Origin of the sequence: Ktedonospora formicarum (genome assembly GCF_016587355.1) — a bacterium.
Classification (GTDB): Bacteria; Chloroflexota; Ktedonobacteria; order Ktedonobacterales; family Ktedonobacteraceae; genus Ktedonobacter; species Ktedonobacter formicarum.
This window is the reverse complement of sequence record NZ_BNJF01000001.1, coordinates 978073-1035743: the sequence shown is the minus strand read 5'-3', so window position 1 is coordinate 1035743 and position 57671 is coordinate 978073. Positions and strand designations below refer to the sequence as shown.

At 51.7% G+C, this 57671-nt stretch carries 42 protein-coding genes and 2 rRNA genes (2 of these 44 only partly in view); 28 read left to right on the top strand and 16 right to left on the bottom strand.

The genetic code is table 11. From position 1 onward, the window contains the following. The 5 genes from K3T82_RS04520 to K3T82_RS04500 all read left to right on the top strand — a co-directional run. Window positions 1-1217, top strand: partial view of an ATP-binding protein gene (locus K3T82_RS04520; protein WP_220192293.1) — the end only. 2140 nt of this gene lie to the left of the window's left edge; only the last 1217 of its 3357 coding nucleotides appear in the window; its start codon lies beyond the left edge, outside the window; it ends in the stop codon at window positions 1215-1217. Window positions 1218-1286: 69 nt separating this feature from the next. Further along, window positions 1287-6371 (top strand): hypothetical protein, encoded by a 5085-nt coding sequence (locus K3T82_RS04515; RefSeq protein WP_220192292.1) that lies wholly within the window; start codon window positions 1287-1289, stop codon window positions 6369-6371. 168 nt (window positions 6372-6539) lie between these two features. Continuing rightward, window positions 6540-7544 carry a hypothetical protein gene (locus K3T82_RS04510; protein WP_220192291.1) on the top strand — a complete coding sequence of 335 codons (1005 nt, stop codon included), beginning with the start codon at window positions 6540-6542 and terminating at the stop codon, window positions 7542-7544. Window positions 7545-7631: 87 nt separating this feature from the next. Then, window positions 7632-8612: a class I SAM-dependent methyltransferase gene (locus K3T82_RS04505; RefSeq protein ID WP_220192290.1), complete on the top strand. Its 981-nt coding sequence runs from the start codon at window positions 7632-7634 to the stop codon at window positions 8610-8612. A gap of 2 nt (window positions 8613-8614) precedes the next feature. After that, the gene (locus K3T82_RS04500) at window positions 8615-8830 is read left to right on the top strand and encodes a hypothetical protein (RefSeq protein ID WP_220192289.1); all 216 of its coding nucleotides are present in this window, start codon (window positions 8615-8617) and stop codon (window positions 8828-8830) included. A gap of 159 nt (window positions 8831-8989) precedes the next feature. Here the strand turns inward: K3T82_RS04500 and K3T82_RS04495 are convergent, their stop codons facing one another. Further along, window positions 8990-12313, bottom strand: coding sequence for a helicase HerA domain-containing protein (locus K3T82_RS04495; protein ID WP_220192288.1), 3324 nt, complete (start codon window positions 12311-12313; stop codon window positions 8990-8992). 297 nt (window positions 12314-12610) lie between these two features. Here K3T82_RS04495 and K3T82_RS04490 point away from each other — a divergent pair, with 297 nt between their 5' ends. The 3 genes from K3T82_RS04490 to K3T82_RS04480 all read left to right on the top strand — a co-directional run bounded on the left by K3T82_RS04490 (window position 12611) and on the right by K3T82_RS04480 (window position 16221). Beyond that, complete coding sequence (locus K3T82_RS04490; protein WP_220192287.1) at window positions 12611-13123, top strand: hypothetical protein; 513 nt, start codon at window positions 12611-12613, stop codon at window positions 13121-13123. 505 nt (window positions 13124-13628) lie between these two features. Further along, entirely contained in the window at window positions 13629-15059 is a 1431-nt protein-coding gene (locus K3T82_RS04485) for a serine/threonine protein kinase (protein WP_220192286.1), read from the top strand. 13 nt (window positions 15060-15072) lie between these two features. Then, complete coding sequence (locus tag K3T82_RS04480; protein ID WP_220192285.1) at window positions 15073-16221, top strand: methyl-accepting chemotaxis protein; 1149 nt, start codon at window positions 15073-15075, stop codon at window positions 16219-16221. 31 nt (window positions 16222-16252) lie between these two features. On the opposite strand, the gene K3T82_RS04475 is transcribed toward K3T82_RS04480, so the two are convergent. Next, complete coding sequence (locus K3T82_RS04475; protein WP_220192284.1) at window positions 16253-17980, bottom strand: serine/threonine-protein kinase; 1728 nt, start codon at window positions 17978-17980, stop codon at window positions 16253-16255. A gap of 227 nt (window positions 17981-18207) precedes the next feature. On the opposite strand from K3T82_RS04475, the gene K3T82_RS04470 reads away from it, so the two are divergent. The 3 genes from K3T82_RS04470 (at window position 18208) to K3T82_RS04460 (ending at window position 20478) form a co-directional block, all read left to right on the top strand. Further along, the gene (locus K3T82_RS04470; protein ID WP_220192283.1) at window positions 18208-18609 is read left to right on the top strand and encodes a hypothetical protein; all 402 of its coding nucleotides are present in this window, start codon (window positions 18208-18210) and stop codon (window positions 18607-18609) included. A gap of 115 nt (window positions 18610-18724) precedes the next feature. Continuing rightward, entirely contained in the window at window positions 18725-19075 is a 351-nt protein-coding gene (locus K3T82_RS04465) for an MmcQ/YjbR family DNA-binding protein (RefSeq protein WP_220192282.1), read from the top strand. A 170-nt stretch (window positions 19076-19245) separates the two neighbouring features. After that, window positions 19246-20478, top strand: a complete 1233-nt coding sequence (locus K3T82_RS04460) for a GDSL-type esterase/lipase family protein (protein ID WP_220192281.1) — start codon at window positions 19246-19248, stop codon at window positions 20476-20478. Window positions 20479-20583: 105 nt separating this feature from the next. Here K3T82_RS04460 and K3T82_RS04455 read toward each other — a convergent pair whose 3' ends face one another. After that, window positions 20584-21456, bottom strand: a complete 873-nt coding sequence (locus tag K3T82_RS04455) for a class I SAM-dependent methyltransferase (protein ID WP_220192280.1) — start codon at window positions 21454-21456, stop codon at window positions 20584-20586. A gap of 308 nt (window positions 21457-21764) precedes the next feature. On the opposite strand from K3T82_RS04455, the gene K3T82_RS04450 reads away from it, so the two are divergent. From K3T82_RS04450 to lacZ, 5 genes are all read left to right on the top strand, one after another. Then, window positions 21765-22751 carry a LacI family DNA-binding transcriptional regulator gene (locus K3T82_RS04450; protein WP_220192279.1) on the top strand — a complete coding sequence of 329 codons (987 nt, stop codon included), beginning with the start codon at window positions 21765-21767 and terminating at the stop codon, window positions 22749-22751. A gap of 128 nt (window positions 22752-22879) precedes the next feature. Next, window positions 22880-24172, top strand: a complete 1293-nt coding sequence (locus K3T82_RS04445; protein ID WP_220192278.1) for an extracellular solute-binding protein — start codon at window positions 22880-22882, stop codon at window positions 24170-24172. Between the two features lie 103 nt (window positions 24173-24275). Beyond that, window positions 24276-25220, top strand: a complete 945-nt coding sequence (locus K3T82_RS04440) for a carbohydrate ABC transporter permease (protein WP_236031004.1) — start codon at window positions 24276-24278, stop codon at window positions 25218-25220. Between the two features lie 22 nt (window positions 25221-25242). After that, window positions 25243-26082, top strand: a complete 840-nt coding sequence (locus K3T82_RS04435) for a carbohydrate ABC transporter permease (RefSeq protein WP_220192277.1) — start codon at window positions 25243-25245, stop codon at window positions 26080-26082. Between the two features lie 110 nt (window positions 26083-26192). Beyond that, window positions 26193-29435, top strand: a complete 3243-nt coding sequence (gene lacZ, locus K3T82_RS04430; protein ID WP_220192276.1) for a beta-galactosidase, LacZ type — start codon at window positions 26193-26195, stop codon at window positions 29433-29435. Window positions 29436-29505: 70 nt separating this feature from the next. Here lacZ and K3T82_RS04425 read toward each other — a convergent pair whose 3' ends face one another. The 4 genes from K3T82_RS04425 to K3T82_RS04410 form a co-directional block, all read right to left on the bottom strand. Then, a complete protein-coding gene (locus K3T82_RS04425; RefSeq protein WP_220192275.1) occupies window positions 29506-30690 on the bottom strand; it encodes a beta-galactosidase in 1185 nt (394 codons plus the stop codon). Beyond that, a complete protein-coding gene (locus K3T82_RS04420; RefSeq protein ID WP_220192274.1) occupies window positions 30687-31475 on the bottom strand; it encodes a PIG-L deacetylase family protein in 789 nt (262 codons plus the stop codon). Before K3T82_RS04420 ends, K3T82_RS04425 begins: the two co-directional genes overlap by 4 nt. Before the next feature lie 50 nt (window positions 31476-31525). After that, the gene (locus tag K3T82_RS04415; RefSeq protein ID WP_220192273.1) at window positions 31526-32359 is read right to left on the bottom strand and encodes a phytanoyl-CoA dioxygenase family protein; all 834 of its coding nucleotides are present in this window, start codon (window positions 32357-32359) and stop codon (window positions 31526-31528) included. Window positions 32360-32550: 191 nt separating this feature from the next. After that, window positions 32551-32808 (bottom strand): SHOCT domain-containing protein, encoded by a 258-nt coding sequence (locus K3T82_RS04410; protein WP_220192272.1) that lies wholly within the window; start codon window positions 32806-32808, stop codon window positions 32551-32553. A 351-nt stretch (window positions 32809-33159) separates the two neighbouring features. Here K3T82_RS04410 and K3T82_RS04405 point away from each other — a divergent pair, with 351 nt between their 5' ends. The 7 genes from K3T82_RS04405 (at window position 33160) to K3T82_RS04375 (ending at window position 44157) form a co-directional block, all read left to right on the top strand. After that, window positions 33160-33363, top strand: coding sequence for a hypothetical protein (locus tag K3T82_RS04405; RefSeq protein WP_220192271.1), 204 nt, complete (start codon window positions 33160-33162; stop codon window positions 33361-33363). A 134-nt stretch (window positions 33364-33497) separates the two neighbouring features. Next, window positions 33498-34972, top strand: a 16S ribosomal RNA gene (locus K3T82_RS04400). Between the two features lie 356 nt (window positions 34973-35328). Continuing rightward, window positions 35329-38309: ribosomal RNA gene (locus K3T82_RS04395) — 23S ribosomal RNA — on the top strand. Together the 16S and 23S rRNA genes form the textbook arrangement of a ribosomal RNA operon. Before the next feature lie 435 nt (window positions 38310-38744). Continuing rightward, window positions 38745-40751, top strand: coding sequence for a hydantoinase/oxoprolinase family protein (locus K3T82_RS04390; RefSeq protein WP_220192270.1), 2007 nt, complete (start codon window positions 38745-38747; stop codon window positions 40749-40751). Between the two features lie 4 nt (window positions 40752-40755). Further along, on the top strand, window positions 40756-42345 hold the full coding sequence (locus K3T82_RS04385) for a hydantoinase B/oxoprolinase family protein (protein WP_220192269.1): 1590 nt from the start codon (window positions 40756-40758) through the stop codon (window positions 42343-42345). Window positions 42346-42475: 130 nt separating this feature from the next. Beyond that, window positions 42476-42739 (top strand): glutaredoxin family protein, encoded by a 264-nt coding sequence (locus K3T82_RS04380; protein ID WP_236031002.1) that lies wholly within the window; start codon window positions 42476-42478, stop codon window positions 42737-42739. A gap of 224 nt (window positions 42740-42963) precedes the next feature. Then, entirely contained in the window at window positions 42964-44157 is a 1194-nt protein-coding gene (locus K3T82_RS04375) for an aminotransferase class V-fold PLP-dependent enzyme (RefSeq protein ID WP_220192268.1), read from the top strand. A 174-nt stretch (window positions 44158-44331) separates the two neighbouring features. On the opposite strand, the gene K3T82_RS04370 is transcribed toward K3T82_RS04375, so the two are convergent. Continuing rightward, the gene (locus K3T82_RS04370; RefSeq protein WP_220192267.1) at window positions 44332-44838 is read right to left on the bottom strand and encodes a hypothetical protein; all 507 of its coding nucleotides are present in this window, start codon (window positions 44836-44838) and stop codon (window positions 44332-44334) included. Between the two features lie 116 nt (window positions 44839-44954). After that, window positions 44955-46049, bottom strand: a complete 1095-nt coding sequence (locus tag K3T82_RS04365) for a ParM/StbA family protein (RefSeq protein WP_220192266.1) — start codon at window positions 46047-46049, stop codon at window positions 44955-44957. Window positions 46050-46254: 205 nt separating this feature from the next. Between K3T82_RS04365 and K3T82_RS04360 the strand changes: the two genes are divergently transcribed. From K3T82_RS04360 to K3T82_RS04345, 4 genes are all read left to right on the top strand, one after another. After that, entirely contained in the window at window positions 46255-48117 is a 1863-nt protein-coding gene (locus K3T82_RS04360; protein WP_236031000.1) for a glycoside hydrolase family 15 protein, read from the top strand. Window positions 48118-48427: 310 nt separating this feature from the next. Continuing rightward, on the top strand, window positions 48428-48814 hold the full coding sequence (locus K3T82_RS04355) for a hypothetical protein (RefSeq protein ID WP_220192265.1): 387 nt from the start codon (window positions 48428-48430) through the stop codon (window positions 48812-48814). A gap of 66 nt (window positions 48815-48880) precedes the next feature. Further along, window positions 48881-49849, top strand: a complete 969-nt coding sequence (locus tag K3T82_RS04350) for an ornithine cyclodeaminase family protein (RefSeq protein WP_220192264.1) — start codon at window positions 48881-48883, stop codon at window positions 49847-49849. 160 nt (window positions 49850-50009) lie between these two features. Beyond that, a complete protein-coding gene (locus K3T82_RS04345; RefSeq protein ID WP_220192263.1) occupies window positions 50010-51071 on the top strand; it encodes a WD40/YVTN/BNR-like repeat-containing protein in 1062 nt (353 codons plus the stop codon). Window positions 51072-51148: 77 nt separating this feature from the next. Here the strand turns inward: K3T82_RS04345 and K3T82_RS04340 are convergent, their stop codons facing one another. Continuing rightward, entirely contained in the window at window positions 51149-51607 is a 459-nt protein-coding gene (locus K3T82_RS04340; RefSeq protein ID WP_220192262.1) for a hypothetical protein, read from the bottom strand. A 280-nt stretch (window positions 51608-51887) separates the two neighbouring features. Between K3T82_RS04340 and K3T82_RS04335 the strand changes: the two genes are divergently transcribed. Beyond that, complete coding sequence (locus K3T82_RS04335; protein WP_220192261.1) at window positions 51888-52322, top strand: response regulator; 435 nt, start codon at window positions 51888-51890, stop codon at window positions 52320-52322. Between the two features lie 2 nt (window positions 52323-52324). Here the strand turns inward: K3T82_RS04335 and K3T82_RS04330 are convergent, their stop codons facing one another. The 6 genes from K3T82_RS04330 to K3T82_RS04305 form a co-directional block, all read right to left on the bottom strand. Continuing rightward, complete coding sequence (locus K3T82_RS04330) at window positions 52325-53230, bottom strand: LysR substrate-binding domain-containing protein (protein WP_220192260.1); 906 nt, start codon at window positions 53228-53230, stop codon at window positions 52325-52327. Window positions 53231-53340: 110 nt separating this feature from the next. Then, window positions 53341-55047 (bottom strand): phosphoenolpyruvate--protein phosphotransferase, encoded by a 1707-nt coding sequence (gene ptsP, locus K3T82_RS04325; protein WP_220192259.1) that lies wholly within the window; start codon window positions 55045-55047, stop codon window positions 53341-53343. Between the two features lie 7 nt (window positions 55048-55054). Beyond that, window positions 55055-55336: an HPr family phosphocarrier protein gene (locus K3T82_RS04320; RefSeq protein WP_220192258.1), complete on the bottom strand. Its 282-nt coding sequence runs from the start codon at window positions 55334-55336 to the stop codon at window positions 55055-55057. Between the two features lie 76 nt (window positions 55337-55412). Continuing rightward, entirely contained in the window at window positions 55413-55808 is a 396-nt protein-coding gene (locus K3T82_RS04315) for a PTS sugar transporter subunit IIA (protein ID WP_220192257.1), read from the bottom strand. Window positions 55809-55823: 15 nt separating this feature from the next. Continuing rightward, window positions 55824-56276, bottom strand: a complete 453-nt coding sequence (locus tag K3T82_RS04310) for a PTS sugar transporter subunit IIA (RefSeq protein ID WP_220192256.1) — start codon at window positions 56274-56276, stop codon at window positions 55824-55826. A gap of 109 nt (window positions 56277-56385) precedes the next feature. Beyond that, window positions 56386-57671 carry the 3' portion of a PTS transporter subunit EIIC gene (locus K3T82_RS04305; protein ID WP_420799289.1) on the bottom strand. It continues 277 nt past the right edge of the window, so 1286 of the gene's 1563 nt are visible here — the last part of the coding sequence; its start codon lies beyond the right edge, outside the window; it ends in the stop codon at window positions 56386-56388.

Below are 57671 nucleotides of genomic sequence, written 5' to 3'. Positions count from 1 at the left end.
TGGCGCCAGATGTATTGAAGAACACCAATCTCAAGATTGCTCATCGTTTGATCGCGCAGGATGATCGGATTAGTCTGGGGCAGACCATGAACCTGACTCAGGCTCAACTGGTCCACCTGGGTGTGCTTACTCCAGGTCAGGCTGTGGTGTATGCCGAGGGTGCGGACCATTCCTATCTAGTACGTATGGAGAATTATAAGCACAATCTTGCCCCCTTGCCCGATGGCGAACTCAAGCGCGTGAGTCGGACCTACGCCTCAGTGAAACCCTTCCAGTTCATTACAGATTATGAGGCTTACTATGTGCCTACGACTATCATGGGAGGCCCAAACGCGACTCTCTACCAGGCTGCTACAAAGCTCTTAGATACGGAGCAGAGCCAGTGGTTACTTGCCAACGCTATGCTTTGCCTGGTCTCGAATCCGGCGAAAACCCTTGAGGTACTGCTCCAATTTGCGGAGCGCATCGAAGCGGAGATGGCCTATTTCTCCCAGCCGCAGCAGGATGTGCTGCTGCGCATGATTCTTGTGTTAGGATGCGCACAGACGGTCCAGGCGCGTGGTGCACAGTTGGGCTGGCCTTATCCGCTCACAGAAGAATTGCGAGTGCACCTTACGCATGGCCTGGTTGGTCTGGTATACGCGCAGCAAATCGCGGATAGTCAGGACGACCAGCGCACGGCTGATGAGCGTGTCGCGCAGATTCAGGATATTCTGACCAAGGCGGAGACGCACATTGACCAGTTTGTCAAGCAGTATGTTGAATTAAGCGAGCGCAGACAGGGGCCTTTCCGGGGTTGCGTCAATTGCCAGGCCCGTTGCCTGTACCGCCATGATGTGAGAACGCTGCTGACGCCACGGGACAAGAAATGGATTTATGGCGAGCTATCGAATGAGTCGTATAAGAATAAAGGCCAGCGCTACGAGGCTGTCATGCGTACCGCCTCGAAACTCGCGCGTGGCTGGATTGGTGGCGATGAGACTCTCGCCACCACCGGCGTTGGCTACTGTGCTGTCCTGCATACCATTGCCAGTGCTGACATGAGCGAATACGAGCGCAGTGTCGCCAGCGATGACCTCCAAACCTACTTCGCGAATCAGAATGATGAGGAAGATGACACCTTTGACGAGCCAGGAGCGGGAACTGACGGCGACGATCCGAATTATAAAGATTACGATGATATTCCTAAAGAGATACGAGAAGGGTTTGCCAGATAAAGAGATCACATGACTCTAGCGTGATGAAGGTTAATATCTAGATGATAGCAGGCAGAAGGGAGCAAGCATATGGCTGGTAAACGCCCAAAAATGAGCACTGGAGGCCCACTAGAAGAAGGGGTTGCGCCTAAAGTTGGAGGCGTCGGTAATAGTGGTGCGCATTTGGGGGGTATGGAGGGAGAAGTGGAAGGAGGAGAAGGGACAGTTGCGCGCCCTGCTACTTCTGCCAACACACCTTCTGAGAGGAATGATGAGGACGGGTCTGCCCATGAGCATAAGCCAAAGCATCCTTCAAACTCTGACTACCTACATAATCCATTTGGCTCCAATGAGGTTGCCCAGAGAGGCATGGCCCATAAAGCTGGATCGGGTGCTGCCGCGACTAGCTCTGTCAAAATGGATAAGCCTGGGGCGAAAACCTCTAAGCCACCGAAGGGCGAGTCGCATGATAGTTCTCAGACATCGGGATCAGGCGACCGAGCTCCAAAAGGCCGAGGGCCACAGCGGGGACAGCGTGGCTCCGGTAATAAAGCAACCGCTCAGAGAGAAGATGGAGCACGTTCACAGCAGACACGTGGCTTTAAAGAAGCCAAATATGAAGGCAATGAAGCCTATATCACGGATAGACAAGACCGAATGTATATCGAGAAGGGTTCGCTAGAGAATGCTCTTCGTGAGCAGCAGAATGGTAACCCTGTGCCTTTGAACCAGTTGCGGGAAGATATAGCATCAACGAAACCGGGTGGTATGTCAAAGGCGCAAGCTGGAAGGCTATTTGATAACCTGACGCGCGAGTATGCGGGTGCTCATGGTCAGGATGTTTCTTCACTAACAACTGAGAATGCTGCCTCTCCTAGCACTGCCTCAACTGGAAATGGTTCTGTATCGACGTCCACAGGTGGAGGGGAGAGTGGGAATTCATCCGCAGTTGAGGAGGGGAGTGCGGCTGCTCCTCCTATTGAGGATAAGGGACAGAATCCACCAGTTGAGCCCGAGCGTGCGCCAGAAGTGAGTAATACCGAGGGCGGCTCGGTGGAAGGTCCTCATGCTGCTGTCTTGAAAGATTTTGCGGAGAAAACCGGTATACCCGAGAGTGAAGTGCAGTCAGCTTTTGGGCGACATTTAGAAGAGGGGACCATTACCCCTAAGGATCTCGATGCCATTGGCGAGGACTTTGCTCACCAGAACAAGCTGCTTCAAGACCAACCTTACGGAAAGCAGGACACTAGTGATATGCGTCAAGGTCTGCGAGATGACCTTGAGGATCTGGCATCAGGGGACTTAAAACCCGGGAATTTCCTGAGGAGAGAGAAGAATATACAAGGAGATACCTCTACTTTGCGGGGCTTCGCTGAGAAAACAGGCATATCCGAGGAGGAGGCGCAAGCTCTCAGGCCATATCTAGAAGATGGGTCTATTACCCCCAAGGACCTCGATGCTATTAGCCAACGCATCTCCTCAATGGAAGCTGACAGGAAAGGCGTAGAGGCTGAGGATTTACGCTCAGGTTTGGGGGAGTTGAGCCAAAGAGGGGCGACTGCCAATGAATTTCTGGAGCAGCAGGGCGTTATTGAGCCTTCAGCTAATCCAAACGATGGTATTGCCTTTAAAACCGATGAACCTGCACTATCACCCACCTTTTCGGGCCTGCCGGAAAATTCATCTACCTATAGGCCATACTCGGCGACCGTGGGCGATCCACAGCAACAAGCGTCTGCTACGTCGTCCGCGACTGCGCCTGCTTCTGCTTCTAACGCTGCCCCTTCAGCGTCTTCCGCGTCGGGGACACCGCCTTCGCCACCTCCTGGAGGAACACCCCCCGGAGGGACGCCACCTCCGTCCCCTCCCGGAGGAACAACCCCTCCAACAGGAAGTGGGCAGCCACAGCCCAATAATGTTACATTAAATCCCCCTCAGCGTGATAAGTATGGGAAAATATCTCCTATGCCAGATTCATTGCAGGGTAGGTTTAACCAGAGTGACTACAAAGGCGAATGGAAGGATAGTAATGGTGGCATCGGCGGGCCTAAATACCATCGGTTTGAGCAGTTTACGGTCATTGAGGAGAGCAATGGAGATCTGAAAGTCGCTCCACCTATCCAGGTGCAAAAGGATGGGTTGGGGCAAATAAAAGGTCAAATCAACGCTAGCAAGTCTGTCGATCTTAACAAGCTCGACGCAACCAAGGGCGATCTGCACCAGTATGTGGCCCTACGCAATGATCTTCAGGGACAGGGCTGGGATGTAAAGCAGGTTGACGCGATGGCGCAGGGCTATTTCTCTTCGCTCTCCCAGTCGGCACGGGGTGGCGTTAATACCCTGAAGCTGAAAGACTTACCCCTACATAAAGACTTACAGGGAACATTCCATCGAGATCACTGCAAAAGCGTTGAGCTGACTGATAATGGTACCATTCGCTATCATATGGGGAGCGGTCAGAACCGATTCTATATCGAGACAACGGTGGATTCGAGGGGCGGAGCCAGCCATGTCATCACGAATGGGAAAAGCGGGGCCCGCGCCGTCTCGATGAAGGTGGAAGAGTTCACTGCTGCTAAAGGCGATGTGTACGCGTTTGCCCAGGCTCGCGGTACGCGCACCAGGGTAGGGGCCAAGGAATTCGATGATCTGTACAAGAACGCTTATGAAGCGCTTGGGAGTAAAAATAACTCGCTAGTACACCCGGATAATTTGCACCAGCATCGGAGTCTAGCACTTCCTCAAGGGCTTGAGAATGTCAACCCAAAGAGCTATAAGAGCGCGACGATTAGCCATGATCCAGCGAATGGCAGTTATACGATTACGCGTACTATTGAGGGCAATGGTAAGAGCGCGCAAGTCGTCACTGTGCGTCAAGCAAATGGTAATGAAACTACCAATATCCATGACGCGAATGGCAAATATGTGACAAGCCTGAGCGAATATAACCGGGTGAAAGGCGACTTCGCAGCCATTTTGCGTATGCGCCAGCGATTTAACGATACCTCTGGGAGAAGACACCAGGATTTCGATAATACATTCAAGGCCTTGAGCGCGGCTCAAAAGGGAGATCAGGGCGTCGTCAATCTTAATAATATGAAGAATTTGAATGTGTCATTTACTGAGCTTGACACGCGGTTAAATACTGGAAACAATGGTGCGAAATGTACTGGTATGAAGTTCGATTCCGAGGGCGCAGTCTTCACTATGAAGCATGGAGACAAGACGTTTTATATCCATGCATCTTCTACTAGGAGTGGGAAGCTCTCGTTCGAGGTACGCCAGAATGCTGACGGCAAATCTGGCTTTAAGGTAAACCTTGATAGATTTGACAAGGCTAAAGACAATGTCTTTGAATACGCCAAACTCCGAAGCGAAGAGGTTGGGCGTCATGCCGGGAGAACCGAGGGCGATTTCGACGAATTCAGCAAGCGGGTGATCCCATCGCTTCAGATGGACGATCGGAAGAACCTTGTGAATCCGGACAACCTTCACCTGCATCCACAAATGGCCCTGCCGTCAGAGCTCAATAGCCTGAACTCCAAATATTATAAGAGCGCGACGATTACATACAACCCTGGAGATGGGACCTTTACAGTCACCCAGAACATTGAGAACAATGGTAGGAGCGCGCAGATTGTCACTGTGCGCGACGCGAATAGGAACGTTCAGAGCACACATATACATGACGCGAATGGCAGACCTGTGATGAACGTCGATGAATACAACCAACTGAAAAACAATTTCACCGCATTCTTGCAAAAGCGTAAGGATTTTATTGACAATGGCGGAGATTATCAGCGCTTTGATAATACTGTCAATGCTTTAAACTCCTCTCAACAGGGTCAGAAAGTTCTGGATCTGAACAATGCGGAGCACTTGGGACCTTCGTCGCCATTAAGTTCGCTGTTAAACCATGACGCGAAATATAAAGGCATGACCTTTGATAAGGAAGGGATTACCTTCCGAATCGAACGAGAAGGTAGGGTGTTTTATGTCCACACTAAAATGGATGCCAGTGGAAGGCCTCGTTTAGAAGCTCGCGAAAATGAGAACGGCATTAGAGGATTTAAGGTAGACCTGGAAGAGTTTAATAATGCCAAAAACAATGTCTATAAATATATGGACCTGCGAGATAGGCATGCTTCAGGAAATCACGATCAATTCGACGAGTTCAGTAAGAGCGTGATTCCTTCGTTCCAGGGGCATAGGGCAAGCTTTGTCAACCTGGAGGAGTTTCATCTGAATTTCCCCCTGCCTCCACAGGTGAATATTCCTATCAATAGTACCAACTATACCAACGTGACAGCGAATCCTAATAATGATGGCACTGGTACCTATACCGTCACGCAGACCGTTAGCAATGGTAGTGGAGATACTGCTACCGTTGTCACCAGGCGCGACGCGGATGGTAACATCATTGATCGGGACTCATATATAAGTGATGGGCCTGGTCGACCGAGTATTATGAGCCTTGACGAATATAGGGTCGCCAAAAACGATCTTGGTGCATATCTGGCTGTACGCCATGGAAACCCCTTTTTCACGCCGCGTGAAATTGATCGTAGCGTTCAAACGTTAAACATGGCGCATAGGAATCCAAATGAGAGGTTAGATCTAAACAATCTTGCTCCTCACAAATCGTACTACCTAAACGAGATAAACGCACTTGATACACGCAAATGTCGGAGTGTCGGGCTGACGGATCAAGGCGTTGATTTTGTCTATCATAGCGGCATGGGTGATATCAGGGTTTCTGTCAATAGAGCGGGGGGGGCCACCACAGTTTCGCCTACCAATGGACGCTTCAGTGTTCGCCAGCAGCGGATGGATGAAGCGCTACGTAGTGGTCAAAGCTATCGCGATCTGCGGGATGATATGCTGAGTAACCATGGTATCCCTCATGAAGAATTTGACAACTTCGCGCGTGGCTATAGCTCTATTCATGCTGACCAGTTCGGTCGCATCAACCTGAGTGACACATCACGAAAAGGATTGCGTAAAACTGAGATTATGGTGCCTGGTAAGTATGGTGGCGCCGGAGGTGGTCACCATCAAAAGATGCATCACCTGCTGATTTTCCATGCTTTCAACTCATTGTCTCATGACTACTTTGCACTCAAGAAGGAAGAACTGACGGGCGCGGTGAAGATTGCGGAGACAGCGGCACATTAGTAGCCATATTGGCGATATTCCCCTGTCCGCTACTGGAAAAATATGGCTACTTGTACTATGCTAAGGCGTAGCATACGAGCAAGAGTTAGGCGCGAACGACTTGCAAGTGTTGTATATGTCCTATAAGGCTGGTTATGGAAAGACCTGGCAAAGATTGGAGGAGAGAAGGTGTCGTCAATAAAATGTGAGGCTTGTGGGTATCGCAATACACTCGGCAATGGGCGGAGTGTGTGTGTCAATTGCGGTGCTCCCTTGCAGTCTCGACAGATGGAGGCGCGCGCTTTCGATCTCAGTCCGGCGGAGATAGAGCGGGCGCAGCCACCCATTCCTGCTTCTCCAGAAGCGATTAAGAAGCATTCCACCCCTACTCAGCCTTTGCTTCCATTAGAAGCGGAGAGCATGAGGCAGCCTCAGCAGACCTCTCTACCGGGTGGGGAAAGATCAGGCCAGCCTCAGCATCCTATCCTCCTCAAGGATTTGGAGGAGCAATACGCGCTTCAGTTACGTGAGGAGGAACGCTCGCGCGCGCTCCAACCTCGCGATGAGATGTCGCCATACACGATTCCTGATGGGTCGCCACTGTCGTATTATGATCCCGCTGAGGGGATACGCACCGTTATCAAGGAGGAACAGGGGCTACGCAATCCGCAGCATGCCCTGCCACCGTGGCAGCTGGATCGCCTGCCCTTTGGCTTTCCCCGCAGAGCACCAGAACTCTGGGGTGCTGTCGTGCAGGTTCAGTCCCAGCAGGAGCGGCCTCCGATGGTGGGAGCGGCGCTGCTTTTCCGGGGGCTGAGAGATATCGTCTGGGCTATGCCGAACGAGATTCGCCATCCAGATCGTGATATGGTCCAGGTCACGACTATCCGTGTGCGCAAGGCGGACGGCGCTTTGCAGGACGCGCGTGTACAAGGATATTTACGGGGGGCTAATGTCTCGCTGGGTGATATGGTTTCGATCTGGGGACGCAGAAGTCGTGGCGCGATCTATATCTATAGAGCGTTTAACCATACTGCGAAGGGACAAATCTCTACCTCCGCGACAGCCTCTTCTGGTCCTTTCTTTGCATTACTCATTATTCTGGTGCTTGTCGCGATTCTGGCTGTGTATTATCTGCAGATACCGATTCCTTTTTTACCAAAGCTTCCATTTTCTATATTCCCTGGAAACTAAGGCCTTATATGCTCTCCTGAGCGCGCTAGCACTAGCGCGCTCAGGAGAGCATATAAGGAGTAGTAAAAGATTGCGAGGACTTATCCCATGCCCTCACTTCTAGTTCAAGATTCATTTGATACCGCGCGTGTTATTGCCTACTATAGGGCACTGGAGACCGAACGAGAAGGTGGTCTCTTTCAAGATCCTTATGCGAAACAACTGGCGGGAGAGCGTGGCGCGGAAGTGGTACATTCTCTCCCACGTGGTGAAGAAGAGCGCTGGCCGCTGGTTATGCGTACTCAGATCTATGATGAGATTATTCAGCACTTGCTCGAGCAGGAGACGGTGGATATCGTGATTAATCTCGCTGCTGGCCTGGACACGCGTCCTTATCGCCTGCCACTGCCCGCTACCCTACGCTGGATTGAGGTTGATCATGAGGATGTTATCACATATAAGCAGGAGCATCTAGCCGATCAAAAACCGCGTTGTCTGTTGGAGAGGGTAGCGCTGGACATTACAGATGCTCAGGCGCGGCAGAATTTTCTCAAAGAAGCCGCACCTGAAGGGAAATCTGTACTGGTGCTTACGGAAGGGCTACTCATTTATTTGCAGACAGAGCATGTGAGAGCGCTGGCGGCTGATCTGCAAAAGCAGACCGCTATTCGTTGGTGGCTCACAGAATATATTTCCCCTTTGGCTCTCAAGCGCGATGAGGAGTATTGGAACACGTTCGCGGCTGAAGGCGTGAAGACGCGCTTTGCCCCAGAGGGCGGGCTGAAGTTTTTTGAGAGCTTTGGCTGGGAATCTCAAGAATTTCGCGTTCCCATCCATGAAATGCGTAGATTACGTCTGCCCGTTAAATTGAGTTTGTTTGTGCGTATCCTCATCTTCTTATCTGGTAAGGTCGTGAATACGGATGCAGGTGGCTTTGTCCTGCTACGGAGAAAGCCTGAAGAGGTCTCCGAAGGGGATAAAGAGGATGAGGTGAAGGACACGACGCCGGACCAAAAGCCAGGGGACGAGGAGCACGAAAGTGCGAAAGTGGATGATGAGCTTGAATCTCTACTTAAGAAAGAGGACTAAACATGCATTATAATCCCCAACAACCAACACCTGCCCCAGGTAATAACTCTCACCAGTCTCCTTTTGTTGCTGCACTGCTTTCGATCCAGCAGCGAGAGGCTACGGAGGAGGCTCACCGCCAGCAGAATTATAAGCTCTGGTTCTGGCTGTTAATTATTCTCAGTCTGGCAAGCTTGGGATCGTTTCTCTTAGCACCTCATCTGATTCCCGGTCTCTAGCCTTTTCGTCACGCGAGTCGATCAATAATATGCTGCGTGATCGATCTCTTCGGGTCTCTGTTATTTGAAAGAGGAAAGACGAAGACCATGTGCGGAACTTCACACATGGTCTTCGTCTTTCCTCTTTCAAAGGCCAAGCTCTTACTAACTCTCTTTGAGCTATTCAAGCGTGTTGGCTGATTCACTCTCAGTTTCGTTCGCAGCCTCGCCTTGAGCGTCATTTTTCTTTTTGTTGGCTCGTTTACTGCCTCGGCGCCCACGATTACGGCGTTTGCGAGGAGCGGAAGCTTCGCCATCTTCAGGTATCTCAACCTCTTCTGGTGTAGGCGTATCCTCAACCTCTTCAGTAATCGTGACTGCTGGCGGAAGTACAATAACTGGATCCTCAGACGAAGAGCCATAGACTGGGACCGCATCGTAACGTGGCGTGGTCGCTGGACGTAGAATAATAATCTCCTCTGGCGTCTCGACAGGGCTGGCAGGCTGCTCTCGAGGGGCCTCTTTGGGCGGCTCATACTGTGGAGTGGGTTGTGCCGAAGCCGCTGGTAAGTAGATAATGGATTCTTCCTGCTTCTCCGACGGCCGTTCAATCACGCGTTCTGAGGGCCTCTCAACAGATTGCTCCGATGGTTGCTCAATTACGCGCTCGACTGGTTGCTCTGAAGGCGTCTCCACGACGCGCTCCGAGGGTTTCTCAGTGACGCGTTCAGACGGTTTCTCAGTAACACGCCCCGAGGGCTTCTCAGTGACGCGCTCAACCTGAGGTGTTGTTGGGCGAGTTGATTTGCTAGCTTGGGCAGGTCGTGGAGGTGTGGGCGCTTTACGTTTCTTGTTGGCTGGAGGCGTAGGCGCGGGTCCCATACGAATACCACGTAGCATGGCATCTCGTAGCATGGTATCGACCTCGCTTACGGGGCGCGCGTAGCGCACACGGCTGCGGGTACGCACACTCTCCGCCTGGGTGGGGTCGCCAGATTTCAAGGGAATCACATGGAGGGAGAAGGTCGGCTGGCGTTTATTGATAGCTGAGAGTTTGACATAGCAGGTGTGCATGTCTAAATTGAGCAGATCCTCTTCTTCAACCCCTAGTTCTTTGGCGAGTGTCTCCGAATCGCGCGCGGACATATAGAAGGTTATCAATTGTTTGACGTTCGCTAGTACCGTGGGAAGCAGGACCGGGTCTAGCTTCTGGAGATACTCAAGGGATTGTGTTGCCAGGTAGAAGGTTGCGCCATACTTGCGTAGTTCGGCTAGCGCGCCATAGTCCATTCCAGCAAGGACCTGGAATTCGTCAAGGATAATAGGATAGCGCACGCGATCCTGCTCAGCTTTGGTTCCCTGCTCCTCCAGGGTTATCTGGAACAGACCCAGCATGGTTGCGCCCACAATGGCCGCGATGTCATTACCAACAACGCCTTTTGCCAGCTTGAAGAGAATGATTTTGCGCTCTGACACCATCTGGGTAAAGTCCAGAGTTGAGGCACCCTGCCCGATGATACGGCGTGCTGTAACACTCTCAAACTTGGCGACTTTTGTGAGGACCGGATTGATGACGTCGCGTTGCTGCATCAGGGTCATGGGCTCATAGTATTCGCGCCACCAGCGATGCAGGTAGTCATCCTCAATTTGTTGCAAGATCGCGTGACAAAAGTTCTCGTTCGTTAGCAGAGGCATCACGTCTAGCAATGTATATTGCTTCCCTGGACCATCCTGTGGATCTTGAGCGACCAATACCTTGTTCGCCTCGAAAAGCGTGCGTAGGCTCATCTCGAAGGCGTTCTCCATACGTGGGCCCCAGCTCATAGTCCAGATGTGAGCCAGGGTTTTCAGCAGATCTGAGATGGCTTTATCACGTGCGCGTCCCAGAGTTACGTCCAGGATATTAATGCCGACGGACGCTTCTGGATCGGAGAGATCGATATAAACCACATCGTCCATACGGTGAGGCGGTACGAGGTGCAGGACGTGATCACACAGATCGCCGTGTGGATCAATAAGAATCAATCCACCAGCCTCCATTGCCCGCCGTGCCACATGCTCCATAAATGTGCTTTTGCCCTCGCCAGATTTACCTGAGATCAGTGTATGCTGGGTGAAAAACTGAGGTGCGAGGCCAAAGGGCAGGCGATAGCCTCCATGTTCTGAATAGCCTACGATTGGCAGGCCAGCCGACTGCTGGGCCAAATCGGGTGGGATGAGCATCGTACGTGCGCGTCTATGCTCAACAAGTGCGATTTCGGGGAGTGCGCTGGCGTTAGGAAGATGCCAGAGTGAGGCTACCGTATCAACGGTCAGCAAGTGCTTTGAGTGAGCTATGCCCTGATACCAACCGTGACCCCAAAGTTGCTCGCGGCTGACGAGCCGTCGCGCCTTGCCGTCTGAAAGATGGCGGGGAATAAAGTATGCGCCATTGGATTGGTTGAACTGGCGATAGGCGGCGATCATACGCAAGAGTACTTCTCGTCGTACCTCAGCTAACTGAATATCCTGGGGTAAACCCTCGTACTGTGCCATTGATTGGTGTGTCTGTGGTGTGTTCGCCACATAGTCTAATGATTTAGGTCCGATCACGAAGAGACGGACCCGTGAATGGTAGGCCATGCGCGATACCTTCTGGGCTACCAGGTTGCTGTCATATGTTTGCTGTGGCTTAACGATGCCACGAATAAACTCCAGAATGAAGAAGAGTGCGACACCTGCCAGGACGAGACCCGCAAAATAGACAAACATCAAGAAGGTTTGCTGAGGGGTGAGATGCATTGGGTGATTGGTGATCGCGCCCCCAATAGCGCTGAGGAGCCAATCAGGTATGAATTGGCGTAAGAGCACAAAAAGACATACAATGATGGCTCCAGCGATAATGATGGGGGTGCTTATCGCCGATGTTCGGTTCATACGGAACATTGCCATGTCTAGCATGGCGTCCCGTTTATCCGGTTCGGTTGCTCTTTCAACCGCTTTGCGTAGACCTTTGCGCGACCACGTCGTCTCGGCAGGGGCCAGCCCTATTTGCGCGATGGCGCGGGTGTGCTCAGGTAACTTACTCAAGGCTGAAAGTAGACCAAGAAGGGGGTCGATGGTCAGGTTATCTTGTCTCCCTTTCTCCCCCTGCCAAGTGCGGAGAGGAAGAAACGGATCGCCGCCCGCAACCAGCTCGATAGCGGAGACCGTCTCATGGGCTTCGAAGCGAAATGGATCTTCGTGCTCTCGCAGTGGTCGCACATCGATTTGTGGGTATTGTGAACGCAAAATGGCTTCCACGTGGTCGAGAGCGGCCTGGGTTGTTGCCCGCACAATAAAGCTGCGTCGCTCCGGTGTTCCCGTCAATTCCAGGGCTACGGGATGCTTTTTGTCCAGAACCAGGCTTTGCATGGCGGCCTCAAGCATAATTTCTTGATCTTGCTCAACCTGGGCGGGGGGAATGATTTGCAGAGCGAACGATGTAGCCCCTTTTTGATATTGCATTGAAGACATCATGTTCATGCAGCAGACTCTCTATGAATGGTGAAGATAATAAGTGCTTCAGTTTGTCTTATGCGCTATAAAAATAGTTTTCTATTCTAGCAGTGTATCGGAAGACGGGTGGAAAGATACCTCCTTGCTCTCCAGATTTATCTTCATTTGTTGCCGCAATCTTGCGGCAATAAGCCTTGGTGATTCCTTAGCACTCAGGCTATGCGCAGGGGTGGGGGACTATACATACCCGGCTAGTGCTATCTGATTGACCATATTCTATCATTGAAATACAATAGAGCCAAGAAAAACCCCAAGAGGTACAGGTTGGTCAGTACGTATGTGCATCTTACCCATCGCGAAGTACCAATTTTGCCAGAAGAGCAAATATTAATGCTGAACGCGGATGAGTATCTTGTGACTCTGTTCAGTGCTACGCGGGTTCATGCCCAGGCGCGCTTTCCCCGGAACGCGTTTCGCCTGTTGTTCTTGTTGCTAATGGTTCCCTATGGGGCTAGTTATGCCGAGCTTCTTGCTTGCCTGCACTGTTCGGAGCCTGTCTTCCATCAAATGCTCATCGTGTCATCACGCGAGGAGGTTTTTTCCATTTTAGCTCCACAGCGTGATTATTGGCAGAGGCATCTATCGGACCTGACACGTGAGGACGCTGCCATTCTAGAAAGGAATTTGAAGATGGTACGCCGCGCGGTGAAGGAGCGCAATGGTATCAACTCACTCTTGCAGCGACATGGGTTTGCATTGAGGGTAAGCGTTTTGCACGGCAAAGGTTATGTATTACTTAGGGATCGACCTGAAATTCACTCTAGGGAGAGTTTGTAGTAGAGCCCTCAGCCTCTGTGATCGAAGCAATTCTTTCTACTTATGCCTTTTGGGACCTTACACCTATTAATACCTTATTTAGATTGGCTCCATCGACGATATTGTATATAATTTATGACATATGTCACAGCATTTTTGTTCCATATATGTCATAGTTTTTCTTAATCAAAGGTGATTTTTCAGGCCTTTCTTTATCTTGCTCCTTATTTTGGAAACTTGAGCGTGTTCCATTTGTTATGAACCCCAATGCCGCTCCTGTCCTCACGTCTGCGGGGGCATGACTAGTGTTGAGCGCTCAGGGCATGAAGGTGGGGAATCCTGAAAAAATTATGACTTATAATAAAGAGTGAATCGAATTAAGTGCATATATCACGTAGGCGGCTAGTCATGCATTAGCTCTTTTGTGACCGATGCAGTTGCCGGATTTTTGAAGAGTAAGGACTAGTGGGATACCTATAGAATGACCAAATGGCGAATTTGAGCACATAGAAAGGAATGCTCTTGTATGGATGCATCAAAAGATCCATTTTTAGGGAGAAAGATTCGTGGGTATCGCCTGGAAGAGCTTTGTGGGCGGGGAAGCATGACCGCAACATATCGCGCTCGTACAAGAGAGCTCTGGCTATGCCCGGAAGTACTCATAACCATCATTCTCGTTCCTCATACGCTTCCTCGCCATATACGCCGAAAATTCTCAGAACGTTTTGAGCGCAAAGGGGAGCAACTCATCACGTTGCGTCATACGCATCTCTTTCCATTGTATGGCTATGGCGAACAAGAGGGTGTGTTCTATCATGTTCTGCCACTTTTCTCAGGAGAGACGCTAGCGAGTCGTCTGCGGCAGCAGAAGCCCTGGACTCCGCAAGAGGTTCTGACGGTCTTAAATCCCGTCGCTGATTTGCTAGATTTTATTCATGAGCAAGGACAAGCCTATCAATATCTTAATCCCAATGATGTGCTCATACTGCAAAACGCTGAGGTGCAGCTGATTGATTTTGGCCTCATGCAAATATTAAGCAAGAAGGGACTCGAAGAGGGAAGCTCGTCAAATTCTTCTTATGAGCATTTGAAAAGCGTTACTGATAACTTTATGAGCCCACCCGAATATCTCGCTCCTGAGATCATACGTGGAGCTGATGGAGATTTCCGTTCCGACATCTATTCGTTGGGTATCATGCTTTTCGAGATGCTGAGTGGTCGCCCACCTTTTACTGGTGGTAACTATGTCGAGATCGCACGTAAGCATATCTTTGAGCCGTTGCCCTCGCTTCATGAAATCGCGCCCCATATTCCAGTGGCTCTAGAGCTCGTCATAAATCATGCGTTACATCGGAGTCCCGAAAGGCGCTTTCAGTCGGCGCGAGCCCTTGTTACCGCCTATACGCATGTGCTTAATGATCGCCTCTATGCTCCCAAGCAAGTGTATATCTCACAAGCTATAGAGAAGATACGAACTCTGGCAGGTCCTAGCACGCCTTCCCCCATGCAATTGTCAGCGCCACAGCCGAGTAGCAATGTCGTCTCAGGCAAGCTGAATCCGATGCATGCGCAAACGGTTTATGGTGCTTCGGGAGACGATTTCACTCATCTATCAGCAACTCAAGAACAGCCAGCCCTTGTACGCGGTGTGTATACACCACCGCCACAGCCAGCCCTGGAAAGCCCGGTTATACCTTCACCGCAAGAGCCAATACTTCAGCAAGACTTTCCGGAGCCTGTCTCTCCCTATCAACAGGAGATGCAAGCCACACCTGTCTCTCCGCGCCTTCCGTATCAGGAGGATGTGCCCGATGAGACTCTGCTCCTTCAATGGGTCTCATCCCCGAACGCGCGAAACCTACACAAGATATCGCGGTTGTGCCGCAACAAACCAGGAGCAACACCGCAACTCCCCGAGAGGATGAAGAGCAAACCTTCGTCAGGCGGTCTCCTGTAAGGAGCCCTAATTCATGAGATCGAATTCCCTAAGGCTGGAACTGCTTGTTGCCTCTATGCTGCCTGTCACCGCCATCTGTATTGTGGGTGCGGTAGGACTAGGGCAGATGGAGCATACGAACATTAATATTTTTCTTCTGGTCCTGGTCGTAAGTGCTTTGGCCGTTTTCTTTGCTGAAATCGCTCTTATCAATATGACACAGCGCGCGACCAAGAACCAGTTTATTCATTTGATAGCCACATGCCGGGAGTATACTGCTGGCAATAGAGAGAAGCGCGCACCTATCCTGGGTGATAACGCGCTGACAACGCTTGCGCAGTCACTCAATGTCCTGCTCGATCAGGTAACGCACAATGTGCAGCATGCTACTACGAACAATAAGGCTGTCTACGATGTCCAACATATGGATCAGCAGATCCAGAAACTTATTACTGAAATTAAGCCCATTATGGATGGTGATTTGCGCGTCCGTGCGAATGTACCTGCCGGAAATATTGGTCTGGTCGCGGATATTTGTAACGCACTCATCGAAGAACTGGCTAATCTCGCCAAATGGACACGCTACTCTTCTGAGCAGGTGATGTCGAAGACACAGACTCTGCTAGCCAACTCGGTAGAGCTGGCGCAAACCGCCGAGGCGCAGATGTCTCGCTTCTCAGATACAACGGAAACGGTCGAGAAGATGGTCGCCTTTATTCAGAGGTTGAGTAGTACTTTGCACCTGAATGTGGAGATCGTGACAGAGATCCGCAGACATCTGCCTGCCCAGACCGGTCAGTTAAATGGTTTTGCGTCCGCTCCTGGCTCCGCAACCCAACTGTCCAGGCTGATAGATCAACTTCATGTTGATACGCGCAGGCAGGAGCAATTACTAAATGAGTTGCTTGATTCCGCCCAGTCGAATGCGACTCTGGCTGAGTCTATGATCTCGGAACTTTATGCAGTCGCTCAGCGTATCTATCAATCAAGTACCTCCATTTTGCAGACTGTCGAACATATTCATTCGCTAGCGAAGCTCGCGCAACAATGGAATAATTCCATTGCTGGCTTCCAGTTGCCAGAAGATTCTCTTGACGACTATGGGGCTCAGGAGCGAGAGTACAGGGAGGCCGTCGCCCCGCTGGAATCAGGCATTGGGCGCAGAAGTACCGATCTACTCTAGTTACCATCTTTCGCAAAAGGCGCGCTTACATTCAACGTGTTGGTGCGCCTTTTATTGCTCTCTGGCGGCGAGGTTGGTTACGCGAAGCAACTCCTTCGATCTCCTCTGGATCGGGATCTGAGGGCGAGAGCACGTTGAGTAAGAGCGATAAGTCACGACAGTGGAGCGGCCCAATGACATATTCGGCAATAGGGCGCTCTTTGCTTTTATGGTAGAGATGAAGTAGCACACCCGCGAGCCCGACCGGCTGGATGTGTTGGAGCGTGTAGTCTCCAATCGCAAGATAGCGGCAGACCGCCCGTCCATCTCCATAAAGCTGATAGAGTAGCCACTGAAGTAGGTTCATGCGACCATTGGGTCGTTTGGGCAGGTGGAGGAGCGCTATGCGTGTGCGAATGGCTTTTGCCGCCTCGACGATGCGCTGCTCTTGGGCGTAGAGACTCAGATGCTTGATACTATCCTCTTCGGGAAGTATTGGTAGCTGACTAAAACGGCTCCCACTCAGGGTGCAAGGGCGTAAGCGGATTACGAGGGCCTGTAGCCCCTGGGTATCACAGCGATCAAGGAAGCGTTCGGCCTGGGTCATGCATGCTGGTGTGCTCAGGAACGCATCGCTGACTAGGAGGATCACTAGTTGCGTTTGATTTACCTGCTCGGTAGTAGCATCACCATCCAGTGCTATCTCAATCTCGACTTCGGGGAAACCCACAATCAAAGACTGAAGCTGGTTTACGATATTCTCTCCAAGGGCTTGATCTTCCTTATGTCGTGCGAGCAAGATCATGACGCGTAGTGGCCCCTGTCTGGTGGTCATGGGAGTGGCTGGTTTCACCTGCTTCGCGCTTGATGGATCTTTACTCTGGGCGGTAGGCGCGTTCAGCACTTTGAGGACAGCCTGCATACTGGCTGGTCGTTGCTGTTCGTCGAGGGCCACCATTTGCAGAATAAATTGTTCCAGGCGGGGCATCTGTATGGAGAAAGACTTGAAGTAGAAGGGGGCATGAGAGGGATCTTCTCCAGTTAGCATCTGGTGCAGTGTGGCTCCCAGGCTATAGATATCGGAGCGCGGTGAGGTCGATTTCCTATATTGTTCTGGTGGTGCATAGCCGGGAGAGCCCAACGCGACCGTATCCTTGACCTGCCCTGGTTTAAAGAAGCGGGCAATCCCAAAATCGATGAGGGAAACTCGATCTTGCGCGTCCAACATTATATTGGCTGGTTTGAGGTCACGAAAGATGATAGGTGGGTGCTGCGAATGTAGGTAATCAAGTACGATGCAGAGTTGGTTCGCGATTGTGAGGGCTTGAGCCACAGGCAACTGCTTTCCCTGCTGACTCAAAACCTGAAGGCGGTGTTCCAGCGTTTCCCCCTGGATGAATTCCATGACCAGGTAGCGCCGTCCGTTATCTTCAAATTGGGCGTAGATATGAGGTAAGCCAGGATGTTTAAGATGTACCAGCATTTCCGCTTCCTGCGTAAAGCCGTGAATGGCCTCCTGAAGATCCTGTCCAACCAGACCATCCTGGCGCATTTCCTTAATGGCGACGATGCGCTTGTTGAATTGAAGATCGAGGGCTTTGTATACAGCACCCATGCCACCTTGCCCTAATGTGTCGAGGATCATATAGCGATCATCGGCCAGGGTCGTCTGAGCGGAGAGCGCTCCCGTCGCTGTTCCGCCATTTAAGGTGGTTCCACACCAGTTACAAAAGCGCACATTATTCGGGTTTGCTTTGCCACACGCAGTACAATTAGACACTTCCAAAACCTCTCAATTACATTGCATCTTTTCGGTAGGAGCGGCTTTCTACCGTATGCTTTCTCAATGCTTTTGAGCATACCCCCCCTGTCGCACAAGTCAACCCATTATTTCGCTGTACATAGAGGACAGTTCTCAGCATCGTGTTACCTTTGTGAACTGCTTAATAGATTTTTTGGCATGATAATGCTATATTTTCTCGGAGAAACAGCGAGGGTATTTACTGAATGAATCATATAGTATCAGACCGTTTGTGTTGTGGGCCGCACATTGTGGGTTACCAGATTTATCACAATGACGCTTTCCGCTACCTACAAATTAATGGCCGGCTTGTGAAGCTATCGCCAACCGAATACAAGCTCTGTATTCGCCTGCTCCGCCATTTCGAGTGGTTGCAACAATTCGCTCTGTACCAGCGCGAGCATCCATATAGCGAGGCTCCAAACGTCTACGTCAGCTTTGAAGAGCTACGTCATGGCGCGAATCTCGCCGAGCGTTCACATGTGACCAAGCATCTCAGTAATGCGAACAGTAAACTCCGGGTACATGGTATTTCGATTATCTGCGTTAACGAGTATGGCTACACGCTCGACTTTCAACGTGTTTCGCCCATTCGGACTAGCGCCTGACATCAGACCAGCTCCTTTCTTGTTTAAACTGTCATTCTCCCTAAATATTCTGCTCCTGTTCTCTTTTCCCTTGACGAATTCTATCCTCTCGCTTAGAAGGTAAGGTAAGGCGCTTATGACCAAAGACGAATTACATCAATTGCGCGTGCTCTGTCTGGCTTTTCCCGAGGCAATCGAGGATGGCGATGGCGTTGGCAATCCCGCGTTTAAGGTGCGCGCTAAAATTTTTGCTCTGCGACATCTTAAGGATGATCGCATGTCGATGTGGTGCAAAGCTCCAGATGGAGTGCAGAGGGGACTGGTGGAATCTGAGCCAGAGCGCTTCTTCGTTCCACCATACGTTGGGCGTTATGGGTGGATTGGTATCTGGCTGGATGATGAAACCGATTGGGATCTTGTTGCTGACCTTGTCAGAGATAGTTATTGCATGACCGCTCCTAAACGCCTTGTTGCTCAACTTCATTAGTAGACTGAAGAGTCTTAGGTTTCTTACTCGTACAGCTTGAGTTATAAATTGCTGCATGGTATTCTTTGAATAGATCAGTTCTATGTGCTCAAAGATGAGCACAATGGCGAGCAGAGGATGCATCCGCCATTTGCTCACTATATAACTTTGAGCAAAGAGAGGAAGGAACCATGCGGCGATCTCTTCATATTTCGGCACATAGCAAAGTCTCTGATATAGGCTTCTCCTCATCGCGTTTCTGGTTAGTGTTTTTTGTTCCTGTTCTCGTCGCCCTGGTTGGGGCTATTTTTTTGCCCACTAGCGCGCTAGCTGCCCCGTTAGCACCAGGGAAGCCAACAGCGCTCAATGGGCAAGCGGGCGATCAGCAGGTGTCATTAAGCTGGGGAAGCGCAACAGACGCAGCCGGCTACCTGGTCAATGAGACAGACCTGGTGAGCGCTCAGACGCAGCAGCTTCCAACAATCATTACAGTTACCTCGACAATTATCACCAACTTGCAGGCGGGACACTGGTATCGCTTTAGTATCACTCCTCTGGCTGGGACGCTTCAAGGGCCAGCCTCCGATCCAGTTGAGGTCAGAACAAAGGGATACTCTGGCAGCTATGATAATTACTACGCGCTGGGCGATTCCTATTCGGCGGGTGATGGCGCGCCACCATATAATGGGGCTAAGAATTGTTATCGTTCTACCAAAGGATATCCATATCTGCTTAGCTCGGGTGCTCCCTCTCCTACTCTGATTGCCTGTTCGGGGGCTGTAACGGGCAATATCGACTCTACAGTTCAATATTCCTGGCTCCCAGGGACGCAACTCGCGCAATTGCAGAGCGGTCCGCGCGGGAAGACTTTAATTACGTTGACCATCGGGGGGAATGATATAGGCTTCTCCTCCGAGCTTACTAATTGTATTACGAGCTTCTCCTCCTGCAAGTCTCACCGTGCAAGTGTCTCACAAAAGATCATCAATCTTGAGCCGCGTCTGGTTGCTGTCTATCAAGAACTGCGGGCGGCAGCTCCTGGTGCTGATATCATCATCGTTGGGTATCCGCTGCTGGTCGCGGACCCTTCTCTTGCTGACTGTCATAACCCAGTCGTCTATACTGGTCTGGGCGCGGGCGAAATGCAAATGATCCGTGATCTGGCCTCCCAGTTGAATGATGCTATTGCCCAGGCTGCGAGCACGGCTGGTGCTTTCCCCGCGACCGAGGAGGTTGAGCAGGCTTTTGCTGGTCATGAGGCCTGTACGGCTAATGAAAGCCAGGAGTGGATTAACGAAATCGCGGGCCTGAATGACGCGCTCCGTGATTCCTTCCATCCAAATAGCGCAGGTTATCAAGCGTTGTCCAGGGCTGTCAATAGCGCGCGTGACAAACTATATCAAAATGGAATGGTGCGAAAATAGCGCTTAACGAAACGAAGCGGTGCGTAGGTTTAGCAAACCTACGCACCGCTTCGTTTCGTTAAGTAGGGAAGAAGAGGGGATTGAAAGTTCAAAAGGTGTGTGCCCTTACTCTCCTTTGTGTCCCCAGGCGGTCAGTATATACCAGATTCCTCTGAAATCTTCCGCAAGAAGGTCTTGTTGCATCTGCTCAAATAGTTTCCCGAAGTCTTCATCGGTGGTCAGATTGCAGCGCTTGAGCAAAGGGAGCAGACGATACAAACCGCTACGCCAGTTCTCATACTGGCTCTGGTGTAGCTCAGCGCCAAAGGAGAAATCCAGACCATGTGTAAGATGTTGGATATCCTGGCATCCGGCATCTCGTAGGAATTTGCCTAGCATCGGAGTGACGCCAAAGGTACGACCAGAAGGCGAGAAGCCGTAGCCAAGTTGGTGCATCATCTTCGTTGTCAAATAAAGCAAATCTTCCAGGGCTCCGCTATTTGAGACTCCACCAGTATCAAGTTCGGTCAGGCGCAAGATACCACCAGGGCGTGTGATACGATATAATTCATTGACAACTGAAGGCCAGGCTTCACGTAATACAAAGCCTGTCATAAAGCGTGCATTGACCAGATCGAAGGAGTTGTCTGAGAAAGGGAGCGGCTGAAGAACATTGCCCTCCATAAAAATCGCGTTCTCGCGCTCCATAGTTTTGGCCTGATCCCTGGCATAGTGGATCATCAATTTGCTAATATCTATCCCCACCACCTCAACTTCTGGATATTCATAGGCGACGTTAAGGACCCAGTCTCCCGGTCCACACCCTATATCGATAATACGATCATAGCTACTAGGTAGCTGATTGTCTAATTCAGGAAATAGTCCACCCATACCCTTGCTCAATAGCCGATCTTGCCTCATCAGGCGGACCATCTCAGCCATATCCTCTGGATCGAGCGCATATGTGTCTTGCCGCTCTCGGGGGGTGTTTTCTGTCATGCCGAACTCTCCTAACTCTCTTAAGATCATAGATTATTATATATGATACATCTAGTATATGCGATAGTCATCCTCTATCACAAATGGACACACACTACATCCTATGTATATTACTGCCTCTGAGTTGTATTGGCGCCTATAGCTTCCAGAGAGTGGGGATGAGCACGCGATGTTGATGTCGCGAGTCGAGTTTACAGTCGGGTTAATTTTCGCTTGCTAACCATTGACTTTCCTCATTTTGCATGGTATCTTTTTTGCAAGGTTATCGATTACCCAGCCTGATTAACAAAGATGTTTGAGGGGGGTGTATGGCGACTATTTATGATATTGCCAGAATGGCGGGTGTCACACCGACAACCGTCTCCAAAGTGCTCGCAGGCAAAGGCTCGATAAGCGCGGCCACGCGCGAACGTGTCATGCAATATGCCCGAGAACTTAATTATCAGCCCAATTTGATCGCCCGTAGTTTGATTAAGGGGCGTACAGATGTCATCGGGCTGGTACTGCATGAAATGAGCAATCTCTTCTATGCCGAAATCGCCGAGATTGCCGAACGCCTCGCGTATGAACGTAACTTGCGCATCTTCGTGACGACCATTGGCAAGAGTGAGGGGCAGCAACTCCTACAGGATCTGGCTCTGAGGCGTGTGGATGGCTTGATCATTGCTGCTGGTACGATCTCACCTGAAACCTTCAACTCTATGTCAGATCTTCATATTCCCGCTGTCTATTGCTTCTGGGAAGCGAGTGAACAGCAGGTTGATCATTATGTAGCCTTCGACTTTCAGCAGGCAGGTCGCTTGGCCGCTGAACACCTGCTAGAACTCGGTCATCGCCGCTTCGGGGTGGTGAGTCATGTCCAACATTCGCGCTTTACTGGCTTCAAGGAAACCTTGCTTCAGAACGGCATTTCCCTGGATGACGCATATATTCAATGGGGTGAATCTAACCTGGAGAGCGGCAGGGTCTCGGGCCATAAACTCCTGACCATGCCAGAGCGACCTACCGCGATTTTTGCGACCAACGATATGTCGGCTATGGGTGTGCTCTCTGCAGCCTGGGATCTAGGCTTGCGCGTTCCACAGGATATCTCGATTGTCGGACATGATGATAACGAGATTACCGCGTACACTACTCCACCTTTGACTACCATTCGCATTGATAAGCCTGCTATGCTGGCGACATCTATCGATGTATTGCTTTCTGCTATTGATGGCAAACCCGTCATGACTACTCCATCGTTTCCCGCTCGTCTGATGACTCGTCAATCGAGTGGGCCGTGCCCTGAAGAATAACGAAAGGAGGCCAATGCTTTTTAGTCGACGTTGACTTTTATAGCTTTCGCTGTTGACTGCATGTAGGGTCGTTAGATAGACATATATTTTGCTCTTAGTCCCCTACTTATTTGGTTAAGGAGGAACCTATGACAACCCATGTGCCGGAGAGTAAGAAGCGCACTCGCTTCCCTTCTGCTCTCTTTTTGAGTGTACTGGCATGTTGTATGATGCTGATTCCCCTTCTTTTAAGCGCCTGTGGAGGGCCTTCCGATGGTAAGATCCACCTTACTATGTGGTATTGGAACCGCTCGATTGATGATAAACTCATCGCACAGGTGGGCCAGCAATTCCCCAATATTGTGTTGAATGCCGAGAAGATTTCCGACTATGACAATAAAGTTCGGACATCAATGGCCGGACACAGTGGCGTGCCGGATATCATGGGCATTAACTCCAACATCTCGATCTATTATCCCGATGAAGACCAGTTTGTGGATCTCAATACTGTAGGTGCGAACGATATCAAGTCGCTCTACTTGCCATGGAAATGGTCACTTGGTACCTCTCCCAAGGGACGCCAGATTGCTATCCCGATGGATACTGGCCCAACCGCACTGTTCTATCGCTCTGATATCTTCGAGAAGGCTGGACTGCCTACCGATCCTGATGCCGTTGCCAATCTCTTTAAGGACTGGGACTCGTATCTACAAGCCAGCGCTAAGATCTCGTCCGCCACGGATGGTAAGTCCTTCCTGCTAGATGACATCTATACCGTCTTTAGCATGCAATTGGACGCGAGCAAAGAGCACTATTTTACCGCTGATGGAAAGTACGTTGGAAATTCAGCGAATATCAAGCAGATGTGGGATCAGGCCGTCAAAGCTGTTAAGACGCAAGGGGCCATCAGTAAGAGCACAGGTTTCTCAAGTGACTGGAACCAGGCCGCGAATAACGGGCGCATCGCTTCTTTTATCAGCGCTGTCTGGATGAAACAAATTCTCTCGGAGGCCGCTCCAGATACCACAGGCAAGTGGCGTATCGCCCGTGCGCCTGGTGGTGATGGTAATTATGGTGGTTCCTTCATGGCTGTAACCACAGCTAGCGAACATCCTAAAGAGGCGTATGAGGTCATCAAATGGCTCCAATCGCCGGAGAATCAGTTGCGCTCCTATCAGACTCTTCAACTCTTCCCATCCGCTATCAAGTCGCTTGACGATCCATCTTTGAGTCAGCCTGAGCCATTTTTCGGGGGCCAGAAGACCACGCCAATCTTCGTGGAAGCCGCCAAGAATGTGCCTCTCTTCTCAACAAACCCGATGGATGGCGTGGTTGATAACGAACTCCGATCCCAGCTAACGGAGATTCAGTTCAACAATAAAGATCCCGAAAAAGCCTGGAAAGACGCCCAGGATGCTATTCAACGCGACCTGTTACGCTAATGCTTCACGGATACGCCTTTCGAAAACCTGAGCGCGCGAGCGCTTGCTACGCGAGTGGCGTTGGTTTTCGCGTAAGACGCAAGAGGATAGGAGGTCATTCCCTATGAGTAGTATCATGCAGACTGCGGCTCCAACAAAGAGCCAGAGCGCCAGCCGCGTGGCGCCTGCAAATGGTAAGTTGCGCAAATTTTTGCCGCTCTACCTCTCCATCGCGCCGTATTATATTCTCTTTCTGGTCTTTGGCCTATTCCCGGTTCTTTTTTCGTTGTACTTAGCCTTCCAGCGTTGGGATGGCATCGGCACCATGACGTTTGTGGGTTGGAACAACTTCTACTTCGTGCTTACCGATCCTATCTTTGGCAAAGCGATCTTCAATACCTTTGCCATCTGGGTCATATCGACTATTCCTATGCTGTGTATCGCGCTGGTACTCGCTTTTCTGCTTAACCAGCGCTCACGTTCCAAACTGGCCTACCAGCTCTGCTTCTATATCCCGAATATGACCTCCATTGTAGCAGTGACGCTGATCTTTCAGTCGTTCCTGGGTGACCAGTTTGGCTTGATTAACCAGACGCTGGCCGCGATCCACCTGCCCGCTGTTCCCTGGTTAACTGATCCCTGGGGAATCAAGTGGTCAATCGCTCTGATGGTCATCTGGCGTTGGACTGGCTACAATGCCCTGGTTTATATGGCTGGCTTGCAGAATATTCCCACCGAGTACTATGATGCTGCGCGTACTGATGGCGCGAATACCTGGGATATCTTCTTCAACATTACGTTACCTCTGCTACGACCGATAGTTCTCTTTACCGTGATTAGCTCCACCATCGGTGGTTTGACGCTCTTTACCGAGCCGCAAGTCCTCTTCTTGACACCTGCTAATAATGGTGGTCCTGGTCATGAGGGCCTGACGATGGCGCTCTACCAATACTGGCAAGGCTTTGCATCCTATCAGTATGGCTTTGGCGCGGCGGTAGGCTGGATCGTCTTTTTGATCCTACTCGTCTGCACCATTATTAACTGGCGACTAGTACAGCGCGGAGAGTAAGCAGAAGAAGGGAGTATTTCAGATGAAACAGTATAGTACGCCGCTTCAGCGGGTTGTAACTCATATCCTGCTCCTGATCGGACTGGTGGTCTCGGTCTTCCCATTCTACTGGATGTTTGTCATGTCGACGAATACTACCAGTGATATCTACCGTGTGCCGCCAGTGCTCATCTTTGGCAATCAATTGCTGGTCAATGTCTCGCATGTCTTCCAGAATATTGACTTCGTGCAGAACTTCATCAACACGCTGATTGTAGCTGCTGTGTTGACGGCCCTGACGCTGTTCTTTTGTTCTATCGCGGGCTTCACATTTGCCAAATTTGATTTCCCAGGGAAGAACGTGCTCTTTGTGATTCTGCTGGGTACGCTGATTCTTCCATCGGGCGCGGCTGCTGGTTCTCTCATCGGTTCCTTTGAGATCACGGCTGGACTGGGCTGGGTCAATACTTTCCTGCCCTTGATTGTGCCATCGATGGCCTCAGCCTTTGGCATCTTCTGGATGCGTCAGAACGCGCTCTCTATCCCAACAGAGCTCATTGACGCAGCCAGGATTGATGGCGCAGGCCATATGCGTCTGTATGTGACGGTTGCGTTGCCAGCCTTACGGCCCGCGCTAGGTTTCCTGGGTATCCTGACCTTCATTACTGCCTGGAATGATTACCTTTGGCCTTTGATTGTGTTGAACAATCCCAAAATCTATACCCTTCAGGTGGCTCTTGCCTCCTTGAATGGGATCTACAACACGGATTATAGTATGGTCATGGCTGGGACTTTACTCTCAACCATTCCATTAATTATTATCTTCTTCCTGGGGGCTCGCCAGTTCATCGCTAACCTCTCTGCTGGTGCGCTGAAGTTCTAGAGCCGATAAGGGGATGTATACGTGGGTTGTATGCGTCCCCTACCTTTCCCATGGAAGTATGTTAGGCGTGTATCTTTGTATGTTTAACTCTGGAAAGAGAGACCTGACCTATGACAGAGCAGTCTGAGAGCAGCCTGCCGACTAACAAACACACGTTCGATGAACAGCGCCCCAGCACCCCAGACTGGGAGACCCATTTGCTCCTTCAGAGGCAGCGATTGGATGGTCGCGCCTCCTTTGTATCCTATGCTGAGGCTCAATCTGCTCTGTCATTTGAACGCGAGCAATCGCCGTTTTTCAAACTCCTCAATGGAGATTGGAAGTTCTCTTACTGGCCCTCGCCTGCCGAGGCTCCCGCTGGATTCTATGAGGATGACTACAATGTCACGTCATGGGATAACCTGCCAGTTCCTTCCAACTGGCAGATGTATGGCTACGGGCATCCCCATTATACCAATGTGAACTATCCCTTTCCGGTAGAGCCGCCTTATGTGCCCACGGAGAATCCGACCGGGTGCTATCGGCGAACATTCTTTGTGCCCGATACCTGGAAAGATCGCTCTATTGCCCTGCGCTTTGAGGGGGTCGATAGCGCCTTTCATGTCTGGGTGAATGGTTCAGAGGTTGGATATAGCCAGGGAAGCCGCCTGCCCTCCGAGTTTGATGTTACTTCCTATCTACGGTCTGGTAAAAACACCGTATCTGTGCGTGTCTACCAGTGGTCGGATGGTAGCTATATTGAGGACCAGGATCAGTGGTGGCTCAGTGGCATCTTCCGCGATGTGTATCTGTTAGCTCGCCCTAAACTTAATGTTGCTGACCTCTTTGTCCAGACCAATTTTGATGCCGACACTCGGCATGCGCGCCTCTCTGTCCGAGCCTCCTTTACTGCTATCGGAATCGAGGCTGAGCAACGTGGTAAAGTGGCTCTCACCCTGCTCGATGCACAGGATCAGCCAGTGCCTCTCAGTGTATCAGAGGGCATTTTTACCGTGACTCCGGACTCTCCCAATACCTTTCTAGAGCTTCAATCGCCGATTGCTGCGCCGAGGCTCTGGTCTGCTGAGGACCCGTATCTGTATCGCTTGCTGGTGACGCTCTATGATGCCGATGGCAAGGTGTTGGAGGTGATTCCACAGCGCATCGGTTTCCGCTCCGTTGTCTTGCGGGATGGTGTCTTCCTCGTAAATGGGGTAGCTCTTAAGCTCAAAGGCGTGAACCGGCACGACGCGCATCCCGACTTTGGTAGGGCAGTTCCTTATGAGGCAATGGTGCAGGATATCCTGCTCATGAAGCAGCACAACATCAATACGGTGCGTACCTCACACTATCCAAATGATTCCCGCTTTCTGGATCTGTGTGATGAGTATGGGCTTTATGTGATTGATGAGACTGATTTGGAATGTCACGGCTTTGGCACCACTACTGAGGAATTTGATCTCTCTACCCTTCCAGACGCTGAGAGGGCGGAAATGTGGGCGAAGCATGAAGAGGCTTCTGCGCGCTGGACCAGTGATAATCCTGAGTGGGAAGCGGCCTATGTGGATCGTGCTGCTCGTATGGTTGAGCGTGATAAGAACCATGCCAGTATCATCATGTGGTCGCTTGGCAATGAGTCCTTCTTTGGCCACAATCATGAAGCGATGGCTGCCTGGATTCGCGCGCATGATTCTACTCGCCTTATCCATTACGAAGGTGATAGAAAGGCTCAGGTCGCCGATGTCTTCAGCACCATGTATACCTCGGTTGAAGAGCTTATTAAGCTTGGTGAGCGCACCGATCTCGATAAGCCGCACATACTTTGCGAGTATGCCCATGCGATGGGCAATGGACCGGGTGGCCTGACCGAATATTGGGATGCGATCTATGCCCATCGACGGCTTCAGGGCGGTTGCGTCTGGGAGTGGTGCGATCATGGTATTCGTCAGCACACGGTTGATGGTAAGGAATACTTCGCGTATGGTGGTGACTTCGGTGATGAACCCCACGATGGCAACTTCGTCATCGACGGACTTGTCTTCGCCGACCGTGCGCCATCGCCCGGATTGATTGAATACAAAAAAGTCATTGAGCCAGTTAAGGTTGAAATGGTGGATGCGAGCAGTGGATCAGTGCGTATCCACAACCGCTACGACTTCATTTCGTTGAACCATTTGAACTGCGCGTGGTCATTGCTACGAGACGGCGTGATCATCCAGCAGGGAAGCCTGCCCCTGCCTGAGATTACGGCGCATAGTTCCGCGATTGTGCAGGTTCCCTTCACACTTCCTACTAATCATCCTGAGTGTGATTACTGGTTGAATCTGGATTTTGCTTTGGCCTTCGCAACCCCCTGGGCGAAACAGGGGCATGAGATTGCCAACACTCAATTCTGCCTGGCAGAGGCCGGATCTGTCGAAGTTGTCGATGTACAGGCGCTTCCTGCGCTGTACAGCCAAGCTGACGCGACGACCCTGACTATTACAAGTCCGGACATGGAAGTGCGATTCGATACCGTCTACGGCGTTCTCACATCCTGGGTGTATGAGGGTAGGCAACTGCTCGAAGAAGGCCCTCGTTTGAGCTTCTGGCGTGCAACGACGGACAATGATCGCGGTTTCACGAATGTTGCTGGAAAATGGAAATCGTTCGGCTTACACCAACTCAGGCCGCGTGTTCAGCGTGTGCATTGGGAGGCTATCGATGGTGATAAGGCGGTTAAAGTAGAGGTCGAAGTTCGGATCGCCCCTCCTATTAAGAGCTGGGGGATAACATGCGTCTACGAATACACGATCTATGGCTCTGGTGAGATCGTGCTTTCGGTGCGAGGGTTGCCAGGAGAGGGCGGGCCCAAGACGCTACCCCGAATTGGCCTTGAACTCAAGCTGCCACAAACGCATACCACCGCTAGTTGGTATGGTCGCGGTCCAGGGGAATCATATGTGGATACCAAACAAGCCAATCGTGTGGGGCGATATACGAAGTCGGTTGATGAATTGTTCACCTCATATACCTTTCCGCAAGAGAATGGCAATCGCTCGGAAGTACGTTGGGTCAGTGTTATGGATGGTCGTGGAACTGGTCTGCTCGCCGTGGGCAAGTCTGAGCTGAACTTCAGTCTGCATCGCTACACTACCGCTCAGCTAGAAGAAGCTCGCCATACCTATGAACTTACGGATGCTGGTTATCTCACCTGGCATCTGGATTATCGTCAGAGAGGTATAGGGTCTGCGAGCTGTGGGCCAGATGTTGCGCCTCAGTATGAGTTGCGCAATGAGCCATTCCAGTTCATTCTCTGCCTGCGTCCCTTCTCAACGGACCTTGCTACTCCATCGACATTGAGCAAGCAAGTGCCCTGGCCCCAGGCGAAATAAAACAGATGTGTCATCACTGTCTGCTAAATGCAGACAGTGATGGCGCTAATCCTCTTCAGAACCCTCCCCTTTAGGCTTGTTCAAGAATGCGAGCGAAGGCCTGAAGATAGCTTGGGTCTGAGTATTGCTGACGGAGTATCCAGTATTCCGCGCCCCAGAAGAGGTAGGCTGATAGTAAGCCCCTCTTCTGGGGCCAGCGCATACAGGTATTATAGTTCGTTATGATGTGTTCTGGCAGACAACTAGACATACCTTGCCCACGTGGATTTGGAGGAATCGTTATTGCTTCCCACGGCTCTGCCTGTCCCTCTGAAATCATAAGCTTCTGCCTCTGAGAGTGCGTTTGTGAAAATAGCCGCCTGAGTCTTCGCTGTTGCCACCAGTAACTCTTACTGCCATCCAGATACACAGTTCTCTTTCCAAGGGCTACGAGCGCATGGCGAGGGTAATAGTCGATCCCAACGATATCTGCCATTTGCTGAGCTACATCTAGCGAGTCCCCTTGATCTCGGGTCTGCCACCACTGCGAGAGGCTGACGAGCAACGAGGTTGGCAGAAAGCCATTAAGCAGGATTGGCCTGCCAGGATCGACTTCACGAACAGCCTTCATTTCCTGTTCGACAAAGCTTGTATCCAGCCGCCAGCTATGTTCTATTCCCAGTGGATCAACGGCCTCATGTTCGAGTTGCCACGCGATAATACTCTTGTGTTCTCTATATCGCTTGAGCAATCGTGTGATAAACGCTGTTGCGGCAGCCAGAAGCGTAGGATACGCATCAGGTTTAACGCGAGTATGATTGGGGAAAGGATGCGGAAGATAATGTTCTGGCGTAAAGAACTCGGGATAGCTAAAGGTTTTGAGGGGACCAAGACACAGGATGATCTGCTTACCAGCTCGTTCAGCGGCCTCTATCTGCCAATCAAGCTCATCAGTGCGAAACGCGCCCGGCTCAGGCTCTATACGCTTCCAGTAGGCTCCCAGGCGAATGAGCTCAAATGGGTAGGTCAGTAAGGTTTCCAGCGTGCTTCGCATATCTAAGCGCAGCGCTTCAATCTGCGGTGTACGGAAGCTGATTCCAAGTTGTGTCGAGTGTCGCGGTTCGATTGGCAGGGATTGCCATGTATCTGTTAGCGACTGGCTTGCTGGTTTCAGTCGGACTTCTGTCGCGAACGGTGCCGCCAGGAGACTTGTGGCGCCCGCGAGGAGGGCTGTGGTGCGCCAGATGGTGCCTGTGCCCTTGTTTGTTTTCGTCATGCTTCATTTACCTCAGCGAAATATTCGAAGAGCACCATGGAGAACAAAAACCAGGGAGGAAGCAGCCTTCCTACATTTTTCGTTAAAGAGGCGTGCTGGCTCTTATAGGTATACCAGGCTCTGATCTTTGCTCCGACGTTGGTCCCGATAAAAATCTTATGTGTGGGGAGTGCCTGCTTCTCTCGAAAATGACTATCTATCTCCAAATCTGCGGGCGCTTTGACCATGCCTAGCACACGTCGGGGAAATGTTACATACCAGAGTGGGAGATCGGGAAACCTGGTTTGTTTGAGCTCAGTAAGCACCTCAGAGCAAGTGATATGGTCCGCGTGACCATAAAAGCCCGCGAGGTCATACGTCATGAGCAGTTCCGGCTTTTCCTGTTGTATGATCTCATCAAGGAACCCCATGAGTTCTGGCTTCCTCTGTGAGAGCTTGCTATCTCCAAAGTCTTCCTGAATAAACCTGGAAATGCCAAGGATCGCGCTTGCTTTTTGAGCTTCTCTCAGGCGAATCTCCTTGAGCCTGTCTCCATTACCTGCCATGATTCCTCCGCGCTCGCCTCTGGTGAGAATGACCAGTGTAATTGCGCACCCATTTGCCGTCAGGCGATGCAGCACGCCTCCACAACCGATAGTTTCATCGTCTGCGTGGGGAAAGATAACAAGGACGCGACGAAATGGGCCTGGCTTCTTTGAGGGGACTGCGAAATCCGTGGCAATGAGAAATCCTGTTACCCAGAGAAGCGGGATGATAAGCAGTAGCTCGATTAAGAGAAGCGTCATGACTGGATTGGGCTCCCTTTCAACTGGCTTGCTAGTATGGTCATCACTTGTTAAAGGTAATCTCCAATCTCCCAATTCTTGGACCAGCGCGGATCAATCTCATCTTGTATACATTGGAAACGGATGTCAGTGGAGAGCCTGGTTCTCTGCAAGGGATCGTTGTTCACAGTCGCCGCGTGAATCATGTAGGGGCTGTGAATAACCATATCGCCCGCCTCATAGTCGGCGACCAGCCAGCGACTCTTAAAGCGCTCGGCCATGTCCGCGAGATCGGTGCTGACCCAGCCGTTGGCGCGCATATTTTGATTGTAAGCGCTGATTCGTTCTTCCTCGGATAGATTGGCATTCTTGACGCGAAATTCCGCCTCCATCTGGCGTCCAACCATGTCTGAGTGTTCCAGATAGATCAATCCTCCCATTTCGACAGGCGTATCCCCAAGGGGAATCCAGCTAGTATAAAGTTTGTCTGTTCCAGCACGTAGATAGATCAGATCATAGTGTCCACCTGTGCAATGATCCTCTCCGGGATGATTGAAGCGAATGAGTTTACGCTTATGTAGGTATGGCTGTCCGCGCAAAAACGCCTGATAGAAGTTCCATAGGCGCGGCATTGTGCAGAAATCCTGGTACTCCTGTGAGCGGAGGATCTCAAAAAAAGCTTGTGGTCCACGTGACTGAATAGATTGAAAGAAATGATCTCGGAAGTTGAGAACAATATTGCGCTTAAAGAAGCCTTTTAGCCAGAGATAGCCCTGTTCTTGATAGCGCCTCTGCAATTGTTTCATAGGAAGGTTTGGATCGCTAGGCTCAAGCCAGCCCAGACGTTCTGGAGTCATTACCAGCGTATGGCTATTACTAGTCAATGGATTGCTGAGAAGTCTCATAATGAAAGCTCCTTTCCCTGAGAATGCTTTGCCCTCCTGAGGTAGGGATGTGCCCCTCTTGATACACTTATAACATTCCGCTGCTGAAATCCCCGCGCCTTTGAGATCTGGGGAATGCGGCGTTCCTTGCTAGCCTGCTGTATAGAGGGGCAATGAGAGCACAGGGAAAAGGACTATGGTGGCTGAAGGGCCTAGTCGTGAACGCGCGCGGAACCTTCGAGGCGTTCGCGCATATGATCAAAGGTCATGCCATCAATCTCACCAAGGGCATAGCGTCGGCGTAGGATCTCCAGCGCGTCAATATCGGGGAAACGATTAAAAGGTCTCTCAAAAGATTTGCGGTAGCGTTCGCGTGCGCCAAGGAAGCGCCGCGCACCCCAACCGAAGAAGAGTAGCAATCCAATCCAGAACAATGGAAAAATGGGCCAGAAGCCCCATCCTGCGTGCATAATGTATTCTCCTTATTCTCCTTATTTTCATTTGTTTTCATTTGCCCACCAATATGAGCATGTACCCAAAGTATAGTGTCGTAGCATGACAGAGCTGTGAACTTTGCCGTCCAGTTTTGTCATCAATTTGTCATCTACGGAACTCTATGACCCCTCCTTTTTAGAGAAACAGTACCGTAGTCCTACCAGGAATCCACATATTGACAGGGATAGGAGGCTGTGGGATAATGACCCTCGCTCCACAAGAGCGGCGGATCGAGCTCACCACCGTGAGCCTCAGGAGGAGCGATCTCTTCGCAAGAGTTCCGAAAAGAAATTTTCGAGAGACCGAAAAACTCCTGAGAAAAAGGCTTGACAAAGCGCAAAGCCTATGCGATAATGACACCTGTCACCGGCGAGGACGAACGAATCTCCCGGATGACACGCCAGACCCACCGAGGTCGGCGGGGACGGCGCCCATGCGGCGTCGAGGACTCAGACGTACCTGAACAACTCAAGAGTGGAATGCAGATGGACATTGGCCCTTCTTCCAGCGCTCTCGCAAGGGAGCCATGAGAGGAAGGTACACAATCCTGTCAATTCTGCGAACAAGCAAACAAAGAAGCCAAGCACTTCTTTCAGCCTGGACGCAAACTCATTTACACCTTCGCTCATCTCCGCGTGAGGTGAGTCGAGATACATTCACAACTTGAATGGCGAGTTTGATCCTGGCTCAGGATAAACGCTGGCGGCGTGCCTAACACATGCAAGTCGAACGCCCTTGGCAACAAGGGAGTGGCGGACGGGTGAGGAACACGTGGGTACCTACCCCCAGGTGAGGAATACCGGCGAGAAATCGCCGACAATACCGCATAGCCTTCGCAAGAAGGAAAGTCCTTCGGGACGCCTGAGGATGGGCCTGCGCCTGATTAGCTGGTTGGTGAGGTAAAAGCTCACCAAGGCGACGATCAGTAGCTGGTCTGAGAGGATGGTCAGCCACACTGGGATTGAGAACGGCCCAGACTCCTACGGGGGGCAGCAGTGAGGAATTTTCGTCAATGGGGGCAACCCTGAACGAGCAACGCCGCGTGCAGGAAGACGCTTTTCGGAGTGTAAACTGCTTTTCTGAGGGACGAGAACGGACGGTACCTCAGGAAGAAGCCCCGGCTAACTACGTGCCAGCAGCCGCGGTAATACGTAGGGGCGAGCGTTGTCCGGAGTTACTGGGCGTAAAGGGCACGCAGGCGGTCCTGTAAGTCTGTTCTGACAGCTCCTGGCTCAACCGGGAGAGGCGAACGGAAACTGTAGGACTTGAGGACTTCAGAGGGACACGGAATTCCGGGTGGAGTGGTGAAATGCGTAGAGATCCGGAGGAACACCAAAGGCGAAGGCAGTGTCCTGGGAAGTACCTGACGCTCAGGTGCGAAAGCCAGGGGAGCGAACGGGATTAGATACCCCGGTAGTCCTGGCCGTAAACGATGACCACTAGATGTGGGGGGTATCGACCCCCTCCGTGTCGAAGTAAACACAATAAGTGGTCCGCCTGGGGAGTACGGTCGCAAGATTAAAACTCAAAGGAATTGACGGGGACCCGCACAAGCAGCGGAGCGTGTGGTTTAATTCGATGCAACGCGAAGAACCTTACCAGGTCTTGACATGTGGACGAAGCAGTGGTAATGCACTGTGCTCTTCGGAGCGTTCACACAGGTGCTGCATGGCTGTCGTCAGCTCGTGTCGTGAGATGTTGGGTTAAGTCCCGCAACGAGCGCAACCCCTACTGCCTGTTATAGGTTTCAGGTGGGACTGCCCGAAAGGGAGGAAGGCGGGGATGACGTCAAGTCAGCACGGCCCTTACGACCTGGGCGACACACACGCTACAATGGCCGGAGACAAAGGGAAGCGAACCCGCGAGGGGGAGCCAAGCTCAGAAAGCCGGTCTCAGTTCAGATTGCAGGCTGAAACTCGCCTGCATGAAGGAGGAGTTGCTAGTAACCGTAGGTCAGCACACTACGGTGAATACGTTCCCGGGTCTTGTACACACCGCCCGTCACACCACGAAAGTCGGCAACACCTGAAGCCGCCAGGCTAACCCTTTGGGAGGCAGGCGTCGAGGGTGGGGTCGGTGATTGGGGTGAAGTCGTAACAAGGTAGCTGTACCGGAAGGTGCGGCTGGATCACCTCCTTTCTAGGGAGTCACGAGGGACCCATGAGGTCACCTCAACTTCCAGGTCGAACAGGAACCTGTGGTGCTGATGTTGAAAGCTGCTTCCACTCTTGAGCGGTTGAGCGCTTCGTCGTCCCTCTTCGTGAGGGATATGCGAGTCTCACCCGAGCACCTTGAACAACCGAACATGTTTCCTTCAATTTTGCTGAGCGAGCACGCTGTGCCTGCTGCTTTCTAGAGTGTGTTTTCACACGACGGGGAGCATCCCGCGCGAGCGCTGATCGCTGACAGTGAACATGAAGACCGAATCCCAACAACAAAGGGTAGATACACACTAACAACAATTCTTCACATTCGGCGAAGAAAACGGCAAGGCAGAACAAGCGACAGAGAGTACGAGGTGGATGCCTTGGCGCTGAAGTCCGATGAAGGACGCGGAGACCGGCGAAACGTTCAGGGGGAGCTGCATCCAAGCTATGATCCCTGAGATTCCCAATGGGGCAACCCCTCCAGAGTTATGTCTGGAGACCCACCGTTGAACACATAGACGGTGTGGAGGATCGTGGGCGAACTGAAACATCTCAGTAGCCTGCGCAAGAGAAATCAACCGAGATTCCCGTAGTAGTGGCGAGCGAACCGGGAGGTAGCCCAAACCATCACGTCCTCGGACGTGGCGGGGTTGTAGGACTTCCATCAACACCATACTGACCTTACTTGAAGGCATTGGAACGTGCCACCAGAGGGGGTGAGAGTCCCGTAGAGGTCGGGGGCAGTACGGTGGGAAGGATCCTGAGTACCACGAGACACGTGCAATCTTGTGGGAAGCTGGGGGGACCACCCTCCAAGGCTAAAGAGCTTCAGCGACCGATAGCGAACAAGTACCGTGAGGGAAAGGTGAAAAGGACCCCGAGAGGGGGATGAAAGAGACCCTGAAACCACGTACTCACCAGCAGTCAGAGGCCACTCTTCCATGAGGAAGTAAGGGCTGATGGCGTGCCTTTTGTAGAATGATCCGGCGAGTGCATCGCACGTTGCGGGTTAACCAGCGTTAAAGCTGGGGAGCCAGAGGGCAACCGAGTCTGAATAAGGCGTGCGCGTAGCGGCGATGCGACCCGAAACCGTGTGAGCTATCCATGAGCAGAGTGAAGCGGATGTAACAGTCCGTCGAGGCTCGAACCCACCAGTGTTGCAAAACTGGGGGATGACTTGTGGATAGGGGTGAAATGCTAATCGAACACGGAGATAGCTGGTTCTCCCCGAAATGTATTGAGGTACAGCCACCCGAGAGAACTATCCTGGAGGTAGAGCACTGAGTAGGCTAGGGGCCCTGTGCGGGTTACCAACCCTAACCAAACTCCGAATGCCAGGACAGGATGCGGGTGAGTGAGACGGCGGGGGCTAAGCTTCGTCGTCAAAAGGGAAACAGCCCAGACCATCGGCTAAGGGCTCAAAATCGATGCTCAGTGTCAAAGGGGGTCAATGCGCCCAAACAGCCAGGATGTTGGCTTAGAAGCAGCCATCATTTAAAGAGTGCGTAATAGCTCACTGGTCGAGTGCAATGGCACCGACAACGTACCGAGGCTCAAGCATCGTCCCGAAGCCATGGATCTCTAGCTGAGCTAGAGATGGTAGGGGAGCGTTCCTGTGGCAGAGAAGCCAGATCGCAAGGACTGGTGGAGCGGCAGGAAGTGAGAATGCCGGAATGAGTAGCGCAATATCTGCGAGAACCAGATACACCGAATGCCTGAGGGTTCCTGGGCAACGTCAATCGTCCCAGGGTGAGTCGGGACCTAAGCCGAGGGCGTTAAGCCGTAGGCGATGGAAAGCAGGTCAGAGATTCCTGCACCGCACAGCTTCGTGATGGAGCAATGGGGGGACGCGGTAGGGAAGGTGAGCCGGTCGAATGGACAGGACCGGTGCCCAGCCAGAAGCGCGTGACCGAGGCAAATCCCGGTTGCGAAAAGCGTGACTGCTGGGCCGAGCGCCCGCGAGGGTGCGGAAGTCATCGGAGCCCAGGCCGCCAAGAAAAGCCTCTCGCCAGAAGACTGTGCGCCCGTACCGCAAACCGACACAGGTAGGCAGGGGGAACTCTCCCCAGGTGATCGAGCGACCCTCTGTTAAGGAACTCGGCAAATTGACCCCGTACCTTCGGAAGAAGGGGGGCCTGAGTAGCTGTCTCTTGGTAAGACAAGAGGTGGTGAGAAGGCTGCAAAAACGAGGCCCAAGCGACTGTTTACCAAAAACACAGGTCTCTGCGAACGCGAGAGCGGAAGTATAGGGGCTGACTCCTGCCCAGTGCCGGAAGGTTACGAGGAGTGGTGAGCGTAGCCACGAATCTAAGCCCCGGTGAACGGCGGCCGTAACTATAACGGTCCTAAGGTAGCGAAATTCCTTGTCGGGTAAGTTCCGACCCGCACGAAAGGAGAAACGACTTGGGCACTGTCTCGACAGAGGACTCGGCGAAATTGAAGTACCCGTGAAGATACGGGTTACCCACGACAGGACAAAAAGACCCCGTGGAGCTTTACTACAGTTTGGCCTGGAAACGAAGTATGGTGTGCGTAGGATAGGTGGGAGCCGAGGATTTCGCCCTTGTGGGGGCGGAGGAGGCAGCAGTGAAATACCACTCTCACCATGGTTTGTGTCTCACACGCATCCGTGATCCGGAGCGTGAACAGGGCCAGATGGGTAGTTTGACTGGGGCGGTCGCCTCCCAAAGAGTAACGGAGGCGCCCAAAGGTTCCCTCAGGGTGGATGGACATCACCCTCTCAAGAGTGTAAAGGCACAAGGGAGCTTGACTGCGAGGCAGACGCGCCGAGCAGGGACGAAAGTCGGGCTTAGTGATCCCACATTCCCGAGTGGAAGGAGTGTGGCTCAACGGATAAAAGCTACCCCGGGGATAACAGGCTTATCTTGCCCAAGAGTTCACATCGACGGCAAGGTTTGGCACCTCGATGTCGGCTCGTCGCATCCTGGGGCTGGAGTAGGTCCCAAGGGTTGGGCTGTTCGCCCATGAAAGCGGCACGCGAGCTGGGTTCAGAACGTCGCGAGACAGTTCGGTCTCTATCCGTCGTGGGCGTAGGAGAAGTGAGGGGAGTCATCTTCAGTACGAGAGGACCGAGATGGCTTGACCGCTGGTGTGCCAGTTGGGGGGCCTCCCCCAGAGCTGGGTAGCTACGTCAAGAAAGGAGAAGCGCTGAAAGCATCTAAGCGCGAAGCCGACCCCAAGACGACTTGTCCCACCTATTCTTCGGAGTAGGTCAAGATCCCAGGAAGAAGACCTGGTAGATAGGCTGCGCGTGGACGACTGGTAACAGGCGAAGCGGAGCAGTACTAATGATCGTACGGCTTGTTGCCACCAACGTGTATGTGTGTGTATGATCCTGTGTGGGAGTGGTTCTCATGGGCTGCTGTGAAGGGAGAAGCGCATGTGTGGGAGCAGGCAGGAGCGTGGCTCAGCAAAATTGAGGGAAACATGATTGAGTTGGTTCGAGGAGACAAGAGGGTTCCGAGGTCGCAGCGCGACATCGCGAACTCTTTTTCGTGTGTGTAAATAATTAAGTATTCAAGCATGCCCCATGAGCGTAGCATATTGTACTATATACGCAGATACCTTACTCCATATCCGAAAACCTATGCGCGTTTTTCTTGATACGAACATCAACGCCGCCGTTCAGGCGGCTAGCGCTGATGCGTCAGATGTTCGTCTAAGGAATTCACGTTAGCCGCGAGCAGCGGCTTCGGTTTTCGCGTGGGACCTGAAACTAACTATTGGGAAAGGGTATGTAAATCATGGCAAGCTTGCTTGTGGGCGTCGATACCGGCGGCACATTTACCGATATTGTCTTACTGCAAAATGGCCGCTTCAAAGTCCATAAAATATTGTCTACCCCCGATGACCCATCAAGAGCAGTAATTCAGGGCCTGGATGCTGTGCAGGCTCTAGATGATGTACGTGTTCTGGTACATGGATCAACTGTTGCGACCAATGCGGTATTGGAGCATAAGGGCGCGCGAACAGGTCTGATTACAACCGCTGGCTTTCGCGATGTGCTGGAGATAGGACGCCAAACCCGCCCCAGAATTTACGATTTACGTGTACAAAAGCTTCCACCTCTGGTTCCTCGGAAGTGGCGTATGGAGGTGATTGAGCGCCTGAATGAACGGGGTGAGGCGATTATCGCTTTGGATGAGGCTTCGCTGGCACAGGCTCTTGAGAATTTACATATAGCAGGTGTCGAGTCGGTCGCTATCTCTTTCCTCTTCAGTTTCGTAAACCCAACGCATGAACGTAAGGTCGCGCACGCCGCGCGAGATGCTGGTTTCTCTGTTTCTGCTTCTTGTGATGTGTTGCCTGAGTTCCGTGAGTTTGAACGAACCAGCACGACGGTTTTAAATGCCTATGTTGGGCCTCTGATGGATCGTTATCTTGGACACCTTGAGCATGCTCTCCCGTCGCGGACTTCATTGCGTATTATGCAATCCAATGGCGGTTCTATTTCTAGCGAAACTGCGCGGCAGGAAGCCGCGCGTACCCTGCTGTCAGGCCCTGCTGCTGGCGTGGTAGGCGCGGCGTTTGTCGCGCGTGCCTCTGGTTTTGAGCAGACTATCACACTAGATATTGGTGGCACATCAACCGATGTCGCGCTCATTAATGGTTCTATCGTCGAAACAACGAGCGGCACTCTTGGAGGCTATCCTACAAGGCTCCCTATGATTGATATTCATACTGTGGGGGCTGGTGGTGGGAGCATTGCCTGGTTTGATGTGGGAGGTGCTTTGCGTGTCGGACCCCGCTCATCGGGGGCGTATCCCGGCCCTGCCGCTTATGGGAGTGGTGGCGAAGAAGCAACTGTGACCGATGCGAATGTCGTGCTTGGTAGGTTGTTGCCGGATGCTTTCCTCGGCGGCACTATGACCCTGGACAGAGATCGCGCGCATGCGGCGGTTGCGAAGATTGCCGAGCATATGCATACTACTATTGAGGAGGCTGCTTTAGGCATCATAGCCGTTGTAAATGCGAATATGGAAGCCGCAATGCGTGTGATCTCCGTCGAGCGCGGCAGTGACCCTCGTGATTATACTCTTGTCGCTTTTGGTGGTGCTGGCCCTTTGCATGCCTGTGAACTTGCTGAGGCTCTAGGTATACCTCGCGTGCTGATTCCAACGGTTCCAGGTGTCCTCTCCGCGCTTGGAATGGTGGCCGCTGATACTCTCAAGGATTATGTGCGTACAGTCATGGTGCCCACTGAGAACGCTCTGGAGACGGTGAACTCCGTTTTAAACGAGCTAGAGGCGCAGGGGAGAGATGATTTATTGCGCGAGGGACTGACCGAGGAGCAGATTTCCCTAGAGAGATCTCTTGATCTGCGCTATGTGGGACAATCCTATGAGCTAGCTATTTCTTTTGCTGGCGATATGCGGGATGTCGTGGAGCGCTTTAACCTAGCCCATGAGCAACGCTTTGGCTATAGTGATCCGCATGAGCACGTACAGGTCGTGAACGTGCGTTTGAAGGCGCGCGGACGTACCGATCAACTCTCTCTGGAACGATATAATCCTGCCTCCAATCTCACTCCTGAGCCGAAAGAGACGCGCATTGCTATCTTTGGCAGGGATAATCAGGTATTACCTCAAACCGCTGCACTCTACGAGCGTGAAAGATTGCATGCAGGTATGCGCTTTCAAGGGCCTGCACTCATTATCCAGTATGATACGACGACTGTAATCCCGCCGTTGTGGCAAGCACAAGTCGACGTTGTTGGTAACCTGCTGCTAGAGCGTTCAGTGGAGGATTAAACCAATGATGACAACCCCTGTAACCCCTGTGAGTCTGGAGGTTTTTCGCAGCGCATTGACGGCTGCAGCGGAAGAAATGGGCACTGTACTCATGCTCAGCAGCTATTCTCCTAATATTAAGGAGCGTCGTGATTACTCATGCGCTCTCTTTGATGCACAAGGTCGTATGGTAGCCCAGGCTGCGCATATGCCTGTGCATTTGGGTGCCATGCCAGATTCAGTAGCGGCGGCGCTGCGTACCTTTTCATCTTTCGCGCCCGGCGATATCATTGCCTTGAACGACCCCTTTCTTGGTGGTTCGCATCTGCCTGATATTACCTTGATTACACCTATTTATACGGAGCTTGATGGAGAGCAACACCTTCTAGGCTTTGCGGCCAATCGCGCCCATCACTCTGATGTTGGCGGCATGTCGCCTGGTTCGATGCCTCTGGCTAGTGAGATCTATCAGGAGGGCATTATTATCCCTCCCCTGAAAATCTGGGAGGCTGGTCAGCCCAATCAGGCGCTACTCACTCTCATCCTGCGCAATGTGCGCACTCCTGACGAGCGCCGTGGAGACCTGGCGGCCCAGATCGCCGCCAATCGCACCGCGAGTCGTCGCTTTCAGGAACTTGCGGGGCGTTGGGGGGTACAGGCTTTAGATAAGCATGTTGAGGCTCTCATTGCTTATGCTGAGCGGATCACACGCGCAATCATTGAGGATATACCCGATGGCAGCTATCAGTTTAGTGATTACATGGACGATGATGGGCTGACTATGGAGCCTGTCCTGGTGAAGGTAACGCTCACGGTGCAAGGAAGTGATATGCTCGTTGATTTTAGTGGTAGTAGCGCGCAGGTACGGGGAAATATTAATACTGTCGCGGCTGTCGCCAGGTCTGCTGCCTATTATGCCGTGCGTTGTTTGATGCCAGAGGAAGCTCCCACCAATCAGGGAACATTTGCTCCAGTACAGGTTATCGCTCCTGAAGGAACCGTTGTCAATGCTCGCCCGCCCGCTGGCGTCGCCCAGGGGAACGTTGAGATGTCCCAGCGGATTACGGATGTTGTCTTTGGCGCGCTCGCGCAAGCCTTACCTGATGTTATTCTTGCAGCAAGCCAGGGAACCATGAATAACTTGACGGCAGGCGGGTTCGATCCTCGTACACAGCGCTTCTTTGCCTATTATGAGACAATGGGAGGTGGGATGGGTGCGCGGCCCGACCTTGATGGCCTCTCGGGTGTGCATGTGCATATGAGCAATACGCTCAATACGCCGGTTGAGGCGTTGGAATACGCCTATCCTATGCGTATCACTCGCTATCAACTACGTGATCATTCAGGTGGCGCGGGAGCCTCGCGGGGAGGTGATGGCTTGATTCGTGAGCTTCAATTTGAGGTTCCCACGGAAGTGACCTTGCTCTCTGAGAGGCGACATTTTGCCCCCTATGGCCTGCGAGGTGGAGAACCTGGGAAGTGCGGTGAGAATACATTGTACCACGATGGGCAGGAGACGCGTTTACCGGGAAAAGCCCATATACGGGTTGCGCCTGGAGACCGCCTGACAATTGCCTCTCCTGGAGGTGGGGGATGGGGAGAACCTGGGAAATAGTGATGATTCTTGATAGCTAATAAGCCTTGATCCGTACCATTATTATGGGAATAGATTGGATTTGACCAACTGTTACTATAAGTGAGATATAAAACGCTCGTCACTTAAACTATCTTTAAAGGAGTTCTCTGTGCCTGATACAACGGTAAACGACACTAAAATTAAAGTGTATAGCACTACCTGGTGTGGTGACTGTCGGATGGCGAAACGCTGGTTTGACTCGCATGGCATTGCTTATGAAGATATCAATGTAGAGCAAGACAAGCAGGCCGAAGAAGCGATGCTGAAGGTCAATGGCGGTAGATGGGTTGTGCCAACCATCGTCCTCGCCGATGGCTCTATTCTCACTGAGCCGAGCGCACGCGAACTTGCCGAGAAGTTCCCTCAGCAGTAAGCTTTTGCGCACTAATCACCTCAAAAGTTCTCCAGAAATACGCACGCTAGGAGAGCTTTTGAGGTTTTTTCCCGCAAATCTTCTCCTAAATGATCTCCACTTTCTTATCAGGTATGTAAATTTCGACGCTCCTCTGCTACAATAGATTCCAGGATGTAGAGACCCGCCTTGCGCCATATGCAGCCGATGCGACCGGCCCTATTTGTTGAAGGAGTAAAGCCCATATGACGATAGACGAGCCACGGATGCAGTATCCTGCACCGCCAGCGTTGGAACACCCCGAATTACTTGTCTACCGAGATGAATTTCCTATTTTGCAGCGTAAAACCTATCTGAATAGCTGCTCACTTGGTGCGCTCTCGCGCCGATCGATGCGGAACGTTGAGCAATTCATGGAGATGTGGAATGAGTGGGGAGCGCATGCCTGGTATGATATCTGGTTGGGGGAGATCGCGAAGGCCCGGCAGAAGTTTGCGAACCTTATCGGTGCTCATGTGCGTGAAATCGCGATAGCACCTAACGTCTCGACGGCCCTGAGCACTATATCCTCGGCCCTCAACTACGGTACACGTGATAAGGTTGTCATGGCTGATATGGATTTTCCCACCCTGACCTATCAATGGCTTGTCAAAGAGCGCCAGGGGGTCCAGTGCCAGTTCGTGGAGAGTCCTGATCATATCTACATTCCACCAGCACTCTTCGAAAGTGTGGTGGATGAGCGTACTGCACTGGTCGCTACCTCTCGCGTCGCCTTTACGAGCGGATATATTCAGGATATCCGCGCGGTTGCTGATATTGCGCACAAGCATGGAGCCTATATTCTTGTTGATGATTACCAGGGGACCGGGCAGATTCCCTTGAATGTGGTGGCGCAAGATATCGATATTTTAGTGACGGGTACTTTGAAGTGGTTGATGGGTGGCCCAGGCCTTGCGTTTGTCTATATTCGTGAGGGGCTTATCCCAACGCTTGAGCCAACGGTCGCGGGCTGGTTTGGGCATCGCGAGCAGTTTCAATTTAAGGCGCGCGAGTTCGCTTTTCGAGAGGACGCGACGCGTATCGAGATGGGGACACCTGCTATGGCTGCGGTCTATGCAGCCAATGGTGGTCTGGATATTGTGCAAGAGGCGAGTGTTGAAAGCATTTGTGAACGTACACGCTATCTCACCAATGACTTGATTGCACAGGCTCGCGAACAGGGATGGCAGGTGCGTGCACCTCAAGAACCAGAGTATCGCAACTCGATTGTAATGTTGGAGATAGAGGATCCGCAACAGGTGGTGAAGGAATTGGTTGCGCGTAATATTGTTGTGGATTCGCGTCCGGGCCTGGTTCGCATTTCTCCTTATTTCTACAATACTATAGAGGAAAATGCTATTGTTATTCAGGCCATCGCCGAGATTCTAGCTGCGAGGTAATTGCAGGCCCGTGTTGTGCTAACTGCTCTTCTCTGTATGCTCGTATTGGTGGAGAGCGGTCTTGGGCATAGGAAAAGAGGAGGGGAGCTATTCCAGATCCTCCATGTGATCTGGAATAGCTCCCCTCCTCTTTTTGTGCAATTACTGATTTGCTATCCCTGATATTAGGGATAGCTAGAGCGTGCTCCAGTAATCTGCGGCCTCGTCGGCGTTTTGATCGGCATTAGGCGAGGCCGCAATGATATTTTCTCCCTTTTGCTGCAATGCGCGCATTCTACCCGTCACCTGCTGCGCTCCAAATGAGCCATTGCCGGGCATCTGAGGCTGATACTGGGGTGGTGCTCCAGTTGCGGGACTAATGGGCTTTGGCATAGGCGAAAAATGGGTGGGGGCAGGGGCGGGACGTGGTGCCACCGATGCGGTTGGGAGAACTGGTTCCTGTCCCACCTGGTTATTCTCGGCTTCAGTAGGAATCGCGATAGCTGGGACACGTACTACAGGCTGAACAATGCCCTTGTTCATCATCTCATAGTATTCTGTCAGACGCAAGGCAATGAGTTGACCAGGCTGGTCAATCATGTGATGTTTTAAGGCATCGCTCCTTAGCGCCTCCAGGGCGTCCGAGTCTTTAAGAAGATTAACTGTAAAATGAATGAACTTGTCTGACGAGTTTTGTGACATAGCTAAATCGTCTCTCTCCCTACTCCTTCTACAAAACCTGCATGTACCAGCGCTGTTTAGGTGGCAATGCTTTTTGTAGAAATCTCTTATTCGCTTTTTATGCTCTCTTCAGCTTCTTAGACGGCACTACTGCTGGGGCTCGCCTGCGTTTTACGCATGAGCAAGCGACCAGCCAGGTTGCAATAGCCAAGGGGATTCGCATGAACGGGATCTTCTGGGCGCGAAAGATGGGGGATACGCTGTTTCAGGAAGTTATAGAAGTAGAATACCCCACCGCCGATATTCAGCACGGGCTTGAAACTGGCCGCAACCGCGTCGCGGTCACTCTGTCGCCATGCAGCCGCGACGAATGAGGCAATCTCGCTTCCGACCTGAGATACGGATTCTTTGACCAGCCGTTCTAGCTCAAACTTGCTGATTGCGGTCCCATAGGAGGAGACCTCTGGATAGTTGCTCTCGCCTTGTGACGCGAAGGCATGCATGATCTCGCGCGCTTCAAAGAGGGAGAGTGGGCGGTCATATTTGTTCTCAAAGGCGTCCATGACCATCTGTGTGGCACGTTCAACGCCCAGTGGCTTACCTTTACAGTATTCGGTCACAGGTACCTGTCCGCGAGCAACATACAGGTCTGTGGTACGTCCACCAATGTCAATGACAGCGCTTTCAGTGGTCTGGCTATTCGATTTGTCACCGTAGGCAATAAGGGCTCCTGCTCCTTCCATGACCACAGTGGCCACCTCGACGGTAACGCGGCGCATAGTCTGGCTTCCATTGAGGGTAAAGATGTAGGTGCCGTCCAGCGCGGCTTTAATGGAACTCCGCAACGCTGAGTTTTTGATATAAGTTTCCGCGGGTAGTCCGGTGACGACGTAGATGCCAAACTCTGTATCGGGAATGAGGGTTGCCGCGATTGTGAGCAGGCTGCGTAGGCTATATTTGCCTGAATAACGTTGAATGTCGCCGCGTCCATGATAGACGTCGATAGACTGTTGAAGCGCGAGATCACCCAGTGCGTAAGCGTTCTCTTCTTCATAGAATTGAATGATGTGAACATTTGGCTGGTCAAGCTTGATGCCAAGGTTACGCATGGCTGTCGTATCGACCTTAGAGAATGCGGTAGGTAGGCTTAGTGAGTTGATTTTGCCATTGATAACTGTGACTCCACCAATCTCTGCATTGCCAAAATCATGGCCATAGGGATACCATTTCATGAAAATAGGGTCCTTCTTCGCTTGCTAATGTGAATATTTGCAAATTATAGATTCTCGTCCTGTTGTAATTAAACGATTGAGTTCCGCGTTAGTATCGTATCATAGGTCAGGTACACCTCCAATAGATCTATTCTCATGTCTGAGTACTATAGTAAAAGAAGGTCAGTGAAGAGTGATGCCCTACAACTATTAGGAGATATGCCAGGTGTCCAAGAAATATCTGCCTATTGAAGACTATGGAATGATTGGTGATCTGCATACCGTCGCGCTGATAGGGAAAAATGGCTCGATTGATTGGTGTTGCCTGCCGCGTTTCGACGCTCCTAGCGTCTTCGGTCGCTTGCTCGACGCTGAAAAGGGGGGCTTCTTTTGTATTGCTCCGCCCGAGACGATTACTGCCGGATTGCGTCAATTGTACTGGCCCGAGACGAATATCCTGATTACACGCTTTCTCACTAATGATGGTGTTGGACAGATTACTGATTTTATGCCTGTCTATCCCGCTCAACGGCTGGGTTATCAACATCAGATTATCCGTATCGTTAAGGTCGTGCGTGGATCGCTGTCGTTTCACCTAAATTGTCGGCCTGCTTTTAATTACGCACGTGAGGGCCATGAATTGCAGCTTTCTGAGTCCGGGGCTCTCTTTCAGAGTAGCGAGTTAAGCCTGGCACTTGATTCCAGTGTCCCTATTGAGGCGGATGGTATGGGAGGCGTGCAAGCCACGTTTACGTTACAGGAGGGCGAATCGGCATACTTTTCACTAGAGTGTGTGACTGAGGGCGAGTTGGTCATTCATTACTATCCCCACTATTACGAAGAAGCCTTTTTGAAGACGCGCTCCTATTGGCATAACTGGCTGTCTCAATGTCAGTACCTTGGTCGCTGGCGTGAGATGGTGCGGCGTTCGGCGCTTGTGCTCAAGTTGTTGACGTATGCACCAACTGGCGCGATTGTTGCCGCTCCAACTACCAGCCTGCCAGAGACCATTGGCGGCGCACGCAACTGGGATTATCGCTTTACCTGGCTGCGTGACGCGGCCTTTACTCTATATAGCTTGCTTCTGCTGGGATTTTCACAGGAGGCTGAGGCGTTCATGGGTTGGTTGAACGCTCGCTGTCATGAGATTGAAGAGAATGGAGCACTTCAACCAATTTATGGTATTGATGGAGCTCATGATCTCTCTGAACATACTTTAGATCACCTGGAGGGGTATCTGAGTAGTCGTCCTGTGCGCGTGGGGAATGGTGCATATAATCAGAAGCAACTCGACATTTATGGTGAATTGATGGACGCCATTTACATTTACAATCGCTACGAAGATGTCTCCTATGATCTCTGGCAGAATTTGCGTCGTTTGCTTTCCTGGTTGAGTCTGCATTGGCATGAACCTGATGAGGGCATCTGGGAGGTTCGCGGGGGCGCGAAGAATTTTGTCCATTCGCGCTTGATGTGCTGGGTTGCCTTTGATCGTGCTATACGTCTGACTCGCCATCGCGGCTGGTATGCGCCGTTGGATGAATGGTTGCGTACCAGTGGCATCATTTATGAAGAGATGATGCAGCGAGGTTGGAATGAAGAGAAGCAAAGTTTTGTGCAATATTATGGCAGCAATGCGATTGATGCCAGCGCGCTATTGATTACCATTACAAAGTTTTTGGGAGCTACCGATCCGCGTATGTTGAGTACGATAGCGCGTGTTCAGTCCGATTTAAGTCGTGATTCATTGGTCTATCGTTACCTTCCATCCGTTGCCGCAGATGATGGTTTGCGCAGTCAAGAGGGGGTCTTCAGCCCCTGTAGTTTCTGGCTTGCCGAAGCGCTGGCGAATGCGGGCCAGTTGGAGGAAGCGCGCCTGATTTTGGAGAATGTGTTTACCTATGCCAATCACCTTGGTCTCTATGCAGAGGAGATTGGCCCCACAGGAGAGGCGCTGGGTAACTATCCGCAGGCCTTCACCCATCTCTCGCTTATTACGGCTTGCCATACGGTGGATCAGGCGCTCAATAGTCCGTTGCTACGTTATCGTAGCCGCGACCTCTCCATGCTTCCTCTTTACAAGGGATAGATTCTGTGTCCCCACAATCTATCCTGAACTCAGCACCATCTTAAGCGTTTTGAGGAATTATAGGATATGAGCCGGTTTGCTATTGATAACTCGCCCGTATTCCATAGCCCTTCAAGACGCTTAAGCCGTAAGTGTCAGGAGTGCGTCGAAAAGCTTCCTTCATACGTATGGAATTCAGGAGCGATGGAGGTACTACAGATGCTACGTTCGCAGGTTCGCAGGCGTGGAGATTGTATAATAGAATAAAAAGCTTCTCTATTACATAAGCGATAGAAACGGCTTCATTTTTACCTCATGAGGAGGAATTTAAATGTATTGTCCTACATGTCATGTTGAGAACGCGGCTGAGGAAATTATTTGTACCAGGTGTGGCACTGAGTTGGTAGAGAGGTCTCAAAGCCTGGTCACAACACATCATTCAAACTTACCAGCGGTTTTATATAATCCACGGGTTTCGAAGAGTGTTGCGGCTGGCGTTGGTGCTCTCGCGCTTGGGGTTGGTATTGAGCTCTTGCGCCGTAATTTGCTGGCTCGTCTAATGCCGTCGTCTAAAATGGTCGCCAGCGCCTTACCCTCTGTGAAGGATATCAAAGATGTACTTATGCCTCAGCAGGAGAAGAGCACCAAGCTTCCAAAGGGATATGAGATCCAGGAGACGGTTGTGTATATGCAGCGTGTAATTCGGCGCGGTCATTAAGGCTCAATGATGGTTCATTGGCCTGTTTGATTGGACGCGCCCATCATTGAAGTAGAGATTTTGTCTATGGCTTTGGTCCTGCGTGAGAAGCATGTGCGTATGCTCTTGAGCATGCAAGATACGGTGGCGGTGTTGGAGAAGGCTTTCAACGCTCAGGCACAGGGAATGGTCATTAATCAGCCACGCAATCGGCTTGTATTGGCAAATGGAGTATTGAATATTCTAGCTGCCGCGGCACCGACTTTCGGTGTGCTGGGATACAAGACGTATACTGCCTTTCGTGATGGTGTGCGCTTTGTTGTCATGCTCTATAGTGCGCGTGATGGACGCTTACAGGCAATTGTCGAGGCTGAATGGCTTGGCGCGATGCGTACTGGCGCGGTCAGCGCGCTCGCGACAAAATATCTGGCACGTCCAGATGCGCGCGTAGTCGGATTGTTTGGCTCTGGCAAGCAAGCAGTCACTCAGCTTATGGGTGTGTGTGCTGTTCTGGATATTGCATCGATACGTGTATATAGCCGCGATGTGCAGATGTGTGAGCGGTTTTGTCGCGAGATGGCGCAGGTGTTAGGCGTAGAGGTTATTCCTGTTCCTACGGCTCGTGAGGCGGTTATCGATTCTGATATCATCATCACCGCGACAACTGCGGGGGAGCCAGTGTTCCAGGGGGAATGGCTTCAACCAGGTTGCCATATCAACGCTATTGGCTCAAACTGGTCGCGTAAGCGCGAGATCGATTTTACAACCCTTCAGCGCAGTTCTCTAGTCGTGACGGACTCACTTGAACAGGCCATGGAGGAGGCAGGAGATCTAATCATTCCCGCTAACGAGGGGCTATTTGATTGGAATAGCGTCTATGAATTGGCGGAAGTGATTAGTAGTGAACGCTATGATGGACCCTGGCGCGAGACACCCGAAGATATCACCTTGTATAAGGGGCTGGGTATCGCTCTGGAAGATGTTGTGACTGCTGCTCATGTCTATCATCTGGCATGTGCGCAAGGCCTTGGTGAGGAGTTGAATCTCCTTTCCTGAGATTGGATTTCTTATAGCAATACACGTTTGAGGAAGAAGAGATAACGTGCTCGTATGTATTTCACGTCTGAGGTCTAGATTGCGGTCTGGGGCCATAGCTTCGCTTTGCCTTGTTGCCCTGGCTTTGTTTTTGGTATCCTGTGGCTCAAGTACAGGAGCTTTGGGTGGTGATTGGCAAGCAAGCAGTCTACAGAAAAGCGAAGTGCGTGCCCTGGCAGCGCAACCTGATGATCCCAACCAGCTCTATGCGGGGGATCAACAGGGACAGATATGGAACAGTTCCGATGGCGGTAGCCACTGGCAAGCCAGGGGAGCAAAACTTGCGTCTGGCAGCGCTATTCAATCTCTTGCCTTCGATGTCGCTGGCAAGAATTTATATGCCGCGACGGCACAGGGACTATTTAGCAGTTCGGACTATGGACGAAATTGGCAAAATTTGACTGGTCAGGCGACATCGCTTCCTCAGACCAGCTATACCGCGCTGGCTTTTGATGATGTGCGTTCTCAACATATCTTTGTAGGGACGGCCACGCAAGGGGTGTATGTAAGCGGTGATAATGGGAAGACATGGAAGCGCGTTGGCTCTGACCTGCCTCCTAGCATACAGATCAAACAGCTTGCCTATGATCTGACCTCGCGTCAACTCTGGGCCGCTACTTCGGCGGGTGTGTATCGTTCTGATAATCAGGGGGAGAGTTGGATAAACCTGACATCCAGTTTGCCAGGCGATCTCCAGACAAATGTCGTCATGCCTGCTCCTGTGGGTGGTGGAAAACCTGGCTTGATTTACCTGGGGACGAACAAGGGGACCTTCCAATCGGTCGACAATGGTGCTCACTGGGAGCAAGGACGATCACCTATTCCTGGTCTGCAAATTTCTAGCATCCTTGTTGATTTCCGTCAGCAGCAAACCTCCGTTCCTATCTACATTGGCACCAATATCGGTCCCTTGCGTAGTGATGATGAAGGCCAAACCTGGCGTAGTATCGCATCTGGTTGGCCGAAAGGCCTGCCTGCATATACTATGGCTCTGGGTGGGAAAGAGTACGCTACTCTCTTTGTCGCCAGCCGCGATGCAGTCTATCAGTATCCAGGTACAAATGGCGGTTTTGGCGTTGATCGCCTGCTTCCAATTTTGAGCGCGGTGGTACTCTTTGGTCTGCTCTATTGGTTCTTGCAGCGCAAGCAGAAGAGGAGAGGGGCTCCTGACAAGGAGAGATAGAAAAGGATTTCGGACTCGTTAAATGATCCTGTAAGATGTTGCGCGCAACATCTTACAGGATCATTTAGTATTCTTAACTATGGATGATGAGCGCCAAGGAAGGCGACTGCCAGATATAGCAGATAGAGAAAGATACAGAGTAGAATAATCGAGCTATAACAGGTGAGAGACCAGGCGCGGCGTGAATTAAGCGCCTGACGCAACTGCTCCGCCATGTCGGGTGGGTCTAGTTCCAGCTCTGGGTGCAGTTCTTGTAGCTGGGGCAACATGGCACGGAAATCCTTGGCGTTGCTCATCCCTTCGGCCAGAATAATTGTCTCTCCATCAGTCAGGTCGGCCATAAGCACAAGCTTGGAAGGAGTAGGATCGCCAGGAACCAGCGTCAGACCTTTCAGCTCTTCCAGAGGTAGGCGTACTTCTTTGTCTTCCTCTGGAGCGGTCACAACAAGCTCATCCTGGTAGAGCTGTATTTCCTTGCCCATACCGAATCGTACGACGCTGAGAGGATATTTGCTAGCGGCTTCGTTCTCGCTCATTAGAAATTGTTCTCGCTTGATGAATGTAGATTATTTCGCCTACGATTGTACTGCATATTGAGGCAGGCGTCGAGAGGGAAACCCCATGCATAAAAGATAGTTACTAACTGGTGCAGCGATCCCTCACACTTTTCACCGGATGGTATAAGCACAATACAGTAACCCACACATCAGCTAAATAAGAATGCCTGTGAGCGTAAACGTGCTTTCTTGACAGAGAACGTATTTCAACATACAATCATCACAGAACGTCGAAGCAACCAGAGAAAGTTGCGGATTTATGGCACAAGTTGGACTGCTTGAAGATAATGTACGAATTGCCCGTTTGTGCGCAACGATGCTGCAATACGCGGGGCATCAAGTGACAGTCTATGACCATGCAAGCGAATGCTTGCAGGCGCTTCTTCCTGGTTTGCCTTTTACCGAAGGGCAAGCTTCTTTATCTCAAACCACATGCCCAGGCACTGTGTTGCCAGTTGATGTGTTGATCCTCGACCTGCATCTTCCCGATATTGACGGGTTGGAAGTTCTGCGTTACCTGCAGGCCTCTCCACAGACGCGCCAATTGCCCTTGATCTTTTGCACTGCTGCTGCTCAGAACGAAATTGAGCAGGCTCTTGATATTGCTCCACACGCCAGCCTCATCGAAAAGCCCTTCACTTTCAAGGACCTCACGACCACTATTTCTAGCGTCCTGCCCTCCGCGACGAAATGACCTCATACCTGAGATAATGCCTGTTTTTCCTGTGCATAGTCGAGTGTTATAGCAATGAATTGGCGGAGTGGAGGGGTAATGTGGAGGGGATGCCAGGCTAGGGCCAGAGTCATCGTTGGCGGTTTGCCTTCTAGTGGGCGATAGACGACGCCAGTGGTGCGTAACAAGCGACATGAAGAAGGCACCAGGGCAACTCCAAGTTCAGCCGCCACCAGCCCTAAAGTCGTTTGCATACTATTGGTCTCTTGCGCGACCCGCATCGTAAAGCCTGCCTGCTGACAATACGCGATAGCCTGATCGTAGGTCCCCGGATTCCAAGCTCGCGGATAGGTGAGAAATCCTTCATCCTTGAGCTGCGTTATTATGACCTGAGATTGCCTCGCGAGTCGATGGTGTTCTGGAAGTGCTACCAGGAGCGGCTCATCGCAGATAGTCTGGAGTGTCAGTTCTTCATCCGCTATTGGTGGGTGAAGTAAGCCAGCCTGAATTGTTTTGGTATGTAGTGCTTGTACCACTTCCACGGTAAACATGCCATGCAGTCCGATAGCGACGCGAGGAATTTGCCTGTGGAAGCGCTGCATCAGCTCGGGGATGGCCTCTGCTGTAGCTGAACTGACGAAGCCAATTTCCAGATGACCTATCTCTCCCTGGTGAGCCTGATGCGCGACCTGGATGGCGCGTTCCGCCTGCGCAATGGTCTTGCGTGCCTCTTCCAGGAAAGCCTCTCCTGCCGTGGTGAGGGTCACACTACGACGTGTGCGATGGAAGAGTGGAACACCTATCTCTTGTTCGAGCTGCCGTATCTGCTGGCTTAGAGGCGGTTGTGCGATGTGTAATTGCTCAGCCGCCTTACTAAAGTGGAGCTGTTCCGCGACCGCGATAAAGTAGCGTAGATGCCGTAGTTCCATGATGTGCGATTTGGCCTCTGTCAATGCTTTATTCTGACAACTGGCCCATTATAGCACCTCCTAGGGATTGCCAGTGTCTCGTCAGAGCCCCTTTGCATTCTTTTGGGATTCTAGAGGGAGGCAAGATACGCATGAACCTCATTTGCATCATGAAGATCCAGGGCATGGAGCGCAATATCGCGAGCCTGGGTTGTGCTATAGTGTCTCAGGCGTTGCTTGACGAGCGGAATGGTGCCAGGAGTCATACTGAACTCGTCCAATCCCAGGCCAAGTAAAACGGGCGTAGCGAGTGGATTACCAGCCAGTTCGCCGCAAAGACCTACCCACTTGCCATGTGCATGAGCGGCATCACTTACCATACGTATTAGGCGGAGAACCGCAGGATGCAGGGCATCAGCCAGATAGGCTACCGTAGCATTGGTGCGATCAGATGCCAGGACATATTGCGTCAAATCATTGGTTCCAATACTAAAGAAGTCAACCAGGGGGGCAAGCACATCTGACATGAGTGCCGCCGAAGGAACCTCAATCATGATTCCTATCTCTACCTCGCGCGCGTAGCTTGCCTTGCGTGCCTCTAATGTCGCTTGAGCCTGCTTTACCTGTTCCTGAAGTGCTTTAATCTCTTCCCTAGTACTCACCATAGGAAACATGATGCGTAGGCGATGTCCTTCGCCTGCTCGCAGGAGCGCGCAGAGTTGGGATTGGAATAGGGGGGGGTGCTTCAGAGCCAGGCGCGCGCCACGAATGCCTAGAAAGGGATTCATCTCCTTTGCCATCTCCAGATAGGGCGCAGGTTTATCGCCGCCAATATCAAATGTACGTATGACGACTGGGCGTTGCTGCATGGCCTGGAAGATATCGCGATAAATGGTGTATTGTTCTTGCTCGGAGGGGGCACTGTCTCGCTCTAGAAAGAGAAATTCGGTACGTAGCAGACCAATGCTATCCGCGCCCTGGCGCAGCGCCTCTTCTACCTGCTCAGGTGCCCCCACATTGGCACCAACTTCTATCAGGTGATCATCTGCGGTACGCGCGGGCTGCTGAGCAGAGGCAAAAGCATCTTTATTTGTGCGTGCTAACGTCTGTGCTCGCTGCTCATAGTCTGTGAGTGTGGCTGTGTCCGGATCAAGAAATATTTCGCCAGCCGTGCCATCAACGATCACCTGTGCGCCTTCGCGTAGTTGATCGATGGCCTGTCCTAGTCCGGTTACAGCGGGAATTCCCAGCGCCTTAGCTAAAATAGCGACATGTGAGGTGGGTCCACCCTCTGCGATACAGAAGGCCCGAATCTTCTGGCTGTCAAATGTGACGGTTTCAGAGGGAGTCAGGTCTGGAGCGATAAGAATGACAGGCTCTGTAATGTGGGGTTTCTGCTCTTGTTCTCCCTGTAGAATGCGCAGGATGCGTTGAGCAACATCTTCCAGATCGGTGGCGCGAGCAGAGAGATAAGGATCTTCTATTGCTCGCATCTGGGCTGCGTATTGTTTAGTTGCCTCCTGCCAACTATAGTCGGCGTTTATCTGTTGCTCAATCATCTCATGGACATGCTCTAAGAGGTCTGGATCGGAAAGAAACATCTCATGGGCTTCGAAGATTTCGGCCTCGCGAGCGCCAACGCTTCCCTGAGCCTGGAGCGCAAGCTCATGTATCTCCTGCTTTCCTTGCAAGAGAGCAGCCTCAAGACGTTCCTTCTCCACCTGTGGATTGGCATTTTCACGGCGTGAAATGATAAGTTTATGCCCCATATAGTGATGAGCTGGGCCAATAGAGATGCCAGGAGAGGCCCCAATGCCACGCAGGGTTCTTGTTGACATATGTCTTCTACTGCGCCTCCTGAAAGTTGCGGTGAATGAGCTCATAGAGGACTGTCACCGCGTCCTGAGCATCTTCGCCTTCCGCTGTGATGCGTAAGCGATCATGCGCTTGAATTCCCGCTGAGAGGAGGCGGAGTACGCTTTTCGCGTTAACAGGAGCGCTTCCCTTCGTGATATTCTCGATAGAGATGGTTGAGGTGAATTGTGATGCTTGTTTGGCAAAGATAGCGGCGGGGCGGGCATGTAAGCCGACTTCGTGTTCGATTGTGACCTCTTTTGATGTTGTCAATGGTCTCTCCCTTTTTATGAATGCACTGTGTGAGAAGATAGGGTAATATCTGATGAGCTTGAGAATTGCACGATCATTATTCAGACTTTTGTGGTTTAAGGTGAATAATACCCTCTCTGGCTGTCTGTACGGCAATACTGGCGAGTTCCTCAATAGTCGAGTTCGCTCGGAGGGTGAGTATCTCAAGTAGCATCGGCAAATTCGTACCACAGATGACCTGAGTCTTGTCATTCGCCAGATGCAGGCCAGCGTTAGCTGGACTTCCCCCCAGGATATCTACCAATATCAGAGCTCCGCCCAGATCTCCCACTTGCTGGATAGCGATTTGAATTTCGTCGCGCAATACGGCAAGATCTGCCTGGGGGGCCATTCCAAGGGCTACCAGGCGCTCCTGGGGGCCGACAATCATTTCGGCAGCATCTTTCAATCCCTTTGCCAGAGATCCGTGTGACACAAGGATTATTCCGATCAAGCCCGTTCCTCTCTTTTAGACTTCTAGCACAAAAAGGATATCCTGTCCGGCCTTGACAGCTCCGCTAGCGCGCTGAGTCACGCTCCCTGTGCCAGATGAGACGACCGGACTTATGACAGGCCTACCCAGGCGCTCAATCGTGGCACGGTCAAAGCGCACGATTGGCGTTCCGGCTTGAACCTGCTGCCCTTCCGTGGCGATGTTCGTAAAGCCTTCGCCATTGAGTTCAATCGTATCAAGGCCGATGTGAACGATCAATTCAACCCCTTCAGGTGTGGCAATGCCAAAAGCGTGCCCACCAGGAAAGAGCTTGATCAATTCGCCAGAGACGGGAGCGACAGCGATGGTTCCGGTGGGATCGATGGCGACGCCGTCGCCAGCCATCTTTTGCGCAAAGACCTCATCGGGAACAGTTTCCAGTGCGACGGCGGTACCGTCAATTGGTGCCAGGACAGGAATGCGAGCCATGAGTTTCCTTCGTTCTACTACTTATGCGATAGTCAGTGAGTGGGTCGCGACAGCGACATGGTAACCCTTTCAAGCGCACGCCGTGTCACGACCCTGTTTCGCATAAGACCTAAGCGTTTTCGACGCTACTCTTCTCTTTGATAATACGGTTCATACGGCTGGCAATGCGATCTGATTGCGTTCCCATTACCACCTGTACTACTTTACCACGCTTGATAACACCTGACGCACCCAGACCCTTGAGGCGATCCTCATCGATGGTGCTCGGCTCATTGATGAAAAGGCGCAGGCGGGTAATACAGCCCTCGACGCTCTGGATATTGCTACTTCCACCCAGGGCCTCAACAACATGACGAGCCAGAACTGTGTCTTGATCCTCTTCTCCAGCAGACGCGGCCTCAGTGGTTTCAGTTGTTGTGCTTACAGCGCCTTTTGTTGGCTTTGGACCACGCTGACTTTCAGGAAGAATCCAGTCCGCGCTCATCCCAGTCGATGCCTCACCACGACCAGGAGTTGCCAGGTCAAAGCGTTTGATGAAGAAGCTAAAGAGGAAGTAATAGATCACTCCGTAAATGACGCCAATCAGCAGAAGCAGCAGTGGCTGAGTCGTGTTTGACTTGCTGTAGTTCAGCACATAGTCGATAAGACCCGCTGAGAAGCCAAAACCAATCCTGACTCCCAGGAGTGTGCAGATCGCCAGAGCTGTGCCGGTCAGGAGGGCATGAATAACGAAGAGCACAGGCGCGACGAAGAGGAAGGCGAACTCGATTGGCTCAGTAATACCCGTCAGGAACGAGGTGAAGGCTGCTGTGAGCAGGATACCAGCCGCTACTTTCGGGAACTTCGCGTGCCGGATCATTGCCAGGCATGCGCCCGGAAGGCCAAACATCATGACGGGGAAGAAGCCAGCCATAAAGTTTCCGGCAGTTGGATCTCCAGCGAAGTAGCGATTGAGATCACCTGTAACAGTCGTGTTGTGCACTGTATCATGGAAGGTGCCAAGCTGCTGCCAGACATAGACATTGATGACCTGATGCAGGCCAACTGGAATGAGCAGGCGATTCAAGAAGCCATAGATGCCCGTGCCGATGGCCCCTGATGAGATAATAGCCGTACCCATAGCGTTAATGACGTTCTGGATGGGAGGCCAGATATATCCAAAGACGATACCCAGGATGAGCATTGTGAAGGCGGTGATGATGGGAACAAAGCGCCTACCGCCGAAGAATGCCAGATAATCGGGGAGGCGTATATCATGGAAGCGCTTATACAGCCCCGCCGTGATCAGACCAACCATAATACCGGAGAGTACACCCATGCTGACGTGAGGATCAGGCTTGCCGTCAACCTGAGGAATGACGACACTGAAGACCGATGTAAAGACAAAGAAACCAA

What these genes read in the sequence shown, in the direction of transcription:
- K3T82_RS04420 (WP_220192274.1), bottom strand. Translation starts at nt 31,475, where the DNA reads ATGACGCTTCTCTTAATCGAGCTACTGCTTATCATCCCGCTTCTCTGG.
- K3T82_RS04455 (WP_220192280.1), bottom strand. Translation starts at nt 21,456, where the DNA reads ATGACAGAAAACACCCCCCGAGAGCGGCAAGACACATATGCGCTCGAT.
- K3T82_RS04365 (WP_220192266.1), bottom strand. Translation starts at nt 46,049, where the DNA reads ATGAAATGGTATCCCTATGGCCATGATTTTGGCAATGCAGAGATTGGT.
- lacZ (WP_220192276.1), top strand. Translation starts at nt 26,193, where the DNA reads ATGACAGAGCAGTCTGAGAGCAGCCTGCCGACTAACAAACACACGTTC.
- K3T82_RS04435 (WP_220192277.1), top strand. Translation starts at nt 25,243, where the DNA reads ATGAAACAGTATAGTACGCCGCTTCAGCGGGTTGTAACTCATATCCTG.
- K3T82_RS04385 (WP_220192269.1), top strand. Translation starts at nt 40,756, where the DNA reads ATGATGACAACCCCTGTAACCCCTGTGAGTCTGGAGGTTTTTCGCAGC.
- K3T82_RS04515 (WP_220192292.1), top strand. Translation starts at nt 1,287, where the DNA reads ATGGCTGGTAAACGCCCAAAAATGAGCACTGGAGGCCCACTAGAAGAA.
- K3T82_RS04425 (WP_220192275.1), bottom strand. Translation starts at nt 30,690, where the DNA reads ATGACGAAAACAAACAAGGGCACAGGCACCATCTGGCGCACCACAGCC.
- K3T82_RS04410 (WP_220192272.1), bottom strand. Translation starts at nt 32,808, where the DNA reads ATGCACGCAGGATGGGGCTTCTGGCCCATTTTTCCATTGTTCTGGATT.
- K3T82_RS04370 (WP_220192267.1), bottom strand. Translation starts at nt 44,838, where the DNA reads ATGTCACAAAACTCGTCAGACAAGTTCATTCATTTTACAGTTAATCTT.
- K3T82_RS04500 (WP_220192289.1), top strand. Translation starts at nt 8,615, where the DNA reads ATGCATTATAATCCCCAACAACCAACACCTGCCCCAGGTAATAACTCT.
- K3T82_RS04505 (WP_220192290.1), top strand. Translation starts at nt 7,632, where the DNA reads ATGCCCTCACTTCTAGTTCAAGATTCATTTGATACCGCGCGTGTTATT.
- K3T82_RS04465 (WP_220192282.1), top strand. Translation starts at nt 18,725, where the DNA reads ATGACCAAAGACGAATTACATCAATTGCGCGTGCTCTGTCTGGCTTTT.
- K3T82_RS04460 (WP_220192281.1), top strand. Translation starts at nt 19,246, where the DNA reads ATGCGGCGATCTCTTCATATTTCGGCACATAGCAAAGTCTCTGATATA.
- ptsP (WP_220192259.1), bottom strand. Translation starts at nt 55,047, where the DNA reads ATGTCAACAAGAACCCTGCGTGGCATTGGGGCCTCTCCTGGCATCTCT.
- K3T82_RS04350 (WP_220192264.1), top strand. Translation starts at nt 48,881, where the DNA reads ATGGCTTTGGTCCTGCGTGAGAAGCATGTGCGTATGCTCTTGAGCATG.
- K3T82_RS04470 (WP_220192283.1), top strand. Translation starts at nt 18,208, where the DNA reads ATGAATCATATAGTATCAGACCGTTTGTGTTGTGGGCCGCACATTGTG.
- K3T82_RS04445 (WP_220192278.1), top strand. Translation starts at nt 22,880, where the DNA reads ATGACAACCCATGTGCCGGAGAGTAAGAAGCGCACTCGCTTCCCTTCT.
- K3T82_RS04480 (WP_220192285.1), top strand. Translation starts at nt 15,073, where the DNA reads ATGAGATCGAATTCCCTAAGGCTGGAACTGCTTGTTGCCTCTATGCTG.
- K3T82_RS04450 (WP_220192279.1), top strand. Translation starts at nt 21,765, where the DNA reads ATGGCGACTATTTATGATATTGCCAGAATGGCGGGTGTCACACCGACA.
- K3T82_RS04310 (WP_220192256.1), bottom strand. Translation starts at nt 56,276, where the DNA reads ATGGCTCGCATTCCTGTCCTGGCACCAATTGACGGTACCGCCGTCGCA.
- K3T82_RS04355 (WP_220192265.1), top strand. Translation starts at nt 48,428, where the DNA reads ATGTATTGTCCTACATGTCATGTTGAGAACGCGGCTGAGGAAATTATT.
- K3T82_RS04440 (WP_236031004.1), top strand. Translation starts at nt 24,276, where the DNA reads ATGAGTAGTATCATGCAGACTGCGGCTCCAACAAAGAGCCAGAGCGCC.
- K3T82_RS04340 (WP_220192262.1), bottom strand. Translation starts at nt 51,607, where the DNA reads ATGAGCGAGAACGAAGCCGCTAGCAAATATCCTCTCAGCGTCGTACGA.
- K3T82_RS04335 (WP_220192261.1), top strand. Translation starts at nt 51,888, where the DNA reads ATGGCACAAGTTGGACTGCTTGAAGATAATGTACGAATTGCCCGTTTG.
- K3T82_RS04390 (WP_220192270.1), top strand. Translation starts at nt 38,745, where the DNA reads ATGGCAAGCTTGCTTGTGGGCGTCGATACCGGCGGCACATTTACCGAT.
- K3T82_RS04330 (WP_220192260.1), bottom strand. Translation starts at nt 53,230, where the DNA reads ATGGAACTACGGCATCTACGCTACTTTATCGCGGTCGCGGAACAGCTC.
- K3T82_RS04415 (WP_220192273.1), bottom strand. Translation starts at nt 32,359, where the DNA reads ATGAGACTTCTCAGCAATCCATTGACTAGTAATAGCCATACGCTGGTA.
- K3T82_RS04495 (WP_220192288.1), bottom strand. Translation starts at nt 12,313, where the DNA reads ATGAACATGATGTCTTCAATGCAATATCAAAAAGGGGCTACATCGTTC.
- K3T82_RS04375 (WP_220192268.1), top strand. Translation starts at nt 42,964, where the DNA reads ATGACGATAGACGAGCCACGGATGCAGTATCCTGCACCGCCAGCGTTG.
- K3T82_RS04485 (WP_220192286.1), top strand. Translation starts at nt 13,629, where the DNA reads ATGGATGCATCAAAAGATCCATTTTTAGGGAGAAAGATTCGTGGGTAT.